47 protein-coding genes, 1 tRNA gene and 2 riboswitches (2 of these 50 only partly in view) are annotated in these 57460 nt (G+C 67.0%); of the genes, 29 read left to right on the top strand and 19 right to left on the bottom strand.

Features of this window, described 5'->3' with window-relative positions; translation table 11 throughout:
• The 9 genes from atpD to AC07XB_RS17220 form a co-directional block, all read left to right on the top strand.
• A protein-coding gene (gene atpD, locus AC07XB_RS17260) for a F0F1 ATP synthase subunit beta (protein WP_150987508.1) crosses the window boundary here: on the top strand, window positions 1-1200 show its 3' portion. It extends 204 nt beyond the left edge of the window; 1200 of the gene's 1404 nt are visible here — the last part of the coding sequence; its start codon lies off the left edge, out of view; the stop codon is at window positions 1198-1200.
• Window positions 1201-1339: 139 nt separating this feature from the next.
• Entirely contained in the window at window positions 1340-1756 is a 417-nt protein-coding gene (locus tag AC07XB_RS17255) for a F0F1 ATP synthase subunit epsilon (protein WP_043350759.1), read from the top strand.
• A gap of 664 nt (window positions 1757-2420) precedes the next feature.
• Window positions 2421-3536, top strand: coding sequence for an RsiV family protein (locus AC07XB_RS17250; RefSeq protein ID WP_492375608.1), 1116 nt, complete (start codon window positions 2421-2423; stop codon window positions 3534-3536).
• Window positions 3537-3541: 5 nt separating this feature from the next.
• Window positions 3542-3964, top strand: coding sequence for a CoA-binding protein (locus AC07XB_RS17245; protein ID WP_492375617.1), 423 nt, complete (start codon window positions 3542-3544; stop codon window positions 3962-3964).
• Between the two features lie 71 nt (window positions 3965-4035).
• Window positions 4036-4992 (top strand): alpha/beta hydrolase, encoded by a 957-nt coding sequence (locus AC07XB_RS17240; RefSeq protein WP_492828643.1) that lies wholly within the window; start codon window positions 4036-4038, stop codon window positions 4990-4992.
• 47 nt (window positions 4993-5039) lie between these two features.
• Window positions 5040-6137: a uroporphyrinogen decarboxylase gene (hemE, locus tag AC07XB_RS17235; protein ID WP_492375606.1), complete on the top strand. Its 1098-nt coding sequence runs from the start codon at window positions 5040-5042 to the stop codon at window positions 6135-6137.
• Window positions 6138-6720: 583 nt separating this feature from the next.
• Entirely contained in the window at window positions 6721-9015 is a 2295-nt protein-coding gene (locus AC07XB_RS17230) for a primosomal protein N' (protein WP_492828736.1), read from the top strand.
• Between the two features lie 193 nt (window positions 9016-9208).
• The gene (gene putA, locus AC07XB_RS17225; protein WP_492373535.1) at window positions 9209-13210 is read left to right on the top strand and encodes a trifunctional transcriptional regulator/proline dehydrogenase/L-glutamate gamma-semialdehyde dehydrogenase; all 4002 of its coding nucleotides are present in this window, start codon (window positions 9209-9211) and stop codon (window positions 13208-13210) included.
• Window positions 13211-13355: 145 nt separating this feature from the next.
• Entirely contained in the window at window positions 13356-14507 is a 1152-nt protein-coding gene (locus AC07XB_RS17220; protein WP_492828645.1) for a branched-chain amino acid ABC transporter substrate-binding protein, read from the top strand.
• A 177-nt stretch (window positions 14508-14684) separates the two neighbouring features.
• Here AC07XB_RS17220 and AC07XB_RS17215 read toward each other — a convergent pair whose 3' ends face one another.
• Window positions 14685-15008: a type II toxin-antitoxin system RelE family toxin gene (locus AC07XB_RS17215; RefSeq protein ID WP_492828647.1), complete on the bottom strand. Its 324-nt coding sequence runs from the start codon at window positions 15006-15008 to the stop codon at window positions 14685-14687.
• Window positions 15009-15260, bottom strand: coding sequence for a type II toxin-antitoxin system Phd/YefM family antitoxin (locus AC07XB_RS17210; RefSeq protein ID WP_492828649.1), 252 nt, complete (start codon window positions 15258-15260; stop codon window positions 15009-15011).
• Window positions 15261-15478: 218 nt separating this feature from the next.
• Here AC07XB_RS17210 and AC07XB_RS17205 point away from each other — a divergent pair, with 218 nt between their 5' ends.
• The 3 genes from AC07XB_RS17205 (at window position 15479) to AC07XB_RS17195 (ending at window position 19887) form a co-directional block, all read left to right on the top strand.
• Complete coding sequence (locus AC07XB_RS17205) at window positions 15479-17392, top strand: tetratricopeptide repeat protein (protein WP_492811425.1); 1914 nt, start codon at window positions 15479-15481, stop codon at window positions 17390-17392.
• 165 nt (window positions 17393-17557) lie between these two features.
• Complete coding sequence (locus AC07XB_RS17200) at window positions 17558-18772, top strand: cation:proton antiporter (RefSeq protein ID WP_492373530.1); 1215 nt, start codon at window positions 17558-17560, stop codon at window positions 18770-18772.
• Window positions 18772-19887 carry a YbdK family carboxylate-amine ligase gene (locus tag AC07XB_RS17195; protein ID WP_492373529.1) on the top strand — a complete coding sequence of 372 codons (1116 nt, stop codon included), beginning with the start codon at window positions 18772-18774 and terminating at the stop codon, window positions 19885-19887. Before AC07XB_RS17200 ends, AC07XB_RS17195 begins: the two co-directional genes overlap by 1 nt.
• Here the strand turns inward: AC07XB_RS17195 and AC07XB_RS17190 are convergent, their stop codons facing one another.
• The 8 genes from AC07XB_RS17190 to gcvT form a co-directional block, all read right to left on the bottom strand.
• Complete coding sequence (locus AC07XB_RS17190) at window positions 19888-20367, bottom strand: OsmC family protein (RefSeq protein ID WP_492373528.1); 480 nt, start codon at window positions 20365-20367, stop codon at window positions 19888-19890.
• A 103-nt stretch (window positions 20368-20470) separates the two neighbouring features.
• Window positions 20471-21208, bottom strand: coding sequence for an MBL fold metallo-hydrolase (locus tag AC07XB_RS17185; protein WP_492828651.1), 738 nt, complete (start codon window positions 21206-21208; stop codon window positions 20471-20473).
• 54 nt (window positions 21209-21262) lie between these two features.
• Window positions 21263-21586: an EthD family reductase gene (locus tag AC07XB_RS17180; protein WP_492373527.1), complete on the bottom strand. Its 324-nt coding sequence runs from the start codon at window positions 21584-21586 to the stop codon at window positions 21263-21265.
• Between the two features lie 90 nt (window positions 21587-21676).
• On the bottom strand, window positions 21677-23053 hold the full coding sequence (locus AC07XB_RS17175) for an L-serine ammonia-lyase (RefSeq protein WP_174426848.1): 1377 nt from the start codon (window positions 23051-23053) through the stop codon (window positions 21677-21679).
• Window positions 23054-23084: 31 nt separating this feature from the next.
• On the bottom strand, window positions 23085-23627 hold the full coding sequence (locus AC07XB_RS17170) for a DUF421 domain-containing protein (protein WP_492373526.1): 543 nt from the start codon (window positions 23625-23627) through the stop codon (window positions 23085-23087).
• 113 nt (window positions 23628-23740) lie between these two features.
• Window positions 23741-26662, bottom strand: coding sequence for an aminomethyl-transferring glycine dehydrogenase (gcvP, locus tag AC07XB_RS17165; protein WP_492373525.1), 2922 nt, complete (start codon window positions 26660-26662; stop codon window positions 23741-23743).
• Between the two features lie 101 nt (window positions 26663-26763).
• The gene (gene gcvH / locus AC07XB_RS17160; protein WP_150987481.1) at window positions 26764-27144 is read right to left on the bottom strand and encodes a glycine cleavage system protein GcvH; all 381 of its coding nucleotides are present in this window, start codon (window positions 27142-27144) and stop codon (window positions 26764-26766) included.
• Between the two features lie 100 nt (window positions 27145-27244).
• A complete protein-coding gene (gcvT, locus tag AC07XB_RS17155; protein WP_492828654.1) occupies window positions 27245-28384 on the bottom strand; it encodes a glycine cleavage system aminomethyltransferase GcvT in 1140 nt (379 codons plus the stop codon).
• A 98-nt stretch (window positions 28385-28482) separates the two neighbouring features.
• A riboswitch (glycine riboswitch) is annotated at window positions 28483-28634 on the bottom strand.
• Between the two features lie 21 nt (window positions 28635-28655).
• A riboswitch (glycine riboswitch) is annotated at window positions 28656-28743 on the bottom strand.
• A gap of 234 nt (window positions 28744-28977) precedes the next feature.
• On the opposite strand from gcvT, the gene AC07XB_RS17150 reads away from it, so the two are divergent.
• Window positions 28978-31095 (top strand): UvrD-helicase domain-containing protein, encoded by a 2118-nt coding sequence (locus AC07XB_RS17150; RefSeq protein WP_492828656.1) that lies wholly within the window; start codon window positions 28978-28980, stop codon window positions 31093-31095.
• 263 nt (window positions 31096-31358) lie between these two features.
• On the opposite strand, the gene AC07XB_RS17145 is transcribed toward AC07XB_RS17150, so the two are convergent.
• Both AC07XB_RS17145 and AC07XB_RS17140 read right to left on the bottom strand, forming a co-directional pair.
• The gene (locus AC07XB_RS17145) at window positions 31359-32144 is read right to left on the bottom strand and encodes a dioxygenase family protein (protein WP_492373522.1); all 786 of its coding nucleotides are present in this window, start codon (window positions 32142-32144) and stop codon (window positions 31359-31361) included.
• Window positions 32134-32766 (bottom strand): hypothetical protein, encoded by a 633-nt coding sequence (locus AC07XB_RS17140; RefSeq protein WP_492828658.1) that lies wholly within the window; start codon window positions 32764-32766, stop codon window positions 32134-32136. Before AC07XB_RS17140 ends, AC07XB_RS17145 begins: the two co-directional genes overlap by 11 nt.
• A 429-nt stretch (window positions 32767-33195) precedes the next feature.
• On the opposite strand from AC07XB_RS17140, the gene AC07XB_RS17135 reads away from it, so the two are divergent.
• Both AC07XB_RS17135 and AC07XB_RS17130 read left to right on the top strand, forming a co-directional pair.
• Entirely contained in the window at window positions 33196-33927 is a 732-nt protein-coding gene (locus AC07XB_RS17135; RefSeq protein ID WP_492373520.1) for a response regulator, read from the top strand.
• Window positions 33899-35080 (top strand): ATP-binding protein, encoded by a 1182-nt coding sequence (locus tag AC07XB_RS17130; RefSeq protein ID WP_492373519.1) that lies wholly within the window; start codon window positions 33899-33901, stop codon window positions 35078-35080. Before AC07XB_RS17135 ends, AC07XB_RS17130 begins: the two co-directional genes overlap by 29 nt.
• A 31-nt stretch (window positions 35081-35111) precedes the next feature.
• Here AC07XB_RS17130 and AC07XB_RS17125 read toward each other — a convergent pair whose 3' ends face one another.
• Window positions 35112-36254, bottom strand: coding sequence for an ABC transporter substrate-binding protein (locus AC07XB_RS17125; RefSeq protein ID WP_492828660.1), 1143 nt, complete (start codon window positions 36252-36254; stop codon window positions 35112-35114).
• A 207-nt stretch (window positions 36255-36461) separates the two neighbouring features.
• Here AC07XB_RS17125 and hemN point away from each other — a divergent pair, with 207 nt between their 5' ends.
• Window positions 36462-38063 (top strand): oxygen-independent coproporphyrinogen III oxidase, encoded by a 1602-nt coding sequence (hemN, locus tag AC07XB_RS17120; protein ID WP_492373517.1) that lies wholly within the window; start codon window positions 36462-36464, stop codon window positions 38061-38063.
• Window positions 38064-38127: 64 nt separating this feature from the next.
• On the opposite strand, the gene AC07XB_RS17115 is transcribed toward hemN, so the two are convergent.
• Window positions 38128-39015, bottom strand: coding sequence for a c-type cytochrome (locus tag AC07XB_RS17115; protein ID WP_492811439.1), 888 nt, complete (start codon window positions 39013-39015; stop codon window positions 38128-38130).
• Between the two features lie 388 nt (window positions 39016-39403).
• Here AC07XB_RS17115 and AC07XB_RS17110 point away from each other — a divergent pair.
• Window positions 39404-39479, top strand: a tRNA-Arg gene (locus AC07XB_RS17110).
• 142 nt (window positions 39480-39621) lie between these two features.
• Here AC07XB_RS17110 and AC07XB_RS17105 read toward each other — a convergent pair.
• On the bottom strand, window positions 39622-40080 hold the full coding sequence (locus AC07XB_RS17105) for a GNAT family N-acetyltransferase (protein ID WP_492373515.1): 459 nt from the start codon (window positions 40078-40080) through the stop codon (window positions 39622-39624).
• Between the two features lie 78 nt (window positions 40081-40158).
• Here AC07XB_RS17105 and AC07XB_RS17100 point away from each other — a divergent pair, with 78 nt between their 5' ends.
• The 6 genes from AC07XB_RS17100 (at window position 40159) to arfB (ending at window position 44216) form a co-directional block, all read left to right on the top strand.
• Window positions 40159-40980, top strand: a complete 822-nt coding sequence (locus AC07XB_RS17100; protein ID WP_492811441.1) for an AraC family transcriptional regulator — start codon at window positions 40159-40161, stop codon at window positions 40978-40980.
• Window positions 40981-41056: 76 nt separating this feature from the next.
• Window positions 41057-41965: a DMT family transporter gene (locus tag AC07XB_RS17095; RefSeq protein WP_492811443.1), complete on the top strand. Its 909-nt coding sequence runs from the start codon at window positions 41057-41059 to the stop codon at window positions 41963-41965.
• A 429-nt stretch (window positions 41966-42394) separates the two neighbouring features.
• Window positions 42395-42760, top strand: a complete 366-nt coding sequence (locus AC07XB_RS17090; protein WP_492373537.1) for a hypothetical protein — start codon at window positions 42395-42397, stop codon at window positions 42758-42760.
• A gap of 46 nt (window positions 42761-42806) precedes the next feature.
• Complete coding sequence (locus AC07XB_RS17085; RefSeq protein WP_492373512.1) at window positions 42807-43214, top strand: hypothetical protein; 408 nt, start codon at window positions 42807-42809, stop codon at window positions 43212-43214.
• A 91-nt stretch (window positions 43215-43305) separates the two neighbouring features.
• On the top strand, window positions 43306-43713 hold the full coding sequence (locus AC07XB_RS17080; protein WP_492373536.1) for a lytic transglycosylase domain-containing protein: 408 nt from the start codon (window positions 43306-43308) through the stop codon (window positions 43711-43713).
• A gap of 98 nt (window positions 43714-43811) precedes the next feature.
• The gene (gene arfB, locus AC07XB_RS17075; RefSeq protein ID WP_150992873.1) at window positions 43812-44216 is read left to right on the top strand and encodes an alternative ribosome rescue aminoacyl-tRNA hydrolase ArfB; all 405 of its coding nucleotides are present in this window, start codon (window positions 43812-43814) and stop codon (window positions 44214-44216) included.
• A 9-nt stretch (window positions 44217-44225) separates the two neighbouring features.
• Here the strand turns inward: arfB and AC07XB_RS17070 are convergent, their stop codons facing one another.
• Both AC07XB_RS17070 and AC07XB_RS17065 read right to left on the bottom strand, forming a co-directional pair.
• Window positions 44226-45602 (bottom strand): sensor histidine kinase N-terminal domain-containing protein, encoded by a 1377-nt coding sequence (locus AC07XB_RS17070; RefSeq protein ID WP_492828662.1) that lies wholly within the window; start codon window positions 45600-45602, stop codon window positions 44226-44228.
• On the bottom strand, window positions 45599-46267 hold the full coding sequence (locus AC07XB_RS17065; protein ID WP_441635701.1) for a response regulator: 669 nt from the start codon (window positions 46265-46267) through the stop codon (window positions 45599-45601). Before AC07XB_RS17065 ends, AC07XB_RS17070 begins: the two co-directional genes overlap by 4 nt.
• A gap of 245 nt (window positions 46268-46512) precedes the next feature.
• On the opposite strand from AC07XB_RS17065, the gene AC07XB_RS17060 reads away from it, so the two are divergent.
• From AC07XB_RS17060 to AC07XB_RS17050, 3 genes are read left to right on the top strand one after another with little or no spacing between them, the layout of a single operon-like run.
• Window positions 46513-47529: an ABC transporter substrate-binding protein gene (locus AC07XB_RS17060; RefSeq protein ID WP_492373510.1), complete on the top strand. Its 1017-nt coding sequence runs from the start codon at window positions 46513-46515 to the stop codon at window positions 47527-47529.
• A 58-nt stretch (window positions 47530-47587) separates the two neighbouring features.
• Window positions 47588-48385: an ABC transporter ATP-binding protein gene (locus AC07XB_RS17055; protein ID WP_492828664.1), complete on the top strand. Its 798-nt coding sequence runs from the start codon at window positions 47588-47590 to the stop codon at window positions 48383-48385.
• A gap of 35 nt (window positions 48386-48420) precedes the next feature.
• On the top strand, window positions 48421-49284 hold the full coding sequence (locus AC07XB_RS17050; RefSeq protein ID WP_174425798.1) for an ABC transporter permease: 864 nt from the start codon (window positions 48421-48423) through the stop codon (window positions 49282-49284).
• Between the two features lie 402 nt (window positions 49285-49686).
• Here AC07XB_RS17050 and AC07XB_RS17045 read toward each other — a convergent pair whose 3' ends face one another.
• Together AC07XB_RS17045 and AC07XB_RS17040 are read right to left on the bottom strand one after the other, a co-directional pair.
• On the bottom strand, window positions 49687-50817 hold the full coding sequence (locus AC07XB_RS17045) for a porin (RefSeq protein WP_492373508.1): 1131 nt from the start codon (window positions 50815-50817) through the stop codon (window positions 49687-49689).
• A 241-nt stretch (window positions 50818-51058) separates the two neighbouring features.
• Window positions 51059-51730 (bottom strand): TetR family transcriptional regulator, encoded by a 672-nt coding sequence (locus AC07XB_RS17040; protein ID WP_492811450.1) that lies wholly within the window; start codon window positions 51728-51730, stop codon window positions 51059-51061.
• 292 nt (window positions 51731-52022) lie between these two features.
• Here AC07XB_RS17040 and AC07XB_RS17035 point away from each other — a divergent pair, with 292 nt between their 5' ends.
• The 3 genes from AC07XB_RS17035 to AC07XB_RS17025 all read left to right on the top strand — a co-directional run.
• On the top strand, window positions 52023-55328 hold the full coding sequence (locus AC07XB_RS17035; protein WP_492828666.1) for a bifunctional cytochrome P450/NADPH--P450 reductase: 3306 nt from the start codon (window positions 52023-52025) through the stop codon (window positions 55326-55328).
• A gap of 108 nt (window positions 55329-55436) precedes the next feature.
• Window positions 55437-56651, top strand: coding sequence for an MFS transporter (locus tag AC07XB_RS17030; RefSeq protein ID WP_492828668.1), 1215 nt, complete (start codon window positions 55437-55439; stop codon window positions 56649-56651).
• 85 nt (window positions 56652-56736) lie between these two features.
• Window positions 56737-57460: the 5' portion of a GlxA family transcriptional regulator gene (locus AC07XB_RS17025; RefSeq protein WP_492828670.1), read on the top strand. Its footprint extends 317 nt past the window's final position; 724 of the gene's 1041 nt are visible here — the first part of the coding sequence; the start codon lies at window positions 56737-56739; its stop codon lies off the right edge, out of view.

The following is a 57460-nucleotide window of genomic DNA, read 5'->3' as shown; positions in this document are numbered from 1 at the left end:
CTGCGCCGCGGCATGGCAGTGAAGGGCACTGGCGCCCCGATCTCGGTGCCCGTCGGTCACGGCACGCTGGGCCGCATCATGGACGTGCTGGGTCGTCCCATCGACGAAGCCGGCCCGATCGCTTCGGACGAGCTGCGCTCGATCCACCAGAAGGCCCCGAAGTTCGACGAACTGTCGCCTTCGGTTGACCTGCTCGAAACCGGCATCAAGGTGATCGACCTGGTGTGCCCGTTCGCAAAGGGCGGCAAGGTGGGTCTGTTCGGTGGCGCCGGCGTCGGCAAGACCGTGAACATGATGGAGCTCATCAACAACATCGCCAAGCAGCACAGCGGTTTGTCGGTGTTCGCCGGCGTGGGCGAGCGTACCCGTGAAGGGAACGACTTCTACCACGAAATGAAGGACTCGAACGTTCTCGACAAGGTGGCCATGGTGTTCGGCCAGATGAACGAGCCGCCGGGCAACCGTCTGCGCGTGGCACTGTCCGGCCTGACCATGGCCGAGAAGTTCCGCGACGAAGGCCGTGACATCCTGTTCTTCGTCGACAACATTTACCGCTACACGCTGGCCGGTACCGAAGTGTCCGCACTGCTGGGCCGTATGCCTTCCGCAGTGGGTTACCAGCCGACGCTGGCCGAGGAAATGGGCAAGCTGCAAGAGCGCATCACCTCGACCAAGACTGGCTCGATCACGTCGATCCAGGCCGTGTACGTGCCTGCGGATGACTTGACCGACCCGTCGCCTGCTACCACCTTCCTGCACTTGGACTCGACCGTCGTGCTGTCGCGTGATATCGCCGCGCTGGGTATCTACCCGGCAGTCGATCCGCTCGACTCGACCTCGCGTCAGCTGGACCCGCAAGTCGTGGGTCAAGAGCACTACGACGTGGCCCGTCGCGTGCAGCAAACGCTGCAACGCTACAAGGAACTGCGCGACATTATCGCGATTCTGGGCATGGACGAACTGTCGCCGGAAGACAAGCAGTCGGTGTCGCGCGCTCGTAAGATCCAGCGTTTCCTGTCGCAGCCCTTCCACGTTGCGGAAGTGTTCACGGGTTCGCCGGGCAAGTACGTCACGCTGAAGGAAACCATCCGCGGCTTCAAGATGCTGGTGGACGGCGAGTGCGATCACCTGCCGGAGCAAGCGTTCTACATGGTCGGCTCGATCGACGAAGCCTTCGAGAAGGCCAAGAAGCTCCAGTAAGCGGCGTTTTTCGCTGCCAGCGCCGTAGTGGCGGCCGCCACGGACAGCAACGTCCGGGGCGGCCACGCTTAGCCGGGCAGCGGAATACCTGCTTCCTGGCAACGGGAAGCCGAAGCTTTCAGGGACTAAAGGAATTCACATGGCAACCATTCTTGTAGACGTCGTCAGCGCCGAATCGTCGATCTTCTCCGGTCAGGCGAAGTTCGTGGCACTGCCGGGCGAGTCGGGCGAGTTGGGTATCCTGCCGGGCCATACGCCGCTGATTACGCGTATCCAGCCGGGCGCGGTGCGCATCGAGAAGGAAGACGGCAGCGAAGAGTTCGTGTTCGTGGCCGGCGGGATTCTCGAAGTCCAGCCCAAGCACGTCACCGTGCTGGCAGACACCGCTATCCGCGGCAGCGATCTCGACGAAGCCAAGGCGCAGGAAGCCAAGCGCGCCGCCGAGGAGCTGATGCAGAACCAGAGCAGCGATCTCGACCTGGCACGTGCCCAGAGCGAGCTTGCCGTGGCAGCAGCACAGCTGGCAGCGATCGCGCGCCTGCGCCGGAAACGGTAAGAAAAGCAGGGCCGCCGCAGCTGTTGTTTTTTTGGCGGCGGCGAAAAAAAGGCAGCTGCGAGGCTGCCTTTTTTTTATGCCAACGACTATTCTGTCGGCTCAGGACAAAAAAAAGCGCGCGGGCCGGGGAGGCACCGCGCGGACGGGAAAATCCCTTCGAGGGGTCAATTCGAAGGAACGGGTAAGGTCCAGGTCAACCAACAGGCGCTAACCACATTCTTGGTGGTCCAGCACTCGGTCAGGCGGTATTGATCGCATTCAGACGATCCAACCAGCCGGAACCGGCAAGCGCCAACATCATCTCAACCTGGTACACCGATCACAGGCATCGCTTGTGATCCGGTCAATCTGGGTGGGAATGCTTCCTTAGGCTTTCTTCCATGACGCCCTCCCTTTCTGTTGGGGGAGGGAACGCCTTTCACAAAAACTGATTGTGTTGAAGCATTGTGGGGGAAACTTTTGGGGATGGCAGTAACAAAATGTATCGGTTTGCAAGAAGTTGAAAGCGCGGTAACTAAATAAGCGTCTAAATCGGCATAAATAGGCACGTTAGACCACGTGCCACCGCACTTGCCACCAGGCGGCGGGAACATCACTGCGCGGCGCGGGTCCGATAGCTTTCGCTGATCCTGCCATCCGCCTTGCGGTCCGGCCAACCACTGCCATGCCGCTTTCCTTCCCCTTTCCCCCTTTTTACCGCTTTGCCCAGGCCCCCGTCGATATTGCAAGAGGCCTTGTCCAGCATAGGCTGGCGGCGCTGCTGGCCACGTCTTTCATGGCGGCTGGCCAGGCTGGCGCGGTTGAGGCGCAAGCCCCCGCTGGTGCGCTCTGGCAAGGCGAGCTCGACGGCCACATACAGGTATCGCTGACGATATTTCCGCGCGCGGGCACTGGCGGGATCGACGGCACGGCCCGTTACGATTCAATGCTTGCCTCCTCGCCGCGTCAACTCGATGGCCAATTGACATCCGACGGACGGCTGAGCGTGCGCGAGCGCGCCACCGGCCAGGCGCCTGTTGAGTATCCCGAAGCTCGCGATGGTGCACGTTTCGAGGGCACCGTCTCCTCCGATGGGTTGAGTGTCAGTGGGGAATGGATGAATACCGACGGTACCCGGCGCCAGGCATTGACGCTCACGCGCAAGGCAATCTATCGCGAGCGCGTCGTAAATGTGGCTGGCGCACGTCTTACCGAACGCTATCCCGAAACCGGCCGCCCGCACGTGGATGCCCTTATTACGTCACTGCGTGCCAGCGGCTGCGGCCAGGGCGAACAGGAATGCCGTAGCGCGATCGAGATAATGCGGCTGGATGCCGGCAACGTCGGCCTGCTGCGCACCACCTGGCGCTACAGCGGTGGCGCGCATGGCAGCCTCGACTTCGTGAGTGGCACGTGGCGGCGCCACGGCCCGGCGGGTGCGGTGGCATCCGCGCCAACTGCCCAGCCGGGCTATCGCCGGGTCGGGCTAGCCGATCTCTTGCAGCCGGGCGAGGCCTGCCTGCAAAAACTCAACGACGAGCTACAAGCCGCACTGAAGCGGCAGGGCGCAGCCGAGCCCGCGCGTGGCGTGCTTGACGCACAAGCGCTGCAGGAGTCGCGCGTCCCGTTTACCCTGTACCGCGGTGGCGTGGTGTTGCACTATGCCCCCTACGCGGTCGGCCCATTTGCGCAGGGCGCCTACCAGGTAGCGGTGCCGTTCGCGCGGCTGGGCAGTTGTGCCCGCCCGCCCGGTACCGGCCGCGACAAGTCCCCCGAACCCTTTGAGAAGGAATCGACGTGAGCGAGATGCAGACAGCCATTCGCGGCATGCTGGCGATGAAGACGGTAGCCGTGGCCGGCCTGTCCGGGCACCCGGACCGGCCCAGCCATGAAGTAGCCGCCTACCTGCAGCGTCACGGCTATCGCATTGTCCCCGTCAATCCGCGCCATGCGGGCGAGCGCATCCTGGGCGAGACCTGCTACGCCAGCCTCGGCGCCGCCGCCGCGGCCTTGGCCAAGTCCGGGCAGCGCATTGATTGGGTCGATATCTTCCGCCGCGCCGCCGATGTGCCGCCGGTGGTCGCGGATGCCATCGCGATCGGCGCCCGCGGCGTCTGGCTGCAACTTGGCATCGTCAATGATGCGGCTTTTGCCCGGGCCACCGCCGCCGGGTTGCTGGCGGTGCAGGACCGCTGCAGCAAGATCGAGCTGATGCGCCAGGCTGCCTGATCCCGCTAAACTAGTCACCCTAGCTCCCGATCCCGCCCTCAATCCCGCCCTCAATTCAGTCCCAAGCAGCCATGGCCATCGATCCCCAGCTTCTCGATTACTACCGCCGGCTCTCCGAACGCTACGCCGGGCAGCCCGAGCCGGCCGGTGCCGCCGGCCGCCGCGCGCGCTTCGCCGAGATCGCGGCAACCTCGGTCGTGCCCGACCCGGAAGGCATCCAGTCCACCGACATGGAGCTGGCGCTACCCGGCCGCACGCTGGCGGCGCGATTGTTCCGCCCGGAAGGCGTGGCCGAGCCGCGCCTGATCGTCTATTTCCATGGCGGTGGCTGGGTGGTGGGTTCGCATGACACCCATCACAGCGTGGCAGCGCTGCTCGCCGCCGACACCGGCTGCGCGGTGGCCAGCGTGGACTACCGGCTGGCACCGGAGCATCCGTTCCCCGCGCCGTGCGATGACGCGCTGCAGGCGGTGCTGTGGTTCGCCGAGCAACGCGTCCGGTTGCGCCTGGACGCTGGCTTCCTGGCCGTGGCGGGCGACAGCGCGGGCGGGCACCTGGCCGCGCAGGCCGCGCGCTGGGCCAATGCGCACGGGCGCCCCGGCCTGGTCAACGCCCAGTTGCTGATCTATCCCGTGGCCGCGCCGGTGCTGGCCAGCGAAAGCTATCGCGCCTTTGCGGATGGCCCCGGCCTCACCCGCGACGAAATGGCTTGGTTCTGGACGGAATTCATCGGCGCCGAGCGCCTTGCCGCCGGCGCCGCCATCGAAGACACGCGCATCCACCTGATGGGCGCCGCGCCACAGCACCTGCCTCCGGCCAGCGTGGTGATGGTTGCCGCCCACGACGTGCTGCGCGACGACGGCCTTGCCTACGCTGACTACCTGGTGCGCTACGGCGCGCCGGTGATCACGCTGGAGGCAAGCGGGATGACGCACGGCTTTGCCCGCCTGCAGCCCGATGCCCCGCGCGCGCGCGAATGGATGCGCCGCGCCGCGCAGGCCTTCAAGGAACTGGCGGCGGATATCTAAGCTGCCGGCGGCGGCCGGCCATCCCGTAAAATGGCGGTCTTACGAGGATGACCATGACCGCATTGCAGAACGATACCTTCCTGCGCGCGCTGCGCCGGCAACCGACCGAGTACACCCCGCTGTGGCTGATGCGCCAGGCGGGGCGCTACCTGCCCGAATACAATGCTACGCGCGCTCGCGCCGGCAGCTTCCTGGGCCTGGCCAAGAACCCGGCCTACGCGACCGAGGTTACCCTGCAGCCCCTCGAACGCTATCCGCTCGATGCGGCCATCCTCTTCTCCGACATCCTGACCGTGCCCGATGCCATGGGCCTCGGGCTGTCGTTTGCCCAGGGCGAGGGTCCGCGCTTTGCCCACCCGTTGCGCACCGAAGGCGACGTCAAGAAGCTGGCGGTGCCCGATATGGCCTCGCTGTCCTACGTGTTCGACGCGGTCAGCGAGATCCGCCGGGCGCTGGTGCAGGACGGCCGCCAGCGCGTGCCGCTGATCGGCTTCTCGGGCAGCCCCTGGACGCTGGCCTGCTACATGGTCGAGGGTGCCGGCTCCTCCGATTTCCGCACGGTCAAGGCCATGATGTACAGCCGCCCCGACCTGATGCACCGTATCCTGGAGATCAACGCGCAAGCTGTGTCGGCCTACCTGAATGCGCAGATCGAGGCAGGTGCGCAAGCCGTGATGCTGTTCGACACCTGGGGCGGCACGCTGGCCGACGGCATGTACCAGACGTTCTCCCTGGCCTATATGCGCAAGGTGCTGGCCGGACTGAAGCGCGAGCACAATGGCGAGCAGGTGCCGGCCATCGTGTTTACCAAGGGCGGCGGATTGTGGCTGGAGGCGCTCACCGAGATCGGTGCCGATGCGCTCGGTCTGGACTGGACGGTCAACTTGGCGCAGGCGCGCCGCCGCACCGGCGGCAAGGTGGCACTGCAGGGCAATATCGACCCCAATGTGCTGTTTGCGCCGGAAGCCGCGATTCGCGAGCAGGTGCGTGGCGTGCTCGACAGCTATGCCGCCGGCGGCGGCAGCGACGGACACGTCTTCAACCTTGGCCACGGCATCTCCCAGTTCACCCCGCCCGAGAATGTGACGGTGCTGGTGGACGAGGTGCATCGCTACAGCCGGCAGCTGCGCACCGCGGCAAGGTGACAGCTGGTGCACGTCTTCCCTCCCACCCGGGGGTACCGCCTGTGCGGCGCAGCGAGCTGGCTTCGCGCGCCGCACCCGGACGGGCGGGTGCCGGGGGAGGCTTGCCCGAAGCGCTGTCAAGTAAACTATTTTGCAATATTTCGCCCTTTCGGTGCCGGTTCTCGCTTGTCAAGGCTTGACTTATGCACATCAATGGGTTTTCCGCAGTGCAAGAGCGGGTTAGTCCCTAACTCATCTGAGGGATGTCGCCAAGTCCTTGATTTACAAGGCATTGCATCTGGCCACGCACAGGCTGGAATGCCCGTGGGAGCCTTGTTTTACGGGGCTTGCCGGGAACTCCGGGCGAGTTTTCAACAAAGTTATCCACAGGCGCTGCCCGGGGCCGGGAAAACCAGCCATCTATCATCGACTTAGGGGCACATTTGAAGCGTTACTTTAAGTTGATGTTGCACCGCACACTGAATTTGTCTGGAAAGCGGCTCAGCCTCGGCCTGCACATGCATTGGGCTTGCTCGCCCCAATCTGGACCGTACCCACCGCTGCGCTGGACGATCGGCCCCGGAGGCGCGGTGTGACGTCACCGGTGATCCCCGAGCAAACCGGGCCGGCCGCGGAGCCCACCGGCGGCGCACCGCTTGCCGTTGTGCGGGTGGCGCTCGATACGCCGGCTGACGATGTCTTCGATTACCTTGCCGGCCCGGAAGTCCAGCCCGGCGAACTGGTCACGGTGCCGTTCGGCCGCCGTACGCTGGTCGGCGTGGCCGTATCGCGTTGCGCGCACTCCGATGTACCCGCGGACAAGCTGCGTTCTGTCGCACAGCGCCTGGACTGGCTGCCGCCGCTTGGCGCCCACTGGATTGCGCTGGCTGGCTTTGCCGCACGCTATTACCACCGCTGCCTGGGCGAAGTCATGCTGCCCGCGCTGCCTCCGGCCCTGCGCGAGGCCGACGGCTGGGCGCGGCTGGCACTGCGTGCCCGCAGCGAACACTACCGCGTGGCCCCGGGGCAGGGCGAGGCGCTGTTGGCGGCGGTGCCGCCGCGCGCCCGCACCGTGCTGGCGCTGGCTCAGGCACTGGTGGCAGCCGCCGGGGAAGGGCGAGCGGTATCCGCCGCCGAGGCGCGCGTGCTATGCAGCGCGGCGCCCTCGCGCCTGGCGCAGTGGGCCGAGGCCGGCTGGGTGATCTCCGAGCGGGCCGACCAGCCCTTGCTGGGCGCGCCCTCGGCTGCCGAGCCGTCCACCGCGCCGCCGCTGCATGAAGAGCAGCGTGTGGCCGTGGAAGCGATCGGGCAGGCCAAGGGATTCGCGCCGTTCCTGCTCCACGGCGTCACCGGCAGCGGCAAGACCGAAGTCTACCTGCACGCCATGGCCGACGTGCTGGCGCGCGATGCGCAGGCGCAGGTGCTGATGCTGGTGCCTGAAATCAACCTCACGCCGCAGCTGCAGGGCCGCATTGCCTCGCGCTTTCCCCATCTGCCGCTGGCGGTGCTGCATAGCGGCCTGGCCGACCAGGAGCGCACGCTGCAATGGCTGGCCGCGCACCGCGGCGAGGCCCGCATCGTGCTGGGCACGCGGCTGGCGGTGCTGGCCTCGCTGCCACACCTGGCGCTGATCGTGGTCGACGAGGAACACGACACGTCCTACAAGCAACAGGAAGGCCTGCGCTACTCCGCGCGCGACCTGGCCGTATGGCGGGCCAAGCAGCTCGGCGCGGCCGTGGTGCTAGGCTCCGCCACGCCGTCCATGGAGTCCTGGTGGCGTGCGGAGCAGGGCACCTACCGCAAGCTGGTGCTGCGTGAGCGGGCCCAGACCGATGCCACGCTGCCCACGGTGCGGCTGATCGACATCAACCAGGAACGCCAGCGCCAGCGTGCCCTCTACGAAGGGCTGTCGGTGCCGTTGCTCAACGCCATCGAGGCCCGCCTGCAGCGTGGCGAGCAGAGCCTGCTGTTCCTCAACCGGCGCGGCTACGCCCCGGTGCTGGCCTGCGATAGCTGCGGCTGGCTCTCCGGATGCCCGCGCTGCTCGGCCTATATGGTGCTGCACCGGCCGGAGCGCCGCCTGCGCTGCCACCATTGCGGGCTGGAATCCCCGGTACCACACCATTGTCCGGATTGTGGAGATATGGATATTGCACCACTTGGCCGAGGCACCCAGCGTATCGAGGAGGCCTTGGCGGCACGCTTCCCGCAAGCGCGCATCGCCCGCATCGATGCCGACTCCACGCGCCGCAAGGGCAGCGCGCAGGCCATGTTCGATGAGGTTCACGCGGGCGAGGTCGACATCCTGGTCGGCACGCAGATGGTGGCCAAGGGGCACGACTTCCAGCGCGTGACCCTGGTCGGCATCGTCCATCCGGACGCCGCCATGTTCAGCCACGATTTCCGCGCGGCCGAGCATTTGTTTGCCTCCCTGATGCAGGTGGCCGGACGGGCCGGGCGGGCAGGGCTGGCGGGCGAGGTGCTGATCCAGACCCGCTATCCCGATGCATCGGCATTGCAGGCATTGGTACGCCATGACTATGATGGATTCGCGGCTACCCAGTTGCGCGAGCGTCGCCAGGCCGGGTTACCCCCGTTTGCCTACCAGGTGCTTGTCACGGCCGACCATGCCGAACTGGAGCGTGCGCTGGCCTTCCTCCAGAGTGCGCGGAATCGGGCTGATGCGTGCCGGATGGCGCCGGAGGTGCAACTCCATGACCCGGTGCCGATGTCGATGGTGCGGGTGGCTAACCGGGAGCGCGCGCAAATGCTGGTGGAAAGTATCTCGCGTATTGCGCTGCAAAGATTTATCAGCGAGTGGGTGCAAACTTTTGGCGAGGCGCTGGGCGATGCCAAGGGCGTGCGCTGGCAGTTGGAGATCGATCCTTTGCGTATCTGAGTGGATACCTGAGTGGGGTCCGGTTGCGCCAGGGGCAGCCCAGTACAAGGTGCGGTGCAACCACTTTTCCTGATGTATCTGAGTGGTTGTACCTAGTTGCACCTTTGGTTTGCCCGGGAGTATGATCGCGCCAATCTGCCGGTTTCCCCGCAGTCAGGAAGCCGGTGTCCGCGTCTTACGGAGAATCAAGCGCATGGCCACCACCACCCTCGGCGTCAAACTCGACGACGCCTCCCGCGAGCGCCTCAAGCGCGTTGCGCAGTCGATAGACCGCACACCGCACTGGCTGATCAAGCAGGCAATCTTCACGTATCTGGAGCAGGTCGAACGGGGCAACATCCCGCATGAGACCAGCGCCACCGGTACGGGGAGCGAGGGTGCGGCGGACGGTGCCGACACTTTTGACGGCGCGACTGGTGATGGCGCGATACAGCCTTTCCTCGAGTTTGCGCAGAGCGTGCAGCCGCAATCGGTGCTGCGCGCGGCCATCACCGCCGGCTATCGCCGCCCGGAGTCCGAGTGCGTGCCGGTGCTGCTTGAGCAGGCTCGCCTGCCACATCAGCAGGCCGAAGCCGCTCTCGCCATGGCCCGGACCCTGGCCACGCGGTTGCGCGAGCGCAAGGTCGGCACCGGCCGTGAAGGGCTGGTGCAGGGCCTGATCCAGGAATTCTCGTTGTCCTCGCAGGAAGGCGTGGCGCTGATGTGCCTGGCCGAGGCGCTGCTGCGCATTCCCGACAAGGCTACCCGCGACGCGCTGATCCGCGACAAGATCAGCGGCGCCAACTGGCAGTCGCACCTGGGACAGAGCCCGTCGGTGTTCGTCAATGCCGCCACCTGGGGCCTGTTGTTCACGGGCAAGCTGGTGGCCACGCATACCGAAGCCGGCCTGTCGAAGGCGCTGACCCGCATCATCGGCAAGGGCGGCGAGCCGCTGATCCGCAAGGGCGTGGACATGGCGATGCGCCTGATGGGCGAGCAGTTCGTCACCGGCGAGACCATTTCCGAGGCGCTGGCCAACGCGCGCAAGTACGAGGCCGAGGGCTTCCGCTACTCCTACGACATGCTGGGCGAAGCGGCCATGACCGAGGCCGACGCGCAACGCTACCTGGCCTCCTACGAGCAGGCCATCAACGCCATCGGCCAGGCTTCGCGCGGGCGCGGCATCTATGAAGGCCCCGGCATCTCGATCAAGCTCTCGGCGCTGCATCCGCGCTATAGCCGCGCGCAGCATGAGCGCGTCATCAGCGAGCTGTACGGCCGCCTCAAGTCGCTGACCTTGCTGGCCCGCCAGTACGACATCGGCATCAATATCGACGCCGAGGAAGCCGACCGCCTGGAAATCTCGCTCGACCTGCTGGAGCGCCTGTGCTTCGAGCCCGAGCTGGCCGGCTGGAACGGCATCGGCTTCGTGGTGCAGGGCTACCAGAAGCGCTGCCCGTTCGTGATCGACTACCTGATCGACCTGGCCCGCCGCAGCCGCCACCGCCTGATGATCCGCCTGGTCAAGGGCGCGTACTGGGACAGCGAGATCAAGCGCGCCCAGGTGGACGGGCTGGAGGGCTATCCGGTCTACACGCGCAAGGTCTATACGGACGTGTCATACGTGGCCTGCGCGCGCAAGCTGCTGTCGGTGCCGGACGTGATCTACCCGCAGTTCGCTACCCACAACGCCCACACGCTGGCGGCCATCTACCAGATCGCCGGCCACAACTACTACCCCGGCCAGTACGAGTTCCAGTGCCTGCACGGCATGGGCGAGCCACTGTACGACCAGGTGGTCGGCCCGCTGGCTGACGGCAAGTTCAACCGCCCGTGCCGGATCTACGCGCCGGTCGGCACGCATGAGACGCTGCTGGCCTACCTGGTGCGCCGCCTGCTGGAAAACGGCGCCAACACGTCCTTCGTCAACCGCATCGCCGACGACACCATCTCGCTGGACGAACTGGTGGCCGACCCGGTGGCCGTGGTCGAGCAGATGCACGCCGATGAGGGCGCGCTTGGCCTGCCGCATCCGCGCATTCCGCAGCCACGCACGCTGTATGGCGAGTCGCGCGCCAATTCTGCCGGCATCGACCTCTCCAACGAGCATCGCCTGGCCTCGCTGTCGTCCGCGCTACTGGCCGGCACGAGCGAGGCGGTCAGCGCCGTGCCGCTGCTGGGCACGGAAACCGCCGCTGGCGAGGACGCCAATCAGCCGGCACCTGTGCGCAACCCGTCCGACTTGCGCGACGTGGTCGGCCATGTCACCGAAGCCAGCATGGCCGAGGTGGAAGCCGCGCTGCAGGCCGCAGTGAACGCCGCGCCGATCTGGCAGGCGACCCCGGCCGATGTGCGCGCCGCCGCGCTGGAGCGCGCCGCCGAACTGATGGAAGCGCAGATGCAGTCCCTGATGGGCATCATCGTGCGCGAGGCCGGCAAGACCTTCTCCAATGCCATCGCCGAAGTGCGCGAGGCCGTGGACTTTCTGCGCTATTACGCCGCGCAAGTGCGTGAGACCTTCTCCAGCGACACCCACCGCCCGCTCGGGCCGGTGGTCTGCATCAGCCCGTGGAATTTCCCGCTGGCCATCTTCACCGGCCAGGTCGCGGCCGCGCTGGCTGCCGGCAACACCGTGCTGGCCAAGCCCGCCGAGCAGACCCCGCTGATTGCCGCCCAGGCCGTGCGCTTGCTGCGCGAGGCTGGCGTGCCGGCTGGCGCCGTGCAGTTGTTGCCGGGCCGCGGCGAAACCGTGGGCGCCGCGTTGGTAGGCGACGCTCGCGTCAAGGGCGTGATGTTCACCGGCTCCACCGAAGTGGCGCGCCTGCTGCAACGCAGCGTGGCCGGCCGGCTGGACGCGGCTGGCCGCCCGGTGCCGCTGATCGCCGAGACCGGCGGCCAGAACGCGATGATCGTGGACTCCTCCGCGCTGGCCGAGCAGGTGGTTGGCGATGTGGTCAACTCCGCCTTCGACTCGGCCGGCCAGCGCTGCTCCGCGCTGCGCGTGCTGTGCCTGCAGGAAGAAGTGGCCGACCGCGTGCTGGAAATGCTCAAGGGCGCCATGGATGAGCTCACCATGGGCAACCCGGACCGTTTGTCCACCGATGTCGGCCCGGTCATCGACGAAGAGGCGCGCGGCAACATCGTGCGCCATATCGACGCCATGCGCGCCAAGGGCCGCCGCGTCCACCAGGCCGACCCGAACGGCGCGGCCAGCGCGGCCTGCCGCAATGGCACGTTTGTGTCGCCAACGCTGATCGAGCTCGACAGCATCGAAGAGTTGCAGCGCGAAGTCTTTGGCCCCGTGCTGCACGTGGTGCGCTACCCGCGAGCCGGCCTCGACACGCTGCTTGCGCAGATCAACGGCACCGGCTACGGCTTGACCATGGGCATTCACACCCGTATCGACGAAACCATCGAGCACATCGTCGAGCGCGCGGAAGTGGGCAACCTCTACGTCAACCGCAATATCGTGGGCGCGGTGGTGGGCGTGCAGCCCTTCGGCGGCGAAGGCCTGTCCGGCACCGGCCCCAAGGCGGGCGGCCCGCTGTACCTGCACCGCCTGTTGTCAGTCTGCCCGCAGGACGCCGTGGCCCGCGTGGTGCGCGCATCCGACACCCTCGGCGGCGCCGACGAGACCGGCCCGGTGCGCCGCACGCTGACCGAGGCACTGGGTACGCTCAAGGAATGGGCGCAGCGCGAGAGCGCGGCGCTGCCCGGGCTGGCGGCGGCGTGCGAGCGCTTTGCCGCGGCCTCGGCGGCCGGCCTGTCGGTCACGCTGCCCGGTCCCACCGGCGAGCGCAACACCTACACGCTGCTGCCGCGCGCCGCCGTGCTGTGCCTGGCCCAGCAGGAGACCGACCTGGCCGTGCAACTGGCGGCGGTACTGGCAGCTGGCAGCCAGGCCGTGTGGGTTGAAAGCCCCATGGCCCGGGCCCTGTTTGCGCGCCTGCCCAAGGCAGTACAATCGCGCGTCAGCCTGGTGGCCGACTGGTCGGCCAGCGATACCAGCTTCGACGCGGTTCTTCACCATGGCGACTCGGACCAGCTGCGCGCTGTGTGCGAACAGCTGGCCACGCGCCCCGGCCCGATCATTTCGGTGCAAGGCCTGGCACATGGTGAACCGAATATCGCCATCGAGCGTTTGTTGATCGAGCGTTCGCTGTCCGTCAATACGGCGGCAGCGGGCGGCAATGCGAGTTTGATGACGATCGGCTAACCGCCGGGCGTCGATCGAAGCGACGCGAGGCAGCGGTGATCCCGCAAACCTCGCGTATTTGAAAATCGGGGAGCGTTTCGCGCCACACCCGGACGCGTCCAAAAACGCAGCAAAGGCTATAGAGAATAGCTACCAAGGAGAACAGATGAACTCGACTTTCCACAAGACGGCCCTCACCGTTGCCCTGACCGTCGCTGGCCTGTGCGCCACCTCGGCCGCCTTCGCCCAGGCGCAGGAAATCAAGCTGGGCTTTGCCGCGCCGATGACCGGCGGCCAGGCGCAATACGGCAAGGACATGCAGAACGGCGTTGTCCTCGCCATCGAGGAAATGAACGCGACCAAGCCCAAGATTGGCGGCAAGGACGTCAAGTTCGTACTGCTCTCTGAAGACGACGCGGCCGACCCCAAGACCGGCTCGGTGGTCGCGCAAAAGCTGGTCGACAACGGCATCCAGGGCATGCTGGGCCACTTCAACTCGGGCACCAGCATCCCCGCGTCGATGGTCTACAACCGCGCGGGCATTCCCCAGATCGCCATGGCAACGGCACCTGAGTACACCCGCCAGGGCTTCAAGACCACCTTCCGCATGATGACTTCCGACACCCAGCAGGGCTCGGTGATCGGTGCCTTCGTGGTGAAGAAGCTGGGCGCCAAGAACATCGCCATCGTCGACGACCGCACGGCCTACGGCCAAGGCCTGGCCGACGAGTTCGAGAAAGCCGCCAAGGCCGCCGGGGGCAAGATCGTGCGCCGCGAGTTCACCAACGACAAGGCGGTGGACTTCAAGGCTGTGCTGACCAACATCAAGCGCAGCAACCCGGACGTGATCTTCTTTGGCGGCGCAGAGACGCAATCCGCGCCGATGGCCAAGCAGGTCAAGGAACTCGGCATGAAGTCGCCGGTGGTGTCGGGCGAAATGTCGAAGACCGACAACTTCCTCAAGCTGGCCGGTCCTGCCGCCGAGGGCACGGTCGTCTCGCTGGCCGGCCTGCCGCTGGAGCAGATGCCCGGTGGCACCACCTACGAGAAGAAGTACGAGAAGCGCTTCGGCAGCAAGGTGCAGACCTACTCGCCGTACGCCTATGACGGCGCCACCGCCTTGATGACCGCCATGATCAAGGCGGGTTCGGCCGATCCGGCGCGCTACCTGCCGGTGCTGGCGGCCACCAACATGCAAGGCGTGACCACCAAGACCCTGGCCTACGACGCGCGCGGCGACCTGAAGGACGGCGGCATCACCGTCTACAAGGTGGTTGGCGGCAAGTGGACCGTGCTGGAGACGGTTGGCGGCAAGTAAGCCGTTCTGCTGTAGAACGACGATGCCACACGGCGGGCCTGCCCGTCGGGTTAAAGCGTTGGTGGCACTCCTCGAGGGGAATGCAAAACGCCTCAGTCAGCGACTGGGGCGTTTTTTTGTTCGCGGCAAGATCTGTCTTGACCCAGTGGGGCAGGCCAATGCTGACGATACCTGCCCTCAGGCTTCGTTGGCGCCGAGGTTCTGCCCACCCTCCCACGCCGCCGCCGCATCCTCGTAGACGCCGCCATCGCGCCGGCCGGCCGCCAGAACAACGATATCGGGCGGATTTTCATCGTCGCGGACCAGGTAGACCAGCCGGTACCCGACGCCGCGCAGCTTGATCTTGTAGCAATCAATGAGCGGTGGCCGGAGTTCCGCGCCCGGGACCCTCGGCGTTGCCAGGCGCCGCTTCAGTGCACTCTTGAAAAGGGCTTTGACGGAACCATCGAGCTTCGCCCAATCATCGAGTGCCTCCGGGACGAAGCGTAGTTCGTGGGGCATTTACAGGTCGTCAATGTTGACTTTGACCGCGCGGCTCACTGATTTGAGTCGCGTCTGCACCAGGTTCTCAAGCTGGCGCTCGTCGTACAGCTCGGCCATCTTGGCCATGAATTCCGGAGATACCGTGTAGAAGGCGGGCCGGTTATGGTTCAGAACAGCCACAGGCTGGCCATGGGCCTCCTCGACAACCTTGCTGGGATTTTGCTTGAATTCCGAGATGCTGACGGTCAGCAGACTGTGGATGTTTTCCATCACATACTCCAGATAGGTCTAAATTCAGACCTATTTTAGGACCTATTTTGAAATTCTCAAGCCTGTGGCGTGGCGTTGTCGTTTCTGGCATACATGGGGACCCAGCCGATGTCTAGTGCTCCGCTAGCGGCAGGTTTCGCCCCTTGTTCTCACAAGCGGGAGGGGGCCTGCATGGCGCATAATCCCGCACTCGCACATCCACCCCGAAGGAGCAGTCCGTGTCCGTGCAGGAAGTCAGCTACGACCACGCCATCGAGCTAGCCAACGCAGAGCGCTACGATGAAGCGCTGGTCATTCTCGACCAGCTTTCGCAGGCGCAGCCTCAAGTGGTGGATTTCGACTGCCTGCGGGCACGCCTGCATTTTGACCGCGGCGACGCGCAGGCCGCCTTTGCCGTGCTCGATGCGGCGCTGGCCAAGCTGCCCGGGCTGCCGCTGCACCCGGCGCACCGCTGGTCCTCGCGCGGCGTGATCGCGCATCGCTACGGCATGCTGCTGATGGGGATGGAGCGCTTGCAGGAGGCGCTGCCCTGGCTGGAAGAGGCCGCGCTGCGCAACGGCTTGTCTTCCGGCGAGTGGAGCGCCCGCCTGCATGCGGGGCTGGTGCATTACCGGCTGGGCAATTTCGCCGCGGCCGGCGCTTACTGGTATGACCTGCTTTATCGCGCGCCGGATCTTGGCGCCGAAGACATCCTGGGCCAGGCGCTGGCCCACGTGAATGCCGCCGGCGACAAGGCTGAGCCGATGCTGCGCCTATGCCTGGCGCGGATCGGCCTGGACAACCCCGACCTGCTGGAGCTCGACGAGGCTGCGGGCGATGCCCTGGCCGCCGAGCAGGCCGCCATCGTGCTGGCCAGCCAGCCGGACCACCCGCACGCCCGCCGCATCCGCGCGCCGCTGCGCTACCGCGCGGGCGAGCTCGATGGTGCCTGGGACGATTTCGCCACCTACCAGCGCAAGGCGCCGGACCCCAAGGCGCAGGTGCGCGAGCTCGAATGGCGCCACCAGTCCGGCGAGGCCGAGCCTTGGCTGCGCTTTGCCTTTGTCGAGGGCGCGACGGATGCGACCGGTTACTACAACGCGGGCGTGGCGCTGGCTGAGTTCATGGACGCGGTGCCGGCCGCCGAGGCGGCGCTGATGCCGCACCTGATCAAGGCCTATCGCCTGGGCCTGGCGCGCTTCGAAGCCTACTTCGCCACCGGCGAGGGCGGCTACGACGACGCCGATCCCCATATCTACTCGTTGCTGTGCCACAACCTGGCGACCCGGCTGGAAGGCGACGGCAACCGCGCGGAGCGCATCGCGCTGCACGAGAAGGGCATCGCGGTCAGCGAATTCATCGAGCACTGGATCGACCTGCTCGAATGCCTGGAGGCAGCCGGCCAGCACGGCAAAGCCGTGGAAGTCGCGGGCGACGTGCTCAACCGCTATCCGCTGGAGCGCGATCCCGCCAACGTGGGCTGGATCTTCAGCCGGTTGGTGAGCACCTGGAAGGCCATCGGTGGCACGGAAGTGACGTCGGCGGCCCGTGACGCGCTGGCGCACATGGATGCGCGCGCCGACGCCTTGCCGGTGGAGGAACGCAGCCAGACCGCGCACGCGCTGGCGCACGCCCGCGCGCACTTCGCGGGGCTGCTGCGCAATGCCATGGACAGCATGGACCAGCACGACCGCACCGACGCGCAGGCCGAGATCGAGGCCCTGCAGCGCCGCGCGCTGCTGATCGAGGACGCGTGGCTGTGCAACCAGTTCGGCATGATCTGGCGCGGCCTGGGCGCGCCGGAGCGCGCGTTGCCGCTGTTCGAGCAAGCCATCGCGCTGACCTCGGACGATGCTGCGGACCAGGCTTTCCCGCGCCTGCAGCGCGCGCTGATCCGCAACGGCGAGAAGCAATACGCGCAAGCGCTGACGGACTTCGAGGCGGCATTTGCCGCGCGCAACGGCTGGGACGGCGAGGCCTACCTCGGCGCCGTCGAGGCCGCGCTGGGCCTGGAGCAGCGCGAGACCGCGCTGGGCTACTTCGACAAGGCGCGCGCGAGCGGCGCCGCGCAGGGCAAGACGCGCTCACTCTATGCCCGCATGGAAACCGGCCTGCGGGCGACGCGTCCGGGATGGAAGTTCTGGGGCGTGTAGCCGGCGGGGCGGGCCGCATCCTCGGCCCAGCCACGATAAAAAAACGCCATCCCTGTAAGATGGCGTTTTTTTACGTGTGAACGCGTCATGTTGACAGCAAATTCCGTGCCTCTGTCGGACAAACTCCGACATGGAATGTCATGTGGCTCCGTTACCATATAGCCCATGAATGGACTGAGCCAATTGTTTCCAAGCCTGCCCCTGGCACCGGGCGGGCTTTTCTGGGTCGGGCTGGCGCTGGTGGGCGCCGGCCTGGCGGGCGAGGTATGCCGCATATACCTGCGGCTGCCCCGCATCGTCGGTTACGCGGCCACGGGCCTCGCGGCTGGCATGCTCGGCCGCGGCATCGTGGACGAGGACATGATCGCGCAGACCCGCATCCTGATCGACATGGCGCTGGCGCTCGCCCTGTTCGAGCTCGGGCACCGGCTCTCGCTCACCTGGCTGCGGGCCAATCGCTGGCTGCTCTTCACCAGCGCCTTTGAAAGCCTGCTGACCTGGGGCCTGGTTGCCGCCGTGCTGCAATGGATCGGCGTGAGCCCGGCGGTTGCCATCCTGGCCGGCGGCATTGCCGTGAGCACCTCGCCCACCATCGTGCTGCAGCTCAAGAACGAGCTGCGCGCCGAAGGGCAGGTGACCGAGCGGCTGCTCGCCATGGCCGCGCTGAACAGCATCTACGCGGCCGCCATCGTCCAGGTCGCCACCGGCTGGCTGCATTCCGAATACGGCAACCTGGGTGCGGCGCTGCTGCATCCGCTCTACCTGCTGGTGGGTTCCTGCCTGCTGGCCTGGGGTGTTGGCAAGCTCGGCCACGCGATCTATGCGCGCATGGAAACGGACGATCACTACAGCTTCCTGGTGCTGGTGGGGCTGGTGCTGTTCACGCTGGCGCTCACGCGCTTGCTCAAGCTGTCGATGCCGCTTACGCTGTTGCTCGCCGGTGTGGTGTTCAAGCACCAGGACAGCCAGCCGCGCGTATGGCCGGCGCACTTCGGCAGTGCGGGCAGCTTGCTGATCATCGTGATGGTGGTCTCGCTCGGCCTGCCGCTGACGGCGCACGACTGGGCCATCGGCGGCGGCGCTGCCTGTGTGCTGGTACTGCTGCGTCATATTGCCAAGCTGGTGGGTGTTGTCTCGCTGGGTTCGTTCTCGGGCCTGAGCATGAAGCAGTGCGTGGCCCTCGGGCTTGCGCTGGCACCCATGTCGGGCCTCGCGTACTTGCTGATGAGCGATATCGCGCTGCTGTATCCCGCCACGGGTGAGCCACTGGCAGCCATCATCCTGTGCACGCTGGCGGTCGAGCAGTTGCTTGGGCCTACGCTGGCGGGTTGGGCACTTCGCTATGCGGGCGAGGTCAGAAGCAATGGAGGAGGGCGCTGATGTCACTCGAACCGTTCAAGCATTCCGAGGCGCTGACGTTTGGCGTGGAACTGGAACTGCAGCTCGTCAACCGGCATGACTACGACCTGGCGCCGTTCGCGCCGGATTTGCTGCGTGCGCTGAAAGGCGCGCAACACGCCGGCGATATCAAGCCCGAGATCAGCCCCTCGATGATCGAGATCAGCACCGGCATCTGCAAAAGTCATGCACAGGCGCTGGACGAGCTGGGCACCATGCGCGACCTGATGGTCGACGCCTCGCGCTCGCTCAACCTCGGCATCTGCGGCGGTGGCACGCACCCGTTCCAGCAATGGGCCGACCGCACCATCTCCGATTCGCCGCGCTACCAGTACATTTCCGAGCTCTATGGCTATTTGGCCAAGCAGTTCACGGTGTTCGGCCAGCACGTGCACATCGGCTGCCCGAGCGCCGACGAATCGCTGTTCCTGCTCCACGCCATCGGCCGCTACGTACCGCATTTCATCGCGCTGGCCGCCTCCTCTCCCTATGTGCAAGGGGTGGACACCGGCTTCGCCTCGGCACGGCTGAATTCCGTCGCCGCCTTCCCCATGAGCGGGCGCGCGCCGCATCTGCTCACCTGGGACGCCTTCACCGCGTATTTCAACAAGATGCGCAACACGGGCGTGATCGAGAGCATGAAGGACTTCTACTGGGATATCCGTCCCAAGCCGGAGTTCGGCACCATCGAAGTCCGCGTGATGGACACGCCGCTGACCGTCGGGCGCGCCTGCGATATCGCCGCTTACATCCAGGCGCTCGCGCGCTACCTGCTGCTGTCGCGCCCCTTCATGCCGCAGGAAGACGATTACCTGGTCTACACCTTCAATCGCTTCCAGGCTTGCCGTTTCGGGCTGGAAGGCGAGTACGTGCACCCCAACGAGTTGACCCGGATGCCGATCGCCGACCACATCATCTCGATCTGCGACGCACTGGTGCCGCATGCCGAAGCGCTGGGCTCGCTTGATGCGCTGGCCAACATCCGTGCGCTGGCGCAAAGCCGCAACGGCGACGCGGAGCGCGTGCGCCAGATCGAAAGCACCACGCGCAGCCTGCGCGAAACGGTGCGGCAGACCTGCGACAGCTGGGCTGGCTGACTACGCCTGCGCGCCCACGTACACCGGCTCGCAGCGCAGCTCCGACTTCACCGAGTTGGCAATGAAGCAGGCCTCGTGTGCCGTGTGATGCAGGTGCGCCAATTCCTCCCGGGTCGGCTGGCGCTCGCCGCAGAAGGTGACCTCCGGCCTGAGCGTGACCACCGTCATGGCCATCCGGCCTTCCGCGTTCTTCGCCATGGTGCCGACAGCGGCATCGAAGTAGCGGTCCACGCAGAACTTGTGCTTGGCGGCGATGGAAAGGAACCACAGCATGTGGCAACTGGAGAGCGATGCAACGAAGGCTTCTTCGGGATCCACGGCTGCGGCGTCCGACATGGGCAGGGGCACGACATGGGGCGATGAGGATCCGGGTACTTCCACGCCGCCGTCGAAGCGCAGCATGTGCTTGCGGCTATAGCGATTGCCGAGGAAATCCTGCTCGCCACGTTGCCAGAGGATCTCTGCGGTGTAGTGGGCCATGTCTTCTCTCTCTCTCTCTCTTCATTAAATTGCCTGCGAAGGCTGGATACCGGATACCGGGGTGACCAGTTACCGATTGCCTGTCGCTTCTCGCACGCGTGCGTCACGCCCCGTGCGGCACGCTTTCTCCATCCCGCAGCCCGAGCCGCTGGTTGGCGGGGACCGCCACATCGATCAGCTTCGGCTTGGGCAGGTTCAGCTGCCCCATCATCTCGATGAACTGGGTACGCGTGCGCCCGGCCACGCGGCTGTTGTTGACGCGTTCGAAGCCGATGGTGGATGCGGTGCGGCCCTTGTAGTCGTGGGCGGGGTAGACCACGGTGTCGTCGGGCAGGGCGAAGAGTTTCTGCGTGAGGCTGTCGTACAGCGTGCCGGCGTCGCCGGACTGGAAGTCGGTGCGGCCGCAACCGTCGATCAGCAGCGCGTCGCCGGTGAAGACGCGGCGCACCGGGCCGGCGGGCGTGGGCTCTTCCCACAGGTAGCTCATGCTGCCGGCGGTGTGCCCCGGCGTATGGATGGCGCGCAGCGTCTGCGTGCCGAACTGCAGCGTGTCTGCGTCGATCAGCTGCTTTTGCGCGGGTTGGATGTCGCAGCCCGAGGGGGCTGCGGTACGTGCGCCGGTTTGCAGTGCAACATGGCCGGCCGAGGTGATGTGGTCCGCATGGGCATGGGTCTCGACCACCCACGCCAGCGTGGCGCCGCAGGCCTGCAGCAGCGCCATGTCGCGTTCCAGCTGGTGGTCCACCGGATCGATCAGCAGCGCCTGGCGCGTGGCGGCATCGATCAGCAAATAGGTGTAGGTGGACGAGGTTTCGTCAAACAGCTGATGGAAGGTCTGCATGGCCATGCCCGCTTGTGGGGAAACGCTACATGATAGCGCCGCCAGCGGGCGCTATCAGCCGATCGTCAGCACTTCGCTGATCTGCATCACGGGAACCGCATCGGTGTAGTTGGGGATATCGAGCTGCAGCTCGTTGCCGGCTGCCTTGGCGGCGGCCACGAAGTCAGGCACGGACTCGAACAGGAAATGGCACATCACCGTGAAGGCCGGATCGGAACCCGGCGCGCCAGCGCCCAGACCGCGTTCCACCGCCACGCCGCGATAGCCTGGGTGCGCGCCAAACAGCGCGACGGCGCGCGGCATGTGGCGCTGCAGGTAGTAATCCATGTCGAACTTGCCGCCCTTGCTGTGTGGATAGAGAAAGCTGATCTTGACCATGCCGGACTCCAGTTGGATCGGATTGGATTGGGATGAATGCCCGGCAAGCGTAGCAGAAAGCGCGCATTCGCTTGCGCTGGCGGGCCGGCCTCAGCACTCCACGATATTCACCGCCAAGCCGCCACGCGCCGTTTCCTTGTACTTGGTCTTCATGTCGGCGCCGGTCTCGCGCATGGTCTTGATCACGGAGTCGAGCGACACATAGTGCATGCCGTCGCCGCGCAATGCCATGCGCGCGGCGTTCACGGCCTTCACCGAGGCCATGGCGTTGCGCTCGATGCAGGGAATCTGCACCAGCCCGCCGACCGGGTCGCAGGTCAGCCCGAGGTTGTGCTCCATGCCGATCTCGGCCGCGTTCTCCACCTGCTCCGGCGTGCCGCCCATCACGGCGGCCAGGGCGCCGGCGGCCATCGAGCAGGCCACGCCGACCTCGCCCTGGCAGCCGACTTCGGCGCCGGAGATCGAGGCATTGAGCTTGTAGAGCATGCCGATGGCGCCGGCTGTCAGCAGGAAGTCGATCACGCCCTGCGGGTTGGCGCCGGGCACGAAGCGGTCGTAGTAATGCAGCACGGCCGGGATGATGCCGGCGGCGCCGTTGGTGGGCGCGGTGACCACGCGGCCGCCGGCCGCGTTTTCCTCGTTGACGGCGATCGCATACAGGTTGACCCAGTCGATCACCGAAAGCGGATCGGCCAGCGCGCGCTCGGCGTGCTCGGTGAGGTTGCGGAACAGGTCGTGGGCGCGGCGCTTGACCTTGAACGGCCCGGGCAGCTCGCCGTCGGTGCGGCAGCCGCGTGCCACGCAGGCTTGCATCACGGCCCAGATCTGCAGCAGGCCGGCGTTGACCTCGGCCTCGCTGCGCCACACGCATTCGTTTTCCATCATCAGCCGCGCAATGCTCTTCTTGCTGGCGGCTGCCATCTCCAGCATCGCGCGCCCGCTGCGAAACGGATGCGGCAACTGCTGGTCAGCCTCCAGGATATGCGTATTGGCCGCACCGGCGGTGATGATGAAGCCGCCGCCCACCGACAGGTAGCGCCCTTCGCGGATGCGCTCGCCACCAGCGTTGAAGGCGTGGAATTTCATGCCGTTGGGATGCTCGGCCATGGCCTCGCGGCGGTAGAAGACGATGTGCTCCTTCTCCACGAAGGGCACGGGATGCGTGCCCAGCAGAGAGAGCGTGCGGCTGGCGCGCAGCGCGGCCAGTCGCAAGTCGATGGTGTCGGGGTCGATGGTGTCGGGCGCTTCGCCCAGCAAGCCGAGGATCACGCCCTTGTCGGTGCCGTGGCCGCGGCCGGTGGCGCCGAGCGAGCCATACAGCTCCACGCGCACGCTGGCCACCTGCGGCAACAGGCCGTCGCGCGCCAGGCCCTGGGCGAACATCAGCGCGGCGCGCATCGGACCAACGGTGTGCGAGCTTGATGGGCCGATGCCCACCTTGAACAGGTCGAAGACGCTGACAGCCACGGTAGGCTCCTGGGGTTGGCTCGCGCCGGGATCAGACCGGCGCGTCCGTGTCCTGATTGATGGGGGCGCGCCACAGCGAACCCGCCGCATTGGGCGGCGCGGGTGGCGCGTCTTTCTTTACCAGCACGCTGATGGTGCCGTCGTTCTCGAGGATCGCGAAATGCACATCGGCAACGCGCTCGCACCCCGCATGGCGCAGTGCCTTGCGCAGGTCGTCGCGGGTCACGAAAGCGCGCTTCATCACGTCACCGAAGACCATGCCGTCGTGGATCAATACCTGCGGGCGCCCCTCGACGACGTTCTCGAAGCGCCGGCTGCGCCAGCTCAGCCATGCCAGTACAAGGTTGGCGCCGACCAGCGTCACCGCCAGGATCAACCCGGCCGTGACGGAGTTGTCCCCGGCGTTCATGGAGTTCTGCACGGCGTTGGACAGCACCAGCAGCAGCACCAGGTCGAGCGAGGTGAGCTGCCCGATCTGGCGCTTGCCGGACAGCCGCAGCAGCACCAGCAGGCTGCCGTAGACGATCAGTCCGCGCAGGACGAATTCCCACCATGGGGCGCTGAGATTCCACATGCGTGCTCCGTATTCCGGGCACGGCCGGGTGGCCGCGCATCCACACAGAGCATAGCGCGAGGGCGATGCGCCGGGGCCGCCGCAACGCGCGGTGGCCCCGGCCTCATGCCAGCTTACTCTTGTGCGTACTCGCTCATCGGCACGCAGGCGCAGAACAGGTTGCGGTCGCCGTACACGTTGTCCGCACGGCCAACGGGCGGCCAGTACTTCTGCGTGCGCAGCGCGGCCACCGGGTAGGCGGCTTCCTGGCGCGTGTACTTGTGTTCCCACACGTCGGCGGTGATCACCGCGGCGGTGTGCGGCGCATTCTTCAGCGGGTTGTCCTCGCGGTCGAAGGTGCCGTCTTCCACGCGGGCGATCTCGGCGCGGATGGCGATCATCGCGTCGATAAAGCGGTCCAGCTCGTGCAGGGCCTCGCTCTCGGTCGGCTCGATCATCAGCGTGCCCGGTACCGGGAAGCTCATGGTGGGGGCGTGGAAGCCGTAGTCCATCAGGCGCTTGGCCACGTCCTCGTTGGAGATGCCGGTGGTCTTTTGCAGCGCGCGCACGTCCAGGATGCACTCGTGCGCCACCAGGCCGTGCTGGCCGGTGTAGAGCACGGGGAAGTGCGGCGACAGGCGGCGCGCCACGTAGTTGGCGGCCAGGATGGCGTTCTCGGTGGCGGCGGTCAGGCCGGCCGAGCCCATCATGGCGATGTACATCCACGAGATCGGCAGGATGCTGGCCGAGCCGAACGGCGCGGCGGACACGCCGCCGATGCCATGGTCGTCGCGGCGATAGCCCACGCTGTCCTGGTTGGGCAGGAAGTCAGCCAGATGCGCGCCGACCGCCACCGGGCCAACGCCCGGGCCGCCACCGCCGTGGGGGATGCAGAAGGTCTTGTGCAGGTTCAGGTGGGACACGTCGCCACCGAACTGGCCCGGCGCGGCGGTGCCGACCATGGCGTTCATGTTGGCGCCGTCCACGTAGACCTGGCCACCATGCTTGTGCACGATGTCGCAGATCTGCTGCACGCCCTGCTCGAATACGCCGTGCGTGGACGGGTAGGTGATCATGATCGCGGCGAGGTTCTTGCTGTGCTGCTCGGCCTTCTTCGCCAGGTCTTCCAGGTCGACGTTGCCGTTCTCGTCACAGGCCACCACCACCACCTTCATGCCGGCCATCTGTGCCGACGCCGGGTTGGTGCCGTGCGCGGAGGAGGGGATCAGGCAGATGTCGCGGTGGCTTTCGCCACGGCTGGCGTGGTACGCATGGATGATCAGCAGGCCGGCGTATTCGCCTTGCGAGCCGGCATTGGGCTGCAGGCTCACCGCGGCGTAGCCGGTGGCGGCGCACAGCATGGCTTCGAGCTGGTCGATCATCTCGCGGTAGCCGACCGTCTGGTCCAGCGGCGCGAACGGGTGGATCTTGCTGAATTCGGGCCACGTCACCGGGATCATTTCGCTGGTGGCGTTGAGCTTCATGGTGCACGAGCCCAGCGGGATCATGGTGCGGTCCAGCGCCAGGTCCTTGTCGGCCAGCATGCGCAGGTAGCGCAGCATTTCGTGCTCGGCGTGGTGCGTGTTGAACACCGGGTGCGTCAGGTAGGCGCTCTGGCGCGCCAGGCCGGCCGGGAACGCGTCTTGCGCGGCGGCTTCGAGTGCATCGAAGCTGGGCACCGGCTTGCCGTGGGCGAAGATTTCCAGCAGGGCGACGACGTCCTCGCGCGAGGTGGTCTCGTCCAGCGAGATGCCGATGCGGGTGGCGCCGGCGTGGCGCAGGTTGATGCCGCGCGCGGTGGCCGAGGCGTGGAGGGCCTCGGTGTTGAAGCCGGTTTCCAGCGTCAGCGTATCGAAGAAGGTGGCGTTGGTGCGCGCGTAGCCCAGTTGTTCCAGGCCGCCGGCCAGCGTGGCCGTCAGGCGGTGCACGCGCTGGGCGATGCGCTTGAGGCCTTGCGGGCCGTGGTACACGGCGTACATCGAGGCCATCACAGCCAGCAACACCTGTGCCGTGCAGATGTTCGACGTCGCTTTCTCGCGGCGGATATGCTGCTCGCGCGTTTGCAGGGCCAGGCGGTATGCCTTGTTGCCTTGCGCGTCGATGGTCACGCCCACCAGGCGGCCGGGCATGGAGCGCTTGAAGGCATCCTTGACCGCCATGTAACCGGCGTGCGGGCCGCCGAAGCCGAGCGGCACGCCAAAGCGTTGCGAGTTGCCCACTGCCACGTCGGCGCCCCACTCGCCGGGCGCGGCGATCAGGGTCAGCGCCAGCAGGTCGGCGGCAGCCACCACCAGGCCACCAGCGGCGTGCACCGCGTCGGCGATGGCGCGGTAGTCGGCCACATCGCCGTTCACGCCGGGGTACTGCAGCAGCACGCCGAAGGCATGGGCACCGGCCGCTTCGGCAGCGGGGCCGACCTTGACTTCGATGCCCAGCGGCAGCGCGCGGGTGCGTACCACTTCCAGCGTTTGCGGCAGCACGTCATCCGCGACATAGAAGGTGGTGGAGGCGTGTTTGTTGACGCGCTGCAGCAGCGTCATGGCTTCGGCAGCCGCCGTGCCTTCATCCAGCATCGACGCATTGGCGATGTCCAGGCCGGTCAGGTCGGTCACCATCTGCTGGAAGTTCAGCATGGCTTCCAGGCGGCCCTGGGAGATCTCGGGCTGGTAGGGCGTGTAGGCGGTGTACCAGGCCGGGTTCTCGAAGATATTGCGCAGCACCACGCCCGGGGTCAGCGTGTTGTAGTAGCCCTGGCCGATAAAGCTCTTGAGCACGCGGTTCTTGCTGGCCAGCCCACGCAGCTTGGCCAGCGCGGCTTCTTCGGTCAGCGGTGCGGTGAACTCGCCCAGCGGCATGCCGTCGCGGCGGCGGATGGCGGCGGGGATGACGGCGTCAATCAGCGCGGCGCGGTTGTCATAGCCCAGCACCTTGAGCATGTGCTGTTGTTCGGCGGCGTCGGGGCCGATATGGCGGGAGGCGAAGGCGTCGCGCGCCTCCAGTTCGGCCAGCGTGGGCCGGGCAACTTGGGCGGCAGTCATGGGCAGGGGGGCGTTCATGGCAAGAATCTCGTGAGAGCGGTGCGGCGGGTGGTCGGCCCGGTCCGCGTCGCGGCAGTCTTTATCCGTCATTCCCGTGGCGCGGGAATGACGATCTGGCATCAGGCGCCGACGTTGGCCTTATAGGCGTCGGCCGACATCAGGCCGTTCACGTCGTCGCTGTTGGCCGGCTTGAGCTTGAACAGCCAGGCGTCGAAGGCGTCGGCATTGACGCTTTCCGGAGAGGCGGCGGCGGCGTCGTTGATGGCGATCACTTCGCCTGCCACCGGAGCGTAGATGTCGGATGCGGCCTTGACCGATTCCACCACGGCCAGCGCGTCGCCGGCGCCGACCGACTTGCCCACTTCCGGCAGTTCCAGGAAGACGATGTCGCCCAGCGCATCCTGCGCGTGGTCGGTGATGCCGATGGTCAGCGTGCCGTCGGCTTCGACGCGCACCCACTCATGGGACTCGGTGTATTTCAGGTCGGCGGGGAAATTCATGGGATTGCTCCAGATTCAATTTGTTATTCAGCGCCCGCCGGGGGGTGTCGATGTTCGACGGGGTAACCGCCGGCGGGCGCGCTGTGACCGGTGCGAGCGTTCAGCTCACGAGTGCCTTGCCATTGCGCACAAACGGCAGTTTAACCACAGTCGCGGCGAGTTTGCGGTCGCGGATCTCGACCTGCACCTCGGCGCCGAGCGCAACGTCGAGCGGCACGCGGGCAAAAGCGATGGATTGGGACAGCGATGGGCTGAAGGTGCCACTGGTGATTTCACCTTCGCCAGCAGGGGTGATGACCTTCTGGTGGGCGCGCAGCACGCCGCCCGCTTTTCCGTTGGCCGGGCGCAGGATCAGCCCGACGAATTGCTGGGTCTTGCCGCCGGCGACCAGGGCCGCCTTGCCGGTGAAGTCGCGTTCGCTTTGCAGGTCCACGGTCCAGGCCAGGCCGGCGTTGAGCGGCGAGGTGTGGATATCCATGTCCTGGCCGTACAGGTTCATGCCGGCCTCCAGGCGCAGCGTGTCGCGTGCGCCCAGGCCAGCCGGGCGCACGCCCTCGGCGATCAGCTTTTCCCACAGGCCGGCCACGTTCTCGGCTGGCACCACCAGCTCGAACCCGTCTTCGCCGGTATAGCCGGTGCGTGCCACCATGACTTCGCCAAGGGCGGGGTCCTGCACCACGACGGCGTTGAACGGCTTCAGGGCTTCGCTGGGCTGGGTCGCGGGGAAAGCGCTCCACACCTTGGCGCGGGCGTTGGGACCTTGCACGGCAACGATGGCCAGCGGGGCCACGCCGCCGGGCGCATTGTCGCCGCGGCGCGGCGTGATTTTCACGCCGCTATTGGTGGCGGCATTGCATGCGGAAATCCACTCGATGTCATGGTTCGCGGTGCCGGCGTTGACCACCAGGCGGAAGTAGTCCTCGGCGAAGAAATAGACGATCAGGTCGTCGATGACGCCACCCTTCTCATCCAGCATGCAGGAGTACAGCGCCTTGCCCGGCGTTTGCAGCTTGTCGACGTTGTTGGCCAGAAGGCCGCGCAGGAAGGGGCGCACATTGGCGCCCTTGAGGTCGACCACGCACATGTGGGAGACGTCGAACATGCCGGCATCGCTGCGCACAGCATGGTGTTCCTCGATCTGGGAGCCGTAGTTGACTGGCATGTCCCAGCCGCCGAAGTCGACCATGCGGGCGCCGAGGGCGCGGTGGATAGCGTTGAGGGGCGTGGCCTGGAGCGTCATGGAATCCTCGGGGGAAGGCAAATCTCGGTTCGAAAACGAAAAAGGGCCATCCGCCGCAGGATTCGGCGCGCCATAGCGCTGCCAGATCCGCTGCGGCGGATGACCCCTCTGTCCTCGATACCTGAGAGATTACAAGGCGGGATCCCAATTGCTGGAAACCCAAACCTTGCGCGCCCCTTCGGTGGGCACGCTCACCAAGGCTGTCGACGGAATCGATCAGTGGCGGGTGCCGCTCTCCAGAGTACGGCGTGCATCGTGTGCATGTTGCAAGCCGATCCAACCAGTCCATGGTGCCTGAGAGTTTTCGGGTGATACCCCTTCGGCGGCGCAAGATCTGCGCGCTCTCCCGGTCGGATGGCGCGACTCTACAGCCAGCCTCGGGGGCTTGTCAACGCGCTCGCGCGCCAGCCCGGGCGCAGCCGCGGGCCGGCTGGCCGGCGTGTTAACATCTGCGGCTCCGATGGCTTTTGCTGTGCCGCAGGCTTCACCCGCGGCCTTGGCCGCGCCAATGCATGTGCTGCCTTTGCCATGCGTAAAAGCCCGCGCCCGCCTTGCCGGCCATCCCGCCACCCAGCACCACCACCAGCCCTCGCATGACCCACGGACTCAACCCTGCCCAATCCGAAGCCGTTCGCTACCTCGACGGCCCCTGCCTGGTGCTCGCCGGCGCCGGCTCGGGCAAGACCCGGGTGATCACGCAGAAAATCGCGCACCTGATCGAGGACAAGGGCTTCCAGCCCAAGCACATCGCCGCGGTGACCTTCACCAACAAGGCCGCCAAGGAGATGCAGGAGCGGATCGCCAAGCTGATGGAAGGCAAGACCACGCGCGAGGGCAAGCGCATCCCCATCAAGCAGATCACGGTGAGCACCTTCCACTCGCTGGGCGTGCAGATCCTGCGCGGCGAGGCCGAGCACGTGGGCCTGAAGCCGCGCTTTTCCATCATGGACTCGGACGATTGCTTCGGCATGGTGCAGGAGCAGCTCGCCTCCACCGACAAGAAGCTGATCCGCAGCGTGCAGAGCACCATCTCGCTGTGGAAGAACGGCATGGTCGATCCCGAGACCGCCATCGCCCAGGCCGACAACCCCGACGATCACCAGGCGGCGCTGATCTACCGCAACTACGTGGCTACGCTGCATGCCTACCAGGCGGTGGACTTCGATGACCTGATCCGCCTGCCGGCCGAGCTGTTCGCGCGCAACGAAGAGGTGCGCCTGCGCTGGCAGAACCGGCTGCGCTACTTCCTGGTGGACGAGTACCAGGACACCAACGCCTGCCAGTACCAGCTGCTCAAGCAGCTCGCTGGCGGCTCGCACCTGCGCGCGCCGGCCTTCACCGCGGTGGGCGACGACGACCAGGCCATCTACGGCTGGCGCGGCGCCACGCTGGACAACCTCAAGCTGCTGCAGACCGATTTCCCCGACCTGAAGGTGGTCAAGCTGGAGCAGAACTACCGCTCCACCGTGCGCATCCTGGAGGCCGCCAACGCGGTCATCTCCAACAATCCCAAGCTGTTCGACAAGAAGCTGTGGAGCGAGCACGGCATGGGCGACCCCATTGCCGTCAACCCGATGAACGATGAGGAGCACGAGGCGGAGTCGGTCGTATTCCGCCTGTCGGCCCACAAGTTCGAGCGCCGCGCGCAGTTCCGCGACTACGCCATCCTGTATCGCGGCAACCACCAGGCGCGGCTGTTCGAGCAGATCCTGCGCCGCGAGCGCATTCCTTATGTGCTCTCGGGCGGGCAGAGCTTCTTTGACAAGGCCGAGATCAAGGACATCTGCGCCTACCTGCGCCTGATCGCCAACCCGGACGACGATCCCGCCTTCATCCGCGCCATCACCACGCCCAAGCGCGGCGTGGGCAACACCACGCTGGAAGTGCTTGGCACCTTCGCTGGCCAGGCCAAGGTGTCGTTGTTCGAGGCGGCCATGATGGGCGGCATCGAAGGCAAGCTCCAGCCGCGCCAGCTGGAGCCGCTGCGGGTGTTCTGCGAGGCCATGGTGCGCCTTGCCGGGCGCGCGGCCAGCGATCCCGCCACCCAGGTGCTCGACGACATGATGGAAGGCATCCACTACGAGGCCTACCTGTACGACACCTTCGACGAGCGCCAGGCCCAGTCGCGCTGGACCAACACGCTGGAATTCCTCGACTGGCTCAAGCGCAAAGGCACCAAGCCCGAGGCCACGGGCGAGGGCGAGGGCGAGGGCGAGGAGGCTACCGGCTTCGACACCGCCGATGGCTTTGGCGACGAGGGCAAGAACCTGCTGGAGCTGACCCAGACGGTGGCGCTGATGAGCATGCTCGAAGGCCGCGAGGAAGATCCCGACGCGGTGCGCCTGTCGACGCTGCACGCCTCCAAGGGGCTGGAGTACCCGCACGTGTTCCTGGTCGGGGTGGAAGAGGGCATCCTGCCCCACTGCCGCGAAGACGAAGACATGAGCGATGAGAAGATCGAGGAAGAGCGCCGCCTGATGTATGTAGGCATCACGCGTGCGCAGCGCAGCCTGCACCTGAGCTGGTGCAAGAAGCGCAAGCGCGCCCGCGATACCTACTCTTGCGAGCCGTCGCGCTTTATCGGCGAGATGAAGCTCGAAGAGGCCCCCGCGATCAAGGACGAAACGCCCGCCATGAGCCCCAAGGACCGCTTGGCCGGGCTCAAGGCCTTGCTCGGAACGCCCGGTACGCCAGGCAAGACCTCCGCGTGACCGGCGCCGGCAGGCGTTTCGTGCCCCATCCCGGTGCCAATCGTACAAAGTCGATACATTAGCCTACAAGCGGGACATGACCCTCGCCCGATGTCTGTCTAACATCGCCGGTGCCTGGCCCGACGTATGGACCAGGCGCCGCGCCGTTCCGTCCCTTCGGAGTGGCGTGGCCGGGCAGCACGCCCGACTTCTTCCCTGTTCAGCGCCTCCGCACTTGGGTCCGGGGGCGTTTTTTTTAGGGAATCCGCCAGATCCCGTGGCCGTCAGGCGCGCGCGATGCCCAGGGTGAATTCGCCTTCCAGCGTGCCGGCCGCGTCCCGCAGGCGGCGTACCCGCAGCAGGTTGGGGCGCGTGCCGGCAATGCCGTCCTGTGCGTTTTGCACGGGCGAAGCGCCCCGCGCGCGATACGCGGCATGCTGGAGATGCACCTCGCGGCTGAGCGCATCGTCGAAGAACAGCTGGCTGGTCAGTACCTCGGTCTTGCCGAGATGGATCTTCAAGTGGATATGCACCGCGCGCGGCGCGTACCAGCCCGGGTAGATCGTCAGGAACTGCGCGGCGCCATCGGCGCCGGTGGGTTGCACGCCGCGCAGGAAGCGGGCGGGACTGGCCGGCACGGCGTGCATGCCGCCGCCGTCCGGGCCCTGGCCCGGTCCTTGCCCCGGGCCGGAGCCTTCCGCTGGCGGCGGCGGCATGCTGCCCTGGTCGTAGCCGCTGTAGCTGCCGCCGGCATCGCAATGCCAGATGCTGGCCAGCGCGCCGGCCACGGGCGTGCAGCCGCGGCCGGTGTCCACCACGAGTAGCCTGAGCCGCAGCAACTGGCCCGGCCGGCCATCGCGGATATCGGTGCGCACCAGCGCCTGGTCGATATAGAACGGGCCCTCGGTCAGGGTCGGCGTGAGCAGGCAGGCGGCAGGTTGCGCGGCGGCGTCGCCCGCCAGCCCGATCAACCCGGCACCGAGTGATCCTCCCAGTACACCGCCGAGGAAACGGCGGCGGCCGCCGTTAGCGGCTATCGGGCCTGCGTGGTCGAGGGGCTTACTGGGCATCTGGCGCTCCTTGTTGGTGAAGCCCCGCAGCGCCGGGTACGCCGAATGGGCCATTCGCGCCGAAGGCGCAGGGCATGGGCGCAGGTCCACGGCCGGGCATGGGGCCTGCCATGGCGCCGGGGAAAGGGTGGGGGCCGGGGCCGAATGCGCCCCGCGGCGAACCCGCCAAGCGGCCCTCCGGCATGTCGCGCAGGCGCTTACGCTGGCCGGCATCCAGGCTTTCTTCAAATGCGATCCAGCGATCGCGCGCGGCGCGGCGATCCTTGTCGAGCGCATCGTGCAGGCGGTCTTCCCGCTCCGCGCGGGCGCGCAGCGACGACTCGGGACCCTGCGGCTGGCCGGGGCCGCCGCCTTCGCGGATAAAGCGAGCCTGCAGTTCCAGCGCGTGCGCATGCGCTTCCCGCGCCGCGTCCAGGGCGGCTTGCCATAGGATGGCCTGGGCAGGCGTGAGCACCAGCGCTTCGCGCAGCGATGCGGGTGCCACCGGCCGGCCGTGGCCGGCAACTGCCTGCGGGCTGGTTTGCAGCGCGTGCGCCGGCAGCGTCAAGGCGCAGGCGCCGCACAGCACGGCAAGGGACAACAAGGCGCGGATGCGGGGCAGCAAGGCTTGGGGCTGGGTCACAAGGATTCTCCATGGAGGTCATGCGGGGAGAGGCCCGGGATTGCCGACGTGATGCCGATGGCTTCAAGCATAGCGGGGGCGCCGGGCTGCCGTGGCCTGCCGGTCAGGAACTGGCAGGCACAAAAGCGGCGGGATAACGACATGCCATATTAGAAAGGCCCGCCCGCCGTTGCTTGAGCGCTTGGTCAGCGCGCGGAAGCAATGCCGTACAAAGCGGGCCGCCGGGCGCGCCGCTTTGTATCAAGCCCGGTACAAAGCGGCCACACCCTGCCTATCAGGCCGCCGCGCCGGGCTGGTAGAGTGAATCCCTGGCGGCGGCGGCTTGCCGGGCCGCCTCAATCCGCCCAAATCCGCTGCAATACCGGCATGCCGGCGCACAAACCTGCCGCGAACGACGCGGCGAACCGCTGCAAAGCACGACGAAACCCGATGGACCATTCTCCCGCCTCGCCCCTTCATTTGCTGATCGTCGACGACGATCCGCAGATCCGCGCCATGCTGGCCGAGTACCTATCCACCTTTGGCATCGAAGCGGATGGCGCCGAGGGCGGCGCCGCCATGCGCGCCGCCATGGCCACGCGCGACTACGACCTGGTGGTGCTCGACCTCTCTTTGCGTGGCGAAAACGGCCTGACGCTGTGCCGCGAGATCCGCGAGCGCGGCGACCTGCCGGTGATCATGCTCACCGCGCGCACCGAGCTGGCCGACCGCGTGGTCGGGCTGGAGGTCGGCGCTGACGACTATGTCACCAAGCCCTTCGAGATGCGCGAGCTGGTGGCGCGCATCCACACCGTGCTGCGCCGTGCCCGGGGCGGCGGCGTGAAGCGCCCGGCGGCGGCGGGCGGCCATGAACTGCGCTTCGGCAGCTGGCGCCTGAACACCACGCTGCGCCAGCTGGTCGATGGCGAGGAAACCGTGGTGCCGTTGTCCAATGCGGAATTCCGGCTGCTGCTGGCGTTCATCGAGCATCCGAACCGCGTGCTGGATCGCGAGCTGCTGATCAACCAGGCGCGCGGCCGCGATCTCGACGTCTTCGATCGCAGCATCGACCTGCTGGTTTCGCGCCTGCGCCAGAAGCTGCGCGACGATCCGCGCGACCCGACGCTGATCCGTACCGTCCGAGGCGAGGGCTATGTCTTTACCGGTGCCGTCGAAGCCTGAGCGCGCGGGCTGGGTAGCCCGCCACGACTCCATGTTCATCCGGCTGTTCCTGGTGATGGCCGCGATCATGCTGGCCGTGCACCTGCTCGGCGTCACGGTCATCGAGAGCGTGTTCCCGCGCCCGGGGCATACCGGGTTCAACTTCGTTCCCAGCGACGAGATGCCGCCACCCCCGCCCCCGGGTGAAGAGGGGCGGCGGGGCGAGTTCCCGCCGCCGCCGGATGCCGAGGCGCGCGCGGACAACGGCCAAGGCGGAGCCGGGGCCCCAGTGCCGCCACGCCGCCCGCGCCGCACGCACGGTCTTGGGCCGCCGCGCCTGGGCCAGCTGTTCCAGCTCGCCGCCATTGTCGCCGCGTCCTGGGTGGGCGCGCGATTGCTGGCCAGGCCGGTCCAGCGCCTGGCCAGCAGCGCCGGCCGGCTGGCCCAGGACGTGCATGCCCCGCCGCTGGACGAAGACAGCGGCCCGGCCGAGGCTCGCGCCGCAGCCCAGGCCTTCAACCACATGCAGCAGCGCATCCGCACCCAGCTGGCACAGCAATCGCGCTTCCTGGCAGCCGTGTCCCACGACCTGCGCACCCCGCTCACCCGCATGAGCCTGCGCATCGAAGGCGTCGACGACAACCAGGTCCGCTATCGCCTGCGCCAGGACCTGGCGGAGATGAATGGTCTGATCGATGCCACCCTGTATTACCTGCGCGAGCGCGACGGCGCCGCCGCGCCGCGCCAGCGGGTGGACGTGCATGCCTTGCTGCAGGCCGTGGTGGACGATGCCACGGAAGTCGGCCAGGACGTCACCTTGTCTGGCGACGCCGAGCCGCTGCTGGCCTATCCGGCCGAACTGCGCCGGGCCGTGGTCAACCTGGTCGAGAACGCGCACCGCTACGGCGGCAGCGCGTGCATTGAACTGGCGGACAGCCCCGAGCGGGTGGTGATCGATGTGTGCGACAGCGGCCCCGGCATTCCGCCGGAGGAAATGGCGCGCGTGCTGGAGCCGTTCTACCGGCTCGAATCCTCGCGCAACCGTGCCACCGGCGGGGTCGGCATGGGCCTGTCGATTGCCGCGGATATCGTTGCGCGCCACGGCGGCGAGCTCAGCCTGGCCAACCGGGCGGAGGGCGGCCTGCGGGTGCGCATCGTGTTGCCGCGCGCCTGAGCCGCGGGCGGCCCGGTGCCAGCGCTACCGCTCACCGTGCCGTGCCGCCCCCCATTGCCGCAAGCTGCACATACTGCGAGCCGCGCGAGCCGTGCGTGAAATCCAGCACGAAATCGCCCACGTCGACGCGGGCCTGCAGCGCGCGCCGCAGGTCCGCCGGGGTGGCCCCGCGCGGCGCGGCCAGCGCCGTGCGCACCAGCCAGGCCGCGCCGATATAGCCGGCCAGCGTGGCCGGCGAGGCGGGTTCGTCCAGGAACTGCTTCATCCGGCCCACGTGCTCCTTGACCACGCGCAGGGTCAGGTCCTGCGGCCCGGGGGCGATCTGCGTCAACACGATGCCGCCGGTGTAGCCGGCGCCAAGAATCTCGCGTGCCGCCAGCGAATTGACCGCCGACAAGCCCACCAGGAAGCCGTACCAGCCCCGCGCCGCCAGCGCGCGGCCGAGGTTGCCATAGGCCAGCGTATCGCCCGCCACGATCACCGCGGCCGGGCGCGCGGCGGCGATGCGTTGCGCCACCGCGCCGGCGTCGCTGCCCTTGCCCGCATCCAGCGTGAGTGCCTGCAGTCCCGGCTCCTGCTCGGCCTGGCGCCGCCACGGCGTGCCGCTAGCCAGGCTGCCGGCCGCAAAATCCGGCGCCACGGCCAGCACCAGTTGCTTGAGGCCATAGCTGCGCAACTGCCGGATGGCCGCATCCAGCTCGCTGCGGTAGTCGGCCCGCGTGTACCAGACGTGATCCGCCGCGAGCGACAGGCCTGACAACGGCGCCACGATCTGCACGCCGCGCCGGGCCAGCTCGGGCGAGGCGGCCAGCACCGGCAGCAGGGCATCGCTGGGGCCGAACAGCAATTCAGCCCGCTCCCCGTCAACCAGCGACAGCGCCTGCGCGGTGGCCGCGCGCGGATCGGCGTCGACCTCGCGCACCACATGCACCACGCGCGGCTCCCGCGCGCCGGCGTTGGCCGCATCGAACATCACTTTGGCCCCCGCCAGGTAGTCGCGCGCCAGGTCGGCCTGGGCGCCGCCCCGGTCCACCAGGTGGCCGATCACCAGCGGGCGGCGCGGCGGCGCCTGCGCCAGCAAGGAGGCAGGCGCCAGCATGGCGCTGCCAAGTGCGGCCAGGACCCGGCGGCGCGGCGGTCGTGCGGGGTTGGCGATCAGGGAAGAAGCGTTCATGGGAATCCGCGAGGCCAGGTGCAGAGCAATTGCATGATTGGGGAGAGCGCCGCGCAGCCTATACGGCCCAGGTGACGCTGGCATGACGCCGGCCATGTTCCGGCCGTGGCGCGCGGCATGTCATGGGCCGCGGCTTGACCCCGGTCAACGCAGGCGCGGGCGGCGCGCCCTACGATGGGTCATCGAATCCACGACAAAGGCCGCCCCATGGCTGCGACTGCCCCCGCCCAGTTCCCCAACGCAATGCCCGTCCCCGTTGCCGTCCCGAGCCAATCCCGCACCTGCTCCGGCAAGTGCGGCGCCGCCTGCACCGGCAAGCCGGCGGGACGGGGCGCGGCAGCGCCGGACCGGCATGCCTTGTCGGACTTTCGCGCGTTGGCGGGCCGCATGGATATCAACGGCCCGCGCTACACCTCCTACCCGACGGCGGACCGCTTCCACGGCGGCTTCGGCGCGCAGGACTACCAGCAGGCGCTGGCCGATTGCGCTGCTAGCGCCACCCACGCCGCCAACACGGCCAAAGCCGCCGCACCGCTCTCGCTGTATGTGCACGTGCCGTTCTGCGAGAACATCTGCTACTACTGCGGCTGCAACAAGATCATCACCAAGGACCACCGCCGCAGCGCCCGCTACGTGGACTACCTGGCGCGCGAGATGGCGCTGGTGGCGCAGCAGCTTGGCACGCGGCGCGAGGTGGTGCAGTCGCACTGGGGCGGCGGCACGCCGACCTTCCTCGATCCCGCCGAGATGCGCCGGGTCATGGATGCGCTGCACCAGCACTTCCACCTGCTGCCCGAGGGCGAGCACTCGATCGAGATCGACCCGCGCCGCATCGGCGACGCACAGATGGCGCTGCTGGCCGAACTTGGCTTCAACCGCATCAGCCTGGGCGTGCAGGATTTCGACGCCGAGGTCCAGCACGCCATCCACCGCGTGCAATCGCTGGCCGAGACGCAGGCGGTCGTCGACGCCGCGCGCCGGCTGGGTTTCCGCTCGGTCAGCATGGACCTGATCTACGGCCTGCCGCACCAGACCACGGCGCGTTTTGCCACCACCGTGGAGCAGGTACTGGCGATGCGCCCGGACCGGCTCTCGGTGTACAGCTACGCGCACCTGCCGCACGTGTTCAAGCCGCAGCGGCGCATCGATGAAAGCGCACTGCCGGCAGCCGCCGAAAAACTCGACATCCTGGTCGGCACGATCGAGCAGCTGACCGCCGCGGGCTATGTCTACATCGGCATGGACCACTTCGCGCTGCCGGACGACGCGCTCGCCGTGGCCCAGCGCGAGGGCCGGCTGCAGCGCAACTTCCAGGGCTATTCCACCCACGCCGGCCATGACCAGCTCGGCTTCGGCGTTTCGTCAATCGGCGCAGTGGCGGGCCGTTACGTGCAGAACGCCCGCACGCTGGATGACTACTACAGTGGCCTCGACGCCGGCGTGCTGCCGGTGATGCGCGGTTTCGCCATGCGCGACGAAGATCACTTGCGGCGCGACGTGATTGGCGCGCTGATGTGCAATGGCGTGTTGGATATGGCGGCGGTCGAAGCGCGCCACCGCATCGATTTTGCCGTGCACTTCGCGCATGAGCTTGCGGAGCTGGCGCGGCTGGCCGAAGACGGGCTGGTGCGCTGTGAGCCTGGCCGCATCGAGGTGACTCCGCTGGGGCGTTTGCTGGTGCGCCGCCTGGCCATGGTGTTCGACGGCTTCCTGCGCGAAGATGCCCGGCGCACCGAGCCCGCTGCCATCCGGAGCGCTGATGTAGGTACGCCTTTGCCGATGCCAAAGCGCTACTCGCGCGTGGTTTGAGTCACACCGGAAAGCAAAAAGCCCGCGGCATGCCGCGGGCTTTTTTGTTGAGAGCTGCTTGCGCTTACTTCGAAGCGTTGGCCATGTAGTCCACTGCGGCCATCACGTCGGCGTCGGGGCCGGCGTAGCCGCCCTTCGGCGGCATCACGCCCTTGCCCTTCAGGGCGAAGGCGTGCACGGCGTCCATGCCTTCCTTCAGGCGCGGTGCCCAGGCTGCCTTGTCGCCGAACTTCGGCGCACCGGCAACACCGGCTGCGTGGCAGGCGGCGCAGACTTGTTCGTAGACCTTCTTGCCTACTTCGGCGGAAGCCGGCGCGGCAGCTGCAGCAGCCGGTGCGGCGGCAGCGGCAGCGGGGGCAGCTGCGGGAGCGGCCGGAGCAGCGGCGGCTGCAGCCGCCACCGTGGCGTCCGAAGCGGCAGCCGTAGCCGGAGCAGCGGCGGGCGCGGCGGGTTCCGGGAACTTGGCGCCACCGGCGTCGGCCATGTAGACCACGGCGCGGCCGAGTTCGTAATCGGAGTAGTCGTCGGCGGTGGTGCCGGCGCGGGCTTGCATGGCGCCCTTGCCGTGCAGCACGGAATTCAGCAGGCCAGCAAAGCCCTGGCCAATACGCGGAGCCCAGTCACCGGCGGTGTTGTACTTGGGCGCGCCGGCAGCACCGGTGGCGTGGCAGGCAGCGCAGACTTCCTTATAGACCTGCTCGCCCGTCTTGTAGACGCGCGGTGCGTTCGGGTCCTTCAGTTCGAGCGAGGCGACCGGCTTGATGCGGTCATTGACAGCTTCCACGGTAGCGGTAGAACCCGCGCCTTCCTTGGCACCGTGTCCGACAAAGTTGACCAGCAGGATGATCACGATGATTGGCACCAGGAAGGCGGCAATCACCACAGCGATCAGCTGCTTGGGGGTCTTGATGGGAGACTCGTGTTCGTCTTGTGCGTTATGGACGTCGCTCATACTCAACTCTCAATTTTGCAGGAAACCTGTGGCCGCTCGCGATCGGCTGCTTATGTGGCCGCTTGCTCGGTGGCCAATTCCCCCTGGCCAATTGCGCGCATCGGACTATTATCCGGTGCCAACTGCCCCGAAACGGGCCAGCCAGCAGGGCGCGGCACCATCATCCCCGGACCTGAAGTGGACGTTGCGCAGCCCCGTTTTTACACAAATAACTCGCGATTATAGCCTCAAAGACCTACCGTATGGAGGCAAAAGCGGCTTGCAAGAGACGTCATCTGGCTGCACTTTTCAGCCCGGCGTGGACGTCTTTCGCCAAACACGGTATGCTATGCGACTTTCCGGCAGCGGCACTCGCGCGCTGCCCGCGTTGTACCCCGTCATACCCTGTGCGCCCGTAGCTCAATGGATAGAGTACTGCCCTCCGAAGGCAGGGGTTGCTGGTTCGATCCCAGCCGGGCGCACCAATCCTGACAAGGGATTGCGGCACTTCCCTCCACTACCTTGAACGCCCACTGTAGCTAAATTGCACCTAGCTTCAGTATCGGCACTTCTGTCAGTGGCATCACCCCAGCTTCCCCATTTCCTTGCCTCCCGTTTTTGGCCGGCCTAGAGGATCAGCTTGTAGCCTTCGTGGCTGGCAACAAAGCCAAGCCTTTCGTAGAACCGGTGCGCATCCGCACGGCCCTTGTCGGTGGTGAGTTGCACGATGGCGCATCCGCGGGACCTGCATTCCGCGATCGCCCATTCGAACATCTTCTGGCCGAACCCTGCGCTGCGAAACGGCGCCGCGATGCGGACCGCTTCGATCTGCCCCCGCCATGCACCTGCGCGGGCGATGCCGGGTATGAACGACAGTTGCAGCGTGCCGATTACCGTGTCGCCATCCACGGCTACCACGAGACGCTGATTCGGGTCCGCAGCGATGGCGTGGAAGGCGATAACGTACCTTTCGTCCACGGGCGTGCTGACGATCTCTCGCTGGCTGCCAAGCGCATCGTCCGCCAGCAATGCCACGATGGCGGGAAGATCGGCCAAGACTGCAGACCGGAAGAGGATGTGCTCCATGTCAGAACCGGGGGTAGCGCAACGCTGAAGGGTGAGTATATCGTCGCGCAAAAGAGAGAACGGAATGGGGAGCACGGAATGCGCTCAGGACAGTTCAGGATCCTTCGCTGCGAGATGCCTGGCGTGGAGGCCGTCGAGGCGAGCACGCGCCACACCTTTGCGCGGCATACCCACGAGCAATTTGGCATTGGCGTGATCTGGCAGGGCGCGCACAGGTCGCACAGCGGGCGCGGCATGGTCGAGGCGGGCCCGGGCGACATGATCATGGTCAACCCGGGCGAGGTGCACGATGGCATGCCCATCGGCGACGCCGGGCGCTCGTGGCGGATGCTTTACTTCAATCCTGCATGCATCGCGCGGGCCAGCCTGGACCTAAGCGAAGGCAGGACGAGGCAGTGCGAATTCCCTAGCCCGGTCGTCAGCGATGCCGCGGTGGCGGCCAGCTTCCAGCAGCTCTATCTGCTCGTTACGGCCGGCGGCGGCGCTGGCTCGGATCTGCAGTGCGAAGCGATGCTGCTCGCCCTGCTGGCACGGGTAGCGGAGCCCGGCCTTGCGCGCAGCGCAGGCGCGCAGGCGGGGGCACAGGCGGAGGCGATCGCTCGGGCGCGCAGCCTGATCGACGATGATCCGGCCGCAGCCGTCTCGCTGGCCGAACTCGCCGAGGTTGCCGGGCTGAGCCGGTTCCAGCTGCTGCGTGCGTTTTCCAAGGCAACCGGGCTGACGCCGCACGCGTACCTCTTGCAGCGACGCATCCATCTGGCTCGCGCGCTGATTGCCCAGGGCAAGGCCCTGGCCGATGCGGCCGCCGCCAGCGGCTTTGCCGACCAGAGCCACATGACGCGGATGTTCGTGCGCCAGTACGGCGTGTCGCCGCGCGCCTATGCAGCCGTGGTGAGCTGAGCTGAGCTGCAATTTCATTCAAGACCCGATGCGCCGGCCCGGCTAGCCTGCTGCTTTTCCATGGCGGGGGCTGCGCATGCCGGGCAAGCGGGGAAGCTATCTAGGGTATTGCTATCTGACCCTTGCGATGGTGCTGGTTGGCAGCACCGTGATTGCAAGCAAAGTCATTGCGTCCGGCCTGCCGCCGTTCACGGCCACCGCGCTGCGGTTCGCGATCGCCTTGCCTTGCTTGCTGGGCGCGTTGCGGCTGACCGGGGCGTCGTGGCCAAGGCCGCGCGGCCGTGACCGGATCACGCTGGTGGTGCAGGCGGCGGCGGGCAGCGTGGGCTATACGACGCTGCTGATCTCCGGTCTGCGGCTGACCTCGGCCGCGGATGCTGGCGTCATCATTGGTACGCTGCCCGTGGTATCGGCGGTGATTGCGATCCTGCTGCTTGGCGAGCGGCCCCATCGTTTCCTCATGCTCGCGATCGGGCTGGCCACGGCTGGGATTGTCATGGTTGCCTTTCCTTCCGGCGCCGGCAGCGGGCATTCCCTGCTCGGTAACGCGCTCGTCCTGGGAGCCGTAGTGTGCGAGGGGCTGTTCATCCTGCTCAACCGGCGGCTGGACCAGGCGATTGCGCCACTCGCGCTATCAGCGGTCATGTGCGGCATCGGGCTGGTCGCATCCGCGCTGTTTGCTGTGTTCGAGGCGCCGTGGACTTTGGCGTTTTCCACGCAGGCGGTGGCTGCGGTGATCTACTACGCAATCGTGCCAACGGTCGGCGGATTCCTGCTGTGGTACGCAGGTTCGGCGCGCACGAGCGGCAGCGAGGCAGCGCTGTTTACCGCGCTTGCGCCAGTGTCGGCGGTTGTGCTGGCGGCGGTGTTGCTGGGCGAGCGGGTCAGCGTGGCCCAGGTGGCCGGGGTCGGTTGCGTGCTCCTGGCTGTGGCAAGCCTGCTACTGGTGCGGCCGGCAAGCCAGGACGCGGTGCAGGGTCCTTGAGCGCAATCATTGCGCTGCGCGCGTTGTGCCGTTGATACAGCTGCGCGCGCCTCGGCAGGATTTGGGCAGCGGCGGAACCGCCGCCGGCGATTTCCGGCGGCGCTCGCGGTATGGCGCGTGGAGCATTCCGGTCTTGCGCCGCGCGGCTTGTCGAGCACGTGCCTTCCCGGAAAGTGCCATGACCGGCGCGTAGCCGCACCTGCGCGCGCTCCGGCTGCCCGGCGCGAGGCACTGTCAATCCGCAAACAGAAGCAATTTCTCCCCTTAATTGCGCCTTTTCGCCCGATCGGCCCAATGCGTAAATGGCCCGCATTAAACGCCTAGGGAAGCCATTCCATGTGCCATATCGCAGACAAAGTGCCCCGCGAACGGACGCGCCGGGCCGTCGCTCACTCTCGGCTGCAGGGCGCGTGGGCAAAGCGCCTGGCGATGCCGCTGGCCGGCTCGGCAGCCTTGCTCGCGCTGGCGGGTTGTGCCCAACTGCCTGCCACTGCGACGGCGGACGCGCCGGCGCCGCAGAGCACGATTGTGAGCTTCGTGATCCCGCCCGATGCGCTTGGCGCGCGCGATGCGCAACTCGCGGCCGTGCTTACCAAGGCCGGCGCGCTGGCGGCCCGGCAGAAGCAGCCGGCGACCATTGTCGTCACCGCGCTCGGCCAGGACTTGCCCTACCTCAACCAGGCGATCTGGAAAGGCGTACCGGCACAGCGCACCACTGCCGTCCACCTCGAGAACCTGACGGCCGGCACGAGCCAGCCGTACAGCGTGACGATCAAGACGGCGCAATCGCAGTAGCACCGCGACAACACTGCAATAACACCGCAACAAGGAGCTGCAGCCGATGCACCGCCTCATCCTGTTTGCCGTCAGCCTGGCGCTGGCCATGCCGGCCCTTGCCACCGAGCCTGGCGCCGATGTCCGTCCTGCCTTGCCGGCAGCCGCACCGGCGGCGGACAAGGTTTATCCACCGCTGCCAACCCTGGCCATGTTGCCGCCCGCGAGCGGCAGTGACGAGCTCAGCGCGCCGCGCGTGGGACACACCGCCAGGGCCCGGATCAAAGCGCTGCCCGCGCCGGAACGCAAGAGCCTCGCGCCGGTGGTGCGGCTGGTGGTTTCGGACACCTCGCGTGCGTACCTGGACACCATCGGACGTCAGCTCGACCTGGCCCTGCAGCAGTCGTCCCCGCCCGGGTCGGCTGAAGATCATCGCCAACGTCTGGCAAGCGAGGGCATCAATCGTGTCCGTTAACACCCATACGAAGGCAGCCCGCCTGCGCCCGCACCGCGAGCATGCCGGCACGCTCGCGGGCAGCTTGCCGGCGGTTTCGCTGTTGCTGCTGATGATGTTCCATGGTGCGGCCCGCGCGCAGGATTGCTTCGAGCAAGCGGGCACCTACCAGGGCGTCAATCCCTCGGTGCTGCGTGCCATCGCGTGGTTCGAGTCGAAGGGCGATCCCGCCGCGGTGAACCGCAATGCGAACGGGTCGATCGACGTTGGGCAGTTGCAGATCAACTCGGTGCATTTCAACGACCTGGCACGCCACGGCGTGCCGAGCCGCGCGCTGACCGACTCGTGCGTCAACGTCTATGTCGCTGCCTGGCTGCTAAAGCAAAAGATGGTGAGGCATGGCAACACCTGGCGCGCCATTGGCGCCTACCACTCCGAATCGCCGGGGCAGCGCGACGCTTACGCGCGCAGCATCCAGCGAATCCTGGTGGCCTGGGGCGAGCTGCCGTCGGCCCGCTAGCGCATGGGTAGCGCATGGGTAGTGCATGGGTAGTGCATGGGTAGTGCATGGGTAGTGCATGGGAGCGGGCCGCATCGGCCCTTGCTATCATGCGTGCCATGCAGCCCGACATCACCATCCTCCACACCGAATACGAGATCACCGCGATCCGCGCGCAAGGCGCGGGCGGGCAAAACATCAACAAGGTGTCCAACGCGGTGCACCTGCGCTTCGATGTCCGCGCCTCGTCGCTGGAGGAAGGGCACAAGGCGCGGCTGCTGCAACTGCATGACCACCGCATCACGCGCGACGGCGTGGTCGTGATCAAGGCGCAGCAACACCGCAGCCTGGAGATGAATCGGGAAGAGGCGGTGCAGCGCCTGCACGACCTGGTGCGCAGCGTGGCTACGCCGCCGCGCACGCGCCGCCCCACGCGGCCCACCTTCGGCTCGAAGATGCGGCGCCTCGAGGGCAAGAGCCAGCGCAGCCAGGTCAAGGCGCAACGCGGCAAGGTGGTGGACTAGGCGCGACGCTCAGGCGGCCAGAGGCAGGCGCACCGTCAGCGTGACGCCGCGCCCGCCGATGCCCGGGCTCAGGCTTACCTGGCCTTGCGCCGTCAGCACGATCTCCTTGACGATGGCAAGCCCCAGGCCACTGCCTTCCTGGTTCGGCAGCGCGTTGCGGTAGAAACGATCGAATATCTTGGGCCGCGCTTCCGCGGGAATGCCAGGACCGTTGTCGCTCACCGCGAGGACGGCACTGTTCGCCTCGAGGGTCAGGGCCACGGTGACCTGGCCTTGCGCCGGCGTGTAGCGGATCGCGTTGTCGACCAGGTTCGATACCACGGCTGCCATCATCCACTCGTTGACGCTCACCCGTGCACTGTCGACCGCCAGCTCGGCGCCCAGGTCTATGCCCTTGCGCTGCGCCAGCACCACCATGTCTTCCAGCACGTTGGTCACCAGCGGCACCAGGTCCGCGCCTTGCTGCGCGGCACCGGCACTGCGCGCGGCTTCCGCCTGCGACAGCAGCAACAGCTTGTTGGCCAGGTTGGTCATGGCCTGTGTGCTGGTCTCCATCGAGCCGAGGATCTCGCGCAGCCTGGCGTCATCGTCCACCCGCGCGGCAAACTCCAGCTGCGCTCCCAGCACCGCGAGCGGCGTGCGGATCTGGTGCGCGGCATCGGCAATAAAGCGCTTTTGCTGGCGCACATATTCGTTCAGGCGCTGGATGCATTGGTTGATCGCCTCGACAATGGGCCGCAACTCCTGCGGCAGGTCGATTGCGCTCACCGGTACCAGATCCATCGGGTCGCGTCCCGCCACTTCGTCTTTCACGCGCAGCAGCGGGCTCAGCTCCACCGTGAGCCCGATCATCACCAGCCCCACGGCCAGCACCAGCATCACCACTTCGCGCAGCAGCGCCGGCATGCGCAGGCTGCGAACCAGCTCGTGGTTGCCGATCAGTGTCTGCCCCACGGTGACGGTGACCTTGCGGGCCTCGCCGGAGTCGAACATCGTGCGGGTGGCTTGCACTACCCGCACTGGCTGCGACTGGAAACGGGAAGAGTAGAACACCGGGCTGGCGGCACCCGCCATCGGTGGCTGCTCAAAGCGCGGATTGCCGGCCAGGATCCGGCCGCGATCGTCGACCACGTTGTAGAAAACGTGGTCGCCATAGGGCGAGTCGAACAGGGACAGCGCCGACGGTGGCACCTGCACCGTGATGCGTCCGTCCGCCCACGCGATGTGGCCCGCGATGACGTCGGCCGAAGCTTGCAGCGCGCGGTCTTGCACGCGGTTTGCGGTATCGGCCGCACTCAGGTAGGCGGCATAGCTGCTGATGCCCACAAAGCCCGCCAGCGGCACCAGCAGCCATAGCAGCAACCGTACGCGCAGGCTGTGGATCATTGCTTTTGCTGCAGCAGGTAGCCCAGGCCGCGCAGCGTCATGATGGTGGCCTGGCAGCCCTCGAGCTTCTTGCGGATGCGATGGATATAAATCTCGATGGCGTCCTCGCTAGCCTCCTCGTCGAGCGAATACACGCCCGACATGAGGCTCGCCTTGGACACGGTCTTGCCGAGCCGCATCATCAGGATTTCCAGTGCGGTGTGCTCTTTCAGGCGCAGCGAAAGCAGCTCGCCCGCGACATAGAACTGCCGCGTGTCGGTGTTGTAGGTGAGGTCGCCGCAAGCCAGTTCGGCTTGCTTCTCCCCGGTCTGCCGCCGCGCCAGGGCTTTGATGCGCGCGACCAGTTCCCGCACTTCGAAAGGCTTGACGAGGTAGTCGTCGGCGCCCAGGCCCAGGCACTCCACTTTTTCGTCGATCGACGCGCTTGCCGTCACCACCAATACCGGCACGTTGTTGCGGCGCGCGCGCAGCCGGCGCAATACGCTCTTGCCGGCCAGGCGCGGGATCTGCAGGTCTAGCAGCACCACGTCGTAGCTCTGCGTCTGCAGCAACTGATCGGCGTACTCGCCGTCCAGCGCGGTATCGACCATGAAGCGCTCTTCCTTCAGCAGCCTCGCTAGCCAGTGGATGAGCGAAGCGTTGTCTTCGATCAGCAATACCTTCATGAACCGCTCTGGTGAGGACCTACTGTTGCCGGGGTCTCCTTTTACCACTGCCCGCCACGCCGCAGACACAGCACCGCATCGGGATATTCCCTGAGATGCGGCGAAAGCTGCGTGAAGGTTTGCGCTGCCTAGAATGCTTCGAACCCCGCGCTGTGGCCCCGGCGAGCGCGGAGGCACGCCGTAACCAGAGCCCAATCATGCCCCGGCCACCAAGACCTGGCGCCAGCAAAACAAGGGAGACAAAGATGAATGCATACAGGAAGGGCGCGCTTGCCATGGCCTCCGCAGCACTTGCGGCACTTGCAGCTGCGCACACGGCGCAGGCGGCCGATGGAAAGCTGTCGATCATGGTGGGCGGCGCGACCAAGATCATCTACCTGCCGGCCAGGCTGACCGAGCAGCTGGGCTACTTCAAGGAGGAGGGGCTCGATGTCGAGATCCTCTCGCAGCCGGCCGGGGTCGACGCCGAAAACGAACTGCTGGCCGGCGCGGTGCAGGGCGTGGTGGGCTTCTACGATCACACCATCGATCTGCAGAGCAAGGGCAAGGAAGTGGAGGCCGTGGTGGTGTTCGGCAAGGTGCCGGGCGAGGTGGAGATGGTGGCCACGCGTGCGGCCGGCCAGATCAAGAGCATGGCCGATGTGAAAGGCAAGACGCTCGGTGTGACGGGCCTGGGCTCGTCGACCAACTTCCTGACGCAGTACCTGGCCTTCAAGGCGGGTGTGGCGCCCAGCCAGTACACGGTGCTGCCGGTCGGCGCCGATAACAGTTTCATGGCCGCGATCCGCCAGAGCCGCATCGATGCCGGCATGACCACCGAGCCCACCATCTCGCAATTGCTCAAGACCGGTGAGGCGCAGGTGCTGGTCGACATGCGCACGGCCGAGGGTACCACCCAGGCGCTGGGCGGGCTCTATCCGGCCTCCAGCCTTTATATGCAGCGCACCTGGGTGGAAGGACACAAGGAGCAGGTGCAGAAGCTGGCGCGCGCCTTCGTCAAGACCATGCGCTTTATCAAGACCCACAGCGCTGAGGAGATCGCGCAGAAGATGCCCAAGGACTACTACGGCAATAACCGCGAGCTCTACGTCAAGGCCCTGGGCGCCTCGCTGCCCATGTTCACCGACGACGGCAGAATGCCCGCCGGCGGCCCCGAAACGGTGCTCAAGGTGCTCGCCTCGTTCGATCCGACGGTCAAGGGCAAGCACATCGAACTGGGCCGCACCTTTACCAACGAGTTCGTCGACCGCGCCGCCAAGTGAGGCGCCAGGCGAACAACCGGTTCGCGCCGCCGGCGCGCGCGCACTGCAAGGAAACCTCATGACCAATACCATGCCGCAAGATGCGCCGGCCATCGAATTCGAGCGCGTCTCCTGCCGCTTCATCGCACCCGATGGCACTGCCACCGTGGCGTTGCGCGACTTCTCCATGTGTGTGGGCAAGGGCGAGTTCGTCGCCATTGTCGGGCCGACGGGATGCGGCAAATCGACCACACTGAGCCTGATCACCGGCTTGCTCAAGCCGAGCACCGGCGAGGTGCGCCTGATGGGCAAACGCGTGACCGGCATCGATCCGCGCATCGGCTTCGTGTTCCAGGCCGATGCGGTCTTCCCGTGGCGCTCGGTGCTGCACAACGTGGCGGCCGGGCCGCTGTTCCGCGGCGCCGGCCGCGACCAGGCCTATGGCCTGGCCGAGGAATGGGTGCGCAAGGTCGGCCTGGCCAAGTTCAGCAACCACTACCCGCATCAGTTGTCGGGCGGCATGCGCAAGCGCGTGGCGCTGGCGCAGACCTTCATCAACAACCCGCAGATCCTGCTGATGGACGAGCCATTCAGCGCGCTGGACATGCAGACCCGCACGCTGATGCAGGACGAGCTGCTGCAGCTCTGGTCGCAGAACGCCGGCTCGGTGGTGTTCGTCACGCACGACCTGGAAGAAGCCATCGCCATGGCCGACAGGGTCTTCGTGCTGACCGCGCGTCCGGCCACCCTCAAGCGTGTCTATGAGATCGACCTGCCACGCCCGCGCGTGACTTCGGAGATCCGCTACGAAAAGCACTTTGTCGAACTGTCGCGCGAGATCTGGGCCGATCTGCGCGAAGAAGTCCACATCGACTGATGCCGCGCCGCCAACCGTAGCCAATGCCAACGCCAATGCCAATACCAATGAATATGGAAGCAAACACGGCCCTTGCCGACGAACTCGACGTCTTTGAACGGGAAGCCAGGCTAGCCATGCGCCGGCGCCGCCAACTGATCATCACCCTGCGCATTGCCTTGCTGGTGGTGGCGCTGGGCGGTTGGGAGCTGGCGGGGCGGCTGCACTGGATCGACCCGTTCTTCTTCTCCATGCCCTCGCTGATTGCGGAGCAGATCTATGACTGGTTCGTCAACGGCACCTCGCAGGGCCCGCTGCTGGAGCAGGTGGCGGTCACGCTGGAAGAGACCGGGCTGGGCTTCCTCATCGGCTCGGTCGCCGGCGTGATCTGCGGCATCGTGCTCGGGCGCAACAAGCTGCTGGCCGATGTGTTCAGCATCTACATCCAGATTGCCAACTCCATTCCACGCGTGGTGCTGGGCTCGATCTTCGTGATCGCGCTGGGCCTGGGCATGGCCTCCAAGGTGGCACTGGCGGTGGTGATGGTGTTCTTCGTGGTGTTCGGCAATGCCTTCCAGGGCGTGCGCGAAGCCGACCGCTACCTGATCGCCAATGCGCAGATCCTCGGCGCGTCCAAACGGCAGCTGACCTTCGCCGTGGTGGTGCCGTCGGCGTTGAGCTGGATCCTGGCCAGCCTGCACGTCAGCTTCGGCTTCGCGCTGGTCGGCGCCGTGGTGGGCGAGTTCCTGGGTTCCAAGCAGGGCATCGGCCTGCTGATCGCCACGGCGCAGGGCGCCTTCAATGCCAGCGGCGTGTTCGCCGCCATGATCGTGCTGGCGGTGGTGGCGCTTGCCGCGGATTTCTTGCTGACCACGCTGGAAAACCGCCTGCTTAAATGGAAGCCGGGCAACCTGGCCTGACCTTACGTCGCGGCGGCACAGCGCAATAGCGCTACGCACGCGCCGGGACGCCATCTCCCTTGCCCACGCCGACTCCCCGTCGGGGTGGGCCTTTTTACTTGGTTCGCCGGACTTCCTGCGAGCGCCCGCCCTCTCCCCCGGCCCCTCCCACAAGTGGGAGAGGGGAGCAGACCAGTGGCATTGAACGGAGCCGACGGAAGGGCCAACACCGCACGCCATCACGACGGCAGTCTCTTCCTCTCACCCCAGCCCATCTCTCACAAGTGGGAGATGGCGGCACACTTGAAGCACGGAAGAAGCACGGAACGATGCCGCCAGGCGAAAAAAACCCGGCTTGTGGCCGGGACAAGGAAAGTTCGGAGCCAGGCCCGCGCCGCCAGGCGCAGGCCGATGCAACGGGGGTCAGAAGCGCGTGCGCATGCCCACCGCGAATTCGCTCTGGTGCGCGAAGCCGTTCGATTGCGCGGCGTGATAGCCGTGCTGCAGGAACATGTAGTCGGCCGCGAGGTAGACCTCGGTGCGCTTCGAGAAGTGGTAGAAGATCGAGCCGTACACCGTGTTCTTGCGGCCGCTGTCGGTCGCGGTGGAGCCAGCGGTGTTGCCATAAGCATTGATGGTGAAGCCGTCGGCATTCAGGGCGGCGTGGCCGGCCTTCATCATCTGGTAGCCGATCTCATAGTCGAAGGCGCCTGCCGGGTCGATCTTGAGCGACACAGTGTAGGCGTCGTCCTTGCGCTGGCCCAGCGCGCCCTGCTCCGCGGTGTAGTGGAAATAGCCCGCGCTGGCGCGCACGATGCCCCACACATAGTTGCCGCCAGCCGAATAGGTTCGGTTGCGCTGGCCATTCACGTTGGCCTGCGTGAAGAAGCTCGAGACGTGGAAGTTCCCGCCGTTGTAGCCCAGGGTGACCGTCTCCGTGGTGTTGCGCGACGGCGCGCCCGGCACTTCGCCGAACTGGTAACCCGCGCCGGCGGTCAGGCCGTTGTCGAACAGCTTCTTCCACACCACGCCGTTGTCCATGCGCGTGCCGGTGGCGCTGCCCGCGTAGAACACCAGCTGCTTGAAGTTGTTGTTGTTGGTGTAGCCGCCTTCCTCGGTCGTGATCGCGGCCGGGCCGTAGGGGTCTCCATAGAGGCCCGAAGCCATCGGGTCGCGCCCGAGTGCATTCTGGCGGCCAAAGGTCAGCTTGCCGAAGACATCGCTGTTGATGCCGACCCAGGCGTCGCGGTTGAACAGCACGCCGGGGGTGTCCATCGCGCCGTTGTAGCTCTGGAATTCGCTCTCCAGCTTGAAGATCACCTTGGTGCCGAAGCCGATGTCTTCCGCTCCAGTCAGGCCCCAGCGGTTGCCGCTGAACCACGCCGGCTGGTGGTAGCCGGTGAGGCGGTCACCCTTGGCGTCGGCGTTGCTGATGGTGCTGATGGTGGTGTCGATGAGGCCATACAGCGTCACGTTCGATTGCGCGTTGGCGTGGCCGGCAAAGGCCGCGCCGATTGCCAGCGCGAGGGCTGTGGTTTTGGTTTGGGCTTTCAAGTTGATCTCCTCGGGGCTCGCTAGTCTTGTCGATGAATCCGGCTGCTCGGGGGCGGGACGCGTGTCCCGGCCATGAGAGAAGCCCCTGCATCGTAGGCATGGCAAGCCTTCATCCAGCTTTCCCGCCGTTGCGCGGCTGGCTCAGGGAAAATACCGAGGAGACCCGGCAGGGCTGGCGTTCAGCCGCTTGTTCAGGCGCTTGCCGCCCGCATTGCAAACGCAGCCGCAGCGGCCGGCGCGCTCAGTGCGGCCGGCGTTCCGTTGGCTTGCGCTTGCGCGCAGGTGCGGGTACGGGCGCCGGCTGATCCTGCGCCCGCTGCTGTTCGGCTGCGCCGCGCAGCAGCCAGCTGATCAACTGCTTGGATTGCTGGATGCGCAGGCGGCGTCCCTTGGCGTTATCTTCGAGATAGTCCGTCGACAGGTGGAACAGGTAGGACACCACGTAGCCGCAGAGGTCGTCGACGATGGGGCGCGACAGGCCCGGGCAGAGCGCCAGCCTCTCGATGTCTTCCGCCATCTCGCCGGCGATATCCGCCAGCACCTGGCGCACCGCTTCGCGCAGCGCCGGCTGCGGGCCGGTGCTGCCGCACACGCCGACAAAGAAGGCGTCGGGGTGGGCATCGGCGTAGGCGAAGAAGGCGTCGCAGGCGCGGGTGGCGACCTCGCCCGGGTTGTCCTGCGCCACCGCCCAGCGCACCGCGCGCAGCATGGGCCGCAGTTCGTTGCCGACCTCGGCCACGGCGCTCAGCGCCAGGTCTTCCATGTCGCGGAAGTGGCGATAGAAGGTATTGGGGTTCAGCCCCGCTTCGCGCGCCAGCTCGCGCAGGCCGAGGCCTGCGAAGCTGCGCCTGGCTGCCGCCAGGCGCAGCGCCGCGTCGATCAGTTTGCGTTTGCCGCCGGCAACGTCTTCCATGGTGTGAGGCAAAAAAGTTAAGGCCGGGATACACCGGCTTGAATACGCCGGCTAGAGCGAATCCGGTTTGGAATTGACACTCGGTCTACATTCGTCTACTTTGCTGCAAAAGTAGACGGTTGTCTACGTCGACTTGCAGGGATAGCCTTGTACGTCATGTACGTCATGTACGTCATGTACGTCATGCACCCGGCAGAAAACAAAAAAACGAACAAGAGACACAAGGCGGCGCCTGAGCCCCTTGGCCCAACCCCGGCGTTTCGCCCGCCGACTACCATCTGGTGACCTGAACATGCAGCGCGCCTCCACTCCCGCCTCCGCCGCTCCGGCCGCAATCTCGGCAACCGCAGCAACCATTCCGGCGGCGCAGCCCGCACGCTCGCTCGAACCTATCCCGCGCGACCCGGGCTGGCCGCTGGTTGGCAACCTGTTGCAGGTCACGCCGGGCAAGGTCGGGCAGCACCTGCTGGCGCGCAGCCGCGCCTTCGATGGCATTTTCGAACTGGATTTCGCCGGGCGCCGGGTGGCGTTCGTGAGCGACGCCGCGCTGGTGGGCGAGCTGTCGGATGGGCAGCACTTTCGCAAGATCGTCGGGCCGCCGCTGTCGTACCTGCGCGACCTGGCTGGCGACGGCCTGTTCACCGCGCATGCCGAGGAAGAGAACTGGGGCCGTGCTCACCGCATCCTGATGCCCGCCTTCAGCCAGCGCGCGATGAAGGGCTACTTCGACGTGATGCTGCGCGTGGCCAACCGGCTGGTCGACAAGTGGGACCGCCAGGGCGCCGACACCGACATCCCGATCGCCGACGACATGACCCGGCTCACGCTGGACACCATTGCGCTGTCAGGCTTCGGCTATGACTTCGATTCGTTCTCGCGCGAGCAGCTCCATCCCTTTATCGACGCCATGGTCGGCGCGCTCGAGGAGGCCATGGGCAAGCTCACGCGCTTTGCGCTGCAGGACAAGTTCATGCACAAGGCGCACCGCAAGTTCGCCAACGATATCCAGTACATGCGAGAGCTGGTGGATGACGTGGTGCGGCAGCGCCGCGCCGCGGCCGGCAAGAACGCCGGACAGCCGCCCGCGCACGACCTGCTCAACCTGATGCTGGAGGCGCGCGACCCCGATACCGACCAGCGCCTGGACGACGTGAACATCCGCAACCAGGTCATCACCTTCCTGATCGCGGGGCACGAGACCACCAGCGGCCTGCTCACGTTCGCGCTGTATGAGCTGCTGCGCCATCCCGGCGTGCTGGCGCAAGCCTATGCCGAGGTGGACGCGGTGCTGCCGGGCGACGCGCCGCCGGTCTATGCCGACCTGGCGAAGCTGCAGGTGATTGACCGCGTGCTCAAGGAAACGCTGCGCCTGTGGCCCACGGCGCCCGCCTTTGCGGTGGCGCCATTCGAGGACACGGTGATCGGCGGGCGCTACCTGATCCGCAAGGATCGGCGCGTCTCGGTGGTGCTCACCGCGCTGCACCGCGACCCGAAAGTGTGGGCCGATCCGGAGACCTTCGACATCGACCGCTTCCTGCCCGAGAACGAGGCCAGGATCCATCCCCACGCCTACAAGCCGTTCGGCAATGGCGAGCGCGCCTGCATCGGCCGCCAGTTCGCGCTGACCGAAGCCAAGCTCGCGCTGGCCCTGATGTTGCGCAATTTCCAGTTCAGCGATCCGCACGATTACCAGTTCCGCATCAAGGAAACGCTGACCCTGAAGCCGGATGCGTTCACGCTGCGTGCACGGCGGCGCCGGGCGCATGAGCGCATTGCTGCCGCGGCTGCGCCCGGCGCTGCCAGCGCGCAGTCGCAAGCCCCGGCGGTGCGCGGCAACGGCCAGCCCCTTGCTGTGCTGTGCGGCTCCAGCCTGGGCACCGCGCGCGAGCTGGCCGAGCAGATCCACGCCGGCGCGCTGGCGGCCGGCTTTGCCGCCACGCTGCGCGACCTGGACGAAGCCGTAGGCGCCTTGCCCACCGATGGGCTTGCCGTGATCGTGGCGGCGACCTACAACGGGCGCGCACCCGATTCAGCGCGACGCTTCGAAGCGATGCTCGATAGCGGTGATGCCGGCGGCTACCGCGCAGAAGGCCTGCGCTTTGCGTTGCTAGGCTGCGGCAATTCGCAATGGGCTACGTACCAGGCATTCCCCAAGCGGCTGCACGACTTCTTCAGCGCGGCCGGCGCGGCGCCTTTGCTCGCGCGGGGCGAGGCGGATGGCAATGGCGACTTCGACCAGGCTGCGGAGTCGTGGCTCGCCGCGCTGTGGCAATCGCTGCAGGCGCTGCGCGTGGAGCAGGGCGCGGCACCCGATGCGGCGGGCGCCAGCCAGATCGCGGTGCGGCTGCGCGATATCGCCACCATCCGTGCCAGCACGCTGCCGCCGTCGACGCAGGCCTTCACGGTGCTGGCCAACACGGAGCTGGTGAACGATCCGGCGGGGCTGTGGGACTTCGCGCTGGAAGCGCCGCGCACCGCCACGCGCGACATCCAGCTGCGCCTGCCGGAAGGCGCAAGCTACGCGAGCGGCGATCATCTTGCGGTGTATCCACAGAACCATCCCGCCACCGTGCGGGACCTGTGCGAGCGGCTCGATCTCGATCCCAACGCCATGGTGACGCTGTCCGCCGCGCCTGGCTGCGCCGCGCGCGGGCTGCCACTGGACGAGGCATTGCCCTTGCGCGAACTGCTGACGCATTTCATCGAGCTGCAAGACGTGGTGTCGCGCCAGACGCTGCGCACGCTGCTGCAATACACACGTTGCCCGTTCACGCGTGCGGCGCTGGAGCGGCTCGGCTCGGACCACGCGCAAGAGGGCTACGCGGCGCGCGTGGCGTCGCAGCGGCTGGGGCTGGTGGATGTGCTGGTCAGCCACCCCGCCATCGCGCTCACGCTGCCGGGCCTGCTGGCTTGCACAGTGCCGATGCGGCCGCGCTTCTATTCCATCGCGTCGTCGCCCCTGGTCGCACCGGACGTGGCGACGATCACGGTCGGCACCGTGTGGTCGCCCGCGCTTTCGGGGCGCGGCATGTTCCGTGGCGTGGCATCCACCTGGCTGCAAGGACTCGCGCCTGGCGCGGTGGTGGCGGCCGCGATCCGCACGCCCAACCCGGCCTTCGCGCCCGATCCCGACCCGGCGCGGCCGATGATCCTGGTCGGGCCAGGCACGGGCATCGCGCCGTTCCGCGGCTTCCTGGAAGAGCGCGCGGCGCAGAAGGCCGCCGGACAGGCGGTAGCCGCCAGCCAGTTTTATTACGGCTGCCGCCATCCCGGGCACGACTGGCTGTACCGCGATGACGTCGCACGCTGGCAGGCCGAGGGCGTGGTGCAGGCGCATGCGGCTTACTCCACTACCGCCGCTGCGGACCAGCGCTATGTGCAGCATCTGCTATGGCGCGATCGCCAGGCCATTTGGGCAATGCTGCAGGACGGCGCCACGATCTATGTGTGCGGCGATGGCCGGCAGATGGCGCCGGCGGTTCGGCGCACGCTGATCGAGATCGCGGCGCAGCAGGGCGGCATGAGCGAGGCCGCGGCCTCCGACTGGCTGGCAGGCATGGTGGCGCAGGGACGTTACCGCCAGGACGTGTTCAACTAGCCCAGCCAGGAGCCAGTTGGCAGGATTCTGCGGATCATTGTCAGCCGCCACGCTCGCGCTTTTCGTACGCTCGGTGCCATCCCCGTCTCTTCCTCACCGGAGCGCCCGATGGCACGTCCCGCGATGTCCCAAGCCCGGGTCCTGGCAATCTGCCAGGCCTTGTTCACTTCGGCGCTGTCGGTCGACCTGACCCTGACCGGGCTGGTCGGCTACACGCTCGCGCCCGACAAGGCGCTGGCCACGCTGCCGTTCGCGCTGATCACGGTGGCGTCGGCGCTCACCGCCATCGCGGCCGCTTTCCTGATCGAGCGGCTGGGGCGCCGCATCGCTTTTTCGCTCGGCGGGCTCGCGTGCTGCGCAGGCGGGCTGGTGTCGGTGTGGGCCATCTCGCACCATGACTTCGTGGCGTTCTGCGTGGGCACGGCGCTGGTCGGCGTGTTCCAGGCGTTCGCGCGCTTCTACCGGCTGGCCGCGGCGGACGCCGCCGCGCCTGTGGATAAGCCGCGCGCCATTTCCACCGTGCTCACCGGCGGCGTGGTGGCCGCCGTGTGCGGGCCCGCCATCGCCGCGTGGAGCAGCGACCTGATGGTGGCGCAGCCCTTTGCCGGATCGTATGCGGTGGTCGCGGTGTTCGGCATGGCCACGGTCCTGCTGCTGGCCCTTGGCTACCGCGAGCCAAAGGCGCACGCAGGCGCGGCGGCGGCCGATCATGGCGCCGCGGCGTTGCCCGCGCGCCCGCTCGCCGAGATCGCGCGCCGGCCGGTGTTCCTGGCGGCGTTTGCCAACAACGGCATCGGCAACGCCGTGATGATGTTCGTGATGACTGCCACGCCGATTGCCGCGGTGGCGTGCAGCCATACCATCACGCAGGGCGCGCAGATCATCGAGTGGCACCTGGTGGGCATGTACGCGCCGTCCTTCTTCTCCGGCTGGCTGCTGCAGCGTTTTGGGCGCGGGCCGATGTTGATGTGCGGCATCGCGCTCGCTGCAATGGGTTCGCTCGTGGCCCTGGCCTCGACGGCGTTGCCAGCCTTTTATGTCGCCTTGTTGTGCCTTGGCATTGGCTGGAACTTCATGTTTGTCGGCGGCACCACGCTGCTGGCGGAAAGCTACCGGCCCGCCGAGCGCGCGCGGACCCAGGCGCTGGCCGAATTCTCCGCCGCCGCGCTGACCGCGCTGGCCACGCTCGCGGCCGGGCAGGTGCTGTACCGCTATGGCTGGCAGGCCGTCAACCTCGCCGTGCTGCCAGCGCTGGCGGTGGCGCTGCTGGTCACGCTAGGCTGGCGGCGCGGCACGCCGCGCGCGGCGGTGCTGGCCGGATAAGCGCCGGCGCCGGTATGATCGGCCGCAACCGCACTAGCGCACTAGCGCACTCGCGCACGCACACTCTCGCCCTGGGTCACCGTCCATGCCTGCCAGCCATCCCTTGCCGAATGATCCGCCGCGCATCGTCGTGCTCGTCGCGCCGGACCCGGCGCAGGAACTCGACGTGACCGGGCCCAGCGCGGTCTTCGGCCATGCCAACCGGCTCCCCGGCCGGGCCTCGCCGGCCTACGACATCCGCATTGCCAGCGTGCGCGACGACGGCCTGGTGTGCACCGAAAGCGGGATCCGGCTGCTGGCCGACGCGCCGTATCATCGCATCGGCGACATGCTGCCCGGGCCGATCGACACCTTGCTGATCGCCGGCGGCTCAGGCCACGCCGCGGCAGCCAACGACGCGCGCCTGATTGACTGGATCCGCGCGCAGGCACCGCGCGTGCGCCGCCTCGGCGCGGTCTGCACCGGCGCGTTCGTGCTGGCGCGCACCGGGCTGCTGGACCGCCATCGCGCCACCACGCACTGGCGCCACGCCGCGCGGCTGGCGCAGCGCCATCCGCTGGTACAGGTGGACCCGGACCCGATCTGGATCCGCGCGGGCGATCTGTACACCTCGGCCGGCGTGACCGCTGGCATGGACCTGGCGCTGGCCTTGGTGGAGGACGATCTCGGCCATGCCGCCTCGCTGGCCGTGGCGCGCGAACTGGTGCTGTTCCTGCGCCGTCCCGGCAGCCAGGCACAGTTCTCCACGCTGCTGCAGGCGCAGAGCGCGCAAAGCCCGGAGTTGCGTGAATTGCAGGCCTGGATGGCGG

The sequence above is a fragment of the Cupriavidus sp. GW821-FHT02F09 genome, assembly GCF_059421605.1.
The sequence above is the reverse complement of the archived record's forward strand: the minus strand, read 5'-3'. Positions and strand labels throughout refer to the sequence as shown.

Bases quoted from the DNA above. Each gene is read 5' to 3' on its own strand.
- AC07XB_RS17255 (WP_043350759.1), top strand. From the start codon at position 1,340: ATGGCAACCATTCTTGTAGACGTCGTCAGCGCCGAATCGTCGATCTTC.
- AC07XB_RS17250 (WP_492375608.1), top strand. From the start codon at position 2,421: ATGCCGCTTTCCTTCCCCTTTCCCCCTTTTTACCGCTTTGCCCAGGCC.
- AC07XB_RS17245 (WP_492375617.1), top strand. From the start codon at position 3,542: ATGCAGACAGCCATTCGCGGCATGCTGGCGATGAAGACGGTAGCCGTG.
- AC07XB_RS17240 (WP_492828643.1), top strand. From the start codon at position 4,036: ATGGCCATCGATCCCCAGCTTCTCGATTACTACCGCCGGCTCTCCGAA.
- hemE (WP_492375606.1), top strand. From the start codon at position 5,040: ATGACCATGACCGCATTGCAGAACGATACCTTCCTGCGCGCGCTGCGC.
- putA (WP_492373535.1), top strand. From the start codon at position 9,209: ATGGCCACCACCACCCTCGGCGTCAAACTCGACGACGCCTCCCGCGAG.
- AC07XB_RS17220 (WP_492828645.1), top strand. From the start codon at position 13,356: ATGAACTCGACTTTCCACAAGACGGCCCTCACCGTTGCCCTGACCGTC.
- AC07XB_RS17215 (WP_492828647.1), bottom strand. From the start codon at position 15,008: ATGCCCCACGAACTACGCTTCGTCCCGGAGGCACTCGATGATTGGGCG.
- AC07XB_RS17210 (WP_492828649.1), bottom strand. From the start codon at position 15,260: ATGGAAAACATCCACAGTCTGCTGACCGTCAGCATCTCGGAATTCAAG.
- AC07XB_RS17200 (WP_492373530.1), top strand. From the start codon at position 17,558: ATGAATGGACTGAGCCAATTGTTTCCAAGCCTGCCCCTGGCACCGGGC.
- AC07XB_RS17195 (WP_492373529.1), top strand. From the start codon at position 18,772: ATGTCACTCGAACCGTTCAAGCATTCCGAGGCGCTGACGTTTGGCGTG.
- AC07XB_RS17190 (WP_492373528.1), bottom strand. From the start codon at position 20,367: ATGGCCCACTACACCGCAGAGATCCTCTGGCAACGTGGCGAGCAGGAT.
- AC07XB_RS17185 (WP_492828651.1), bottom strand. From the start codon at position 21,208: ATGCAGACCTTCCATCAGCTGTTTGACGAAACCTCGTCCACCTACACC.
- AC07XB_RS17180 (WP_492373527.1), bottom strand. From the start codon at position 21,586: ATGGTCAAGATCAGCTTTCTCTATCCACACAGCAAGGGCGGCAAGTTC.
- AC07XB_RS17170 (WP_492373526.1), bottom strand. From the start codon at position 23,627: ATGTGGAATCTCAGCGCCCCATGGTGGGAATTCGTCCTGCGCGGACTG.
- gcvP (WP_492373525.1), bottom strand. From the start codon at position 26,662: ATGAACGCCCCCCTGCCCATGACTGCCGCCCAAGTTGCCCGGCCCACG.
- gcvH (WP_150987481.1), bottom strand. From the start codon at position 27,144: ATGAATTTCCCCGCCGACCTGAAATACACCGAGTCCCATGAGTGGGTG.
- gcvT (WP_492828654.1), bottom strand. From the start codon at position 28,384: ATGACGCTCCAGGCCACGCCCCTCAACGCTATCCACCGCGCCCTCGGC.
- AC07XB_RS17150 (WP_492828656.1), top strand. From the start codon at position 28,978: ATGACCCACGGACTCAACCCTGCCCAATCCGAAGCCGTTCGCTACCTC.
- AC07XB_RS17145 (WP_492373522.1), bottom strand. From the start codon at position 32,144: ATGCCCAGTAAGCCCCTCGACCACGCAGGCCCGATAGCCGCTAACGGC.
- AC07XB_RS17135 (WP_492373520.1), top strand. From the start codon at position 33,196: ATGGACCATTCTCCCGCCTCGCCCCTTCATTTGCTGATCGTCGACGAC.
- AC07XB_RS17130 (WP_492373519.1), top strand. From the start codon at position 33,899: ATGTCTTTACCGGTGCCGTCGAAGCCTGAGCGCGCGGGCTGGGTAGCC.
- AC07XB_RS17125 (WP_492828660.1), bottom strand. From the start codon at position 36,254: ATGAACGCTTCTTCCCTGATCGCCAACCCCGCACGACCGCCGCGCCGC.
- hemN (WP_492373517.1), top strand. From the start codon at position 36,462: ATGGCTGCGACTGCCCCCGCCCAGTTCCCCAACGCAATGCCCGTCCCC.
- AC07XB_RS17115 (WP_492811439.1), bottom strand. From the start codon at position 39,015: ATGAGCGACGTCCATAACGCACAAGACGAACACGAGTCTCCCATCAAG.
- AC07XB_RS17105 (WP_492373515.1), bottom strand. From the start codon at position 40,080: ATGGAGCACATCCTCTTCCGGTCTGCAGTCTTGGCCGATCTTCCCGCC.
- AC07XB_RS17100 (WP_492811441.1), top strand. From the start codon at position 40,159: ATGCGCTCAGGACAGTTCAGGATCCTTCGCTGCGAGATGCCTGGCGTG.
- AC07XB_RS17095 (WP_492811443.1), top strand. From the start codon at position 41,057: ATGCCGGGCAAGCGGGGAAGCTATCTAGGGTATTGCTATCTGACCCTT.
- AC07XB_RS17090 (WP_492373537.1), top strand. From the start codon at position 42,395: ATGCCGCTGGCCGGCTCGGCAGCCTTGCTCGCGCTGGCGGGTTGTGCC.
- AC07XB_RS17085 (WP_492373512.1), top strand. From the start codon at position 42,807: ATGCACCGCCTCATCCTGTTTGCCGTCAGCCTGGCGCTGGCCATGCCG.
- AC07XB_RS17080 (WP_492373536.1), top strand. From the start codon at position 43,306: ATGATGTTCCATGGTGCGGCCCGCGCGCAGGATTGCTTCGAGCAAGCG.
- arfB (WP_150992873.1), top strand. From the start codon at position 43,812: ATGCAGCCCGACATCACCATCCTCCACACCGAATACGAGATCACCGCG.
- AC07XB_RS17070 (WP_492828662.1), bottom strand. From the start codon at position 45,602: ATGATCCACAGCCTGCGCGTACGGTTGCTGCTATGGCTGCTGGTGCCG.
- AC07XB_RS17065 (WP_441635701.1), bottom strand. From the start codon at position 46,267: ATGAAGGTATTGCTGATCGAAGACAACGCTTCGCTCATCCACTGGCTA.
- AC07XB_RS17060 (WP_492373510.1), top strand. From the start codon at position 46,513: ATGAATGCATACAGGAAGGGCGCGCTTGCCATGGCCTCCGCAGCACTT.
- AC07XB_RS17055 (WP_492828664.1), top strand. From the start codon at position 47,588: ATGACCAATACCATGCCGCAAGATGCGCCGGCCATCGAATTCGAGCGC.
- AC07XB_RS17050 (WP_174425798.1), top strand. From the start codon at position 48,421: ATGCCAATACCAATGAATATGGAAGCAAACACGGCCCTTGCCGACGAA.
- AC07XB_RS17040 (WP_492811450.1), bottom strand. From the start codon at position 51,730: ATGGAAGACGTTGCCGGCGGCAAACGCAAACTGATCGACGCGGCGCTG.
- AC07XB_RS17035 (WP_492828666.1), top strand. From the start codon at position 52,023: ATGCAGCGCGCCTCCACTCCCGCCTCCGCCGCTCCGGCCGCAATCTCG.
- AC07XB_RS17030 (WP_492828668.1), top strand. From the start codon at position 55,437: ATGGCACGTCCCGCGATGTCCCAAGCCCGGGTCCTGGCAATCTGCCAG.